Consider the following 57,671-nt stretch of genomic DNA (forward strand, 5'->3'; position numbering starts at 1 on the left):
CCAACCCGACCCCGAAAGTTTGCCCGACCCGGTCGCGCAAGAGGCCGTAGCCCCGGATGCCGCAGGCGACACCCCGCAAGAGCCAGCCGAGGCCACCGCCCCAGAAGCCGCCGCCACCCAGATCGTGACCGAAGCCGACCAACCCAGCGCATTGCCGACCACGTCTGCCCGCCCGCCCGCGCGCCCACCTGCACGGCAGCCAGATACGCCGGTGCAAACGGCCCAACCGGTCGAAGACCCAACCCCCACGCCCCCGGCCGCAGACACACCCGAGCCCGCGACCGATGATGGCGTCAACGCCGCCTTAGCGGAGGCCTTGGGCGGGCAAGACACCCCGTCAAGCGCACCAGCAGCCCCGCAGGGGCCACCGCTGACGTCGGGCGAAAAAGACGCGCTGCGCGTTGCGGTTCAGGCGTGTTGGAATGTTGGGTCGCTGTCGACGGATGCGCTGAACACAACCGTTATAGTCAATGTGGCGATGTCGCAGGATGGCAAGCCGGTGACCGGGTCCATTCGTATGGCGTCCAGTTCTGGTGGGACGGATCAAGCCGCCCGTCAGGCGTTTGAGGCGGCGCGCCGTGCGATCATTCGGTGTGGCGCACGCGGGTTCGATTTGCCCGTCGAAAAATATAGCCAATGGCAAGAAATTGAGATGACGTTCAATCCCGAAAGGATGCGGATCAAATGAGAGTTTTGGGACTTGTAATGGGTGCGGCTGTTGGCCTTGCTACTGTTCTGGCCACGCCCGTTGCGGCGCAAAGCGACGGCCCCTTGCGTATAGAAATCACCGAAGGGGTGATAGAACCGCTGCCCTTTGCCTTGCCGATTTTTGAGGCCGAAACGGCGGATGCAGGCGGGGTGGCGGCCCAGATCAGCCAGGTGGTTGCGGCCGATCTGTCGGGCACGGGGCTGTTTCGCGAGCTTCCTGCCGATGCGTTTATCAGCTCTGTGGCCAGTTTTGCCGCGCCCGTGCAATACGCCGACTGGAAGGCGATCAATGCGCAGGCGTTGATCACCGGTGCGGTGTCGGTGCAAGGCAATCAACTGGCGGTGAAATTCCGCCTCTATGATGTGTTTTCGGGCGCTGAAATGGGGTCGGGCTTGCAGTTCACCAGCACCGTAGACGGGTGGCGGCGCATGGCCCACAAGGTGGCCGACGCCGTGTATAGCCGGATCACCGGCGAAGGCGGGTATTTCGACAGCCGCGTGGTGTATGTGTCCGAAACCGGGGCCAAGGACGCGCGTCAAAAGCGGCTGGGGATCATGGATTACGACGGCGCGAACGTGCAGTTCTTGACGGACAGCAATGCGATTGTGCTGGCGCCACGGTTTTCGCCCACCGGCGACCGAGTGCTGTATACCAGCTATGAAACCGGTTTTCCGCGTATTTATGTGTTGGATGTGGGGTCCGCCCAACGGCGCGCGTTGGAAAATCAAGACGGCACCATGAGCTTTGCGCCCCGCTTTGCGCCGGATGGTCAGACGATTGTGTTTTCATTGAGCCAAGGCGGCAATACGGACATTTGGGCGATGAATGTGTCGGGGGGCGGGGCTGCGCGGCTGACCAGCGCACCGTCCATCGAAACCGCGCCCAGCTTTTCGCCTGACGGCAGCCAGATCGTGTTTGAGAGCGACCGCTCTGGGACGCAACAGTTGTATATCATGGCGGCAACCGGCGGGGAAGCGCGGCGTATTTCGTCGGGTCCGGGCCGGTACGGCACCCCGGTTTGGTCGCCGCGTGGTGATCTGATCGCGTTCACCAAACAAAACAGTGGCCGGTTTCACATTGGTGTCATGCGCACCGATGGATCCGAAGAACGGCTGCTGACGGCCTCGTTTCTGGACGAAGGCCCCACCTGGGCCCCCAACGGCCGTGTGATTATGTTTACCCGCGAAACCCAAGGCGAAGGTGGGCGGTCATCGCTTTATTCGGTGGACATATCGGGCCGCAACCTGCGCCCGGTACGGACCCCGGATGGGGGATCTGATCCGTCTTGGTCGCCGCTTTTGAAATGACCCGCGTTAACCCTTTTCCAAGGGGGCGGGGATGTGCTAAAACGTCAATAAAATAACGATAACACAGATTATACGAGGCAAAGAGCATGACACTCAAAGGTAAAATTATTCTTCTGGTTGCAGGGCTGGCGTTGGCGGCTTGTACCAACCCGGATCGTTTTGGTGCAGATGGCACAGGCGGCGGCATCGGCGGGGCCAATGGTGGGGTCATCGCGGGCAGTGCCAGCGACCCGACCTCTGCGGCCTATTTCAACCAGACGGTCGGTGACCGGGTGCTGTTTGCCGTGAATGTATCAAGCATTTCTGACGCCGGGCGCGTGGTTCTGGATGGGCAGGCGGCATGGTTGCTGTCGAATACCGATTTTACCGCGATCATCGAAGGCCACGCGGATGAACAGGGCACCCGCGAATACAACGTGGCCTTGGGTGCGCGCCGGGCGAATGCGGTGCGTGAGTATTTGGTATCACGCGGGGTGGCGGGCAACCGGTTGCGCACCGTCAGCTACGGCAAGGAACGCCCGTTGGAGATTTGCTCAAACGAGGCGTGCTATGCCCAAAACCGCCGCGCTGTGACCGTGCTGGCGGCTGGTTTGGCGGGCTAAGTTGATGCGCCGCTTTGCCACGCTTGCCGTTGTTGTCGCGTTGTTGCCCTTTGGGGCGGCGGCGCAAGACACACAGACCTTGGCGGATATCCGTCAGGAGATGACTGTGCTGTTCGTCGAAATCCAAAAGCTGCGGCGCGAATTGTCGACCACTGGTGCGCCGGCTGTAAACACCGGCGGCGATACAGCGCTGACGCGGATGACGGCCATCGAGACCGAGATGCAGCGGCTGACCGCACAGACCGAAGCGTTGGAGCTGCGCATTGACCGGATCGTGCAAGACGGCACCAATCGCCTTGGCGATCTGGAATTCCGTCTGGTAGAACTTGAGGGCGGCGATATCGGGGCACTGGGCGATACCAGCACGTTGGGTGGGGATATCCCCGCGACATCCCCCGCAGCGCCTGCAACCACCGTGCCTGACAGCGGCACGCAGCTTGCCGTGGGCGAAGAGGATGATTTCAAGGCGGCGCAGGCGGCCCTGACAAACGGCGAATTCCAGCGCGCAGCGGATCTTTTTGCGGCCTTCACGGCGACCTATCCGGGCGGGCCACTGGCGGCGGGCGCTGATCTGGGGCGGGGCGAAGCCCTCGAAGGGTTGGGCGACACGCGCGAGGCGGCACGCGCCTATCTGAGCAGTTTTAGCGTGGCTCCAACGGGCGCCGTTGCGCCGCAATCACTGTTCCGGCTTGGGCGGTCCTTGGGCAGTTTGGAGCAAGTGCAAGAGGCCTGCGTGACCTTGGGCGAGGTCGGTTTGCGCTTTCCCGATGACCCCGCAGCAGAACAGGCGCGCGCCGAACAGCAACGGTTGGGGTGTGGCTGACGCAACCCCTCACGATTTGGCGGCAGAGATTGCGGCGCAGTTGCGCCCTTTGCCCCCGGTTGATCTGGGTGTCGCGGTGTCGGGCGGCGGAGATTCCGTGGCGCTGTTGCACCTGCTGGATGATTTCGCCCGCACCCATGGCATCGCGTTGCATGTTATCACAATTGATCACGGGCTGCGCCCCGAAGCCGCCACCGAAGCCGTGCAGGTCGCGCAGCTGTGCCAGCATCTTGGGTGGCCCCATACCATAGCGCGGTGGACGGATTGGAACGGTCAGGGCAACCTGCAAAAAGCCGCCCGTGATGCGCGGTATCGCCTGATTGCAGACTGGGCCCGCGACACCGGGCTGAACACCGTCGCACTGGGCCACACGCTGGACGACCAAGCCGAAACTGTCTTGATGCGTCTGGGCCGTGGTGCGGGCGTGGATGGGTTGTCGGCCATGGCGCCTCGGCGGTTGTCGCAGGGGGTCACCTGGATACGGCCGTTGCTGTCTGTGTCACGAGATGCGCTGCGCCACGATCTGCAACGCCGCGGCGCCACATGGATCGACGACCCCAGCAACGAAGACACAAAATTTGACCGTGTGAAAATGCGCAAGGCGCTGGAATTGCTAGAACCTTTGGGTATCGACAAAACCGCGCTGGGGCAGGTGGCGTTTAACATGGCGCGTGCCCGAGACGCGCTTGGCTGGCAGGCGTTTCTGGATGCGCGACGGATTGCAACGACCCACGCCGGTGCCGTGCAGATCGACTGGCGCATCTACCGGACTTTACCTGACGAAACCGCGCGCCGCATTTTGATCAGTGCGATTCTGTGGATCAGCGGGTCGACCTACGGGCCGCGCCGGCGACCCGTGCTCAACCTGATCGAGGGGCTAAAGCACGGGACCGGCGGCACCGTTGATGGCTGTCAGGCATGGCGCAACAGGGACGCGCTGTGGATCGTTCGCGAACATCGGCCTGTGCGTGATCTGACCGGCCCTGCTGATGCGCTTTGGGACGGGCGCTGGCGTTTGTGGGGCGGTCCGTTACCAGCCGAGGCCGACGCAGATCTGCATGTGGCAGCTGTGGGGCCTGAAGGCATCACGTCTGTCCCAGATTGGCGCGCGACGGGTCTCCCACGGGAGGTTTTGATCTCTACGCCGGGGGTATGGCGGGGGGCGGAATTGGTCGCGGCCCCGTTGGCGGGATGGTCCAACGGATGGCAGGCTGAAATAATAGGCAACGAAGAAGGTTTCTTTGCCGCACTTTTAACGCATTGAACATACGTCACCAGTGTCTATCTTAGGCACGTGGTGTTATCATGTTGATCCGCACCACGCGCATATTTAGGAGAATTTCGTTGGGTAACGCACGCAACATCGCCTTTTGGGTCGTTCTGTTTCTTTTGATCCTGGCTCTGTTCAATCTGTTCAGCGGGCCGGGCAGCACGCTGCAAAGCCGTGAAATCAGCTATTCCGAGTTCGTCAACGCCGTTGAATCCGGTGACATCAGCAACGTAACGCTCGATGGAGAGCAAGTGCGTTTTCGTCAGGCAGACGGGACAGACTATGTCGCGATCAAGCCAGAAGACGCTGAAATCACAAGTCTTTTGATTGAAAACAACATTGCAGTGCGCGCCGAGCAACAACAGCAATCGGGGTTCCAGACCTTCTTGATGTCGCTGTTGCCCTTCTTGCTGCTGATCGGTGTCTGGATCTATTTCATGAACCGGATGCAGGGCGGCGGCAAAGGTGGCGCGATGGGGTTTGGCAAGTCCAAGGCCAAGATGCTGACCGAAAAGCATGGCCGCGTCACATTCGACGATGTTGCGGGAATCGATGAGGCCAAGGAAGAGCTGGAAGAGATCGTGGAGTTCCTGCGCAACCCACAGAAATTTAGCCGTTTGGGCGGTAAGATCCCCAAAGGCGCGCTGCTTGAGGGCCCTCCCGGTACCGGTAAAACACTGCTGGCGCGCGCAATTGCGGGCGAGGCGGGTGTGCCTTTCTTCACAATTTCGGGATCTGACTTTGTGGAAATGTTCGTTGGGGTGGGTGCATCTCGTGTCCGCGACATGTTCGAGCAAGCCAAGAAAAACGCACCCTGCATTGTGTTCATCGATGAAATCGACGCCGTCGGTCGCCACCGTGGCGCGGGCTATGGCGGGGGCAATGACGAACGCGAACAAACGCTCAACCAACTGCTGGTCGAGATGGACGGGTTTGAGGCCAACGAAGGCGTGATCATCATCGCTGCCACCAACCGCAAAGACGTGTTGGACCCGGCGCTGCTGCGCCCCGGCCGGTTTGACCGTCAGGTCACCGTGGGCAACCCTGACATCAAGGGCCGCGAGAAAATTCTTGGGGTGCATGCTCGTAAAACGCCGCTGGGCCCTGACGTTGATCTGCGCATTATCGCGCGCGGGACGCCTGGGTTTTCGGGTGCTGATCTGGCCAACCTCGTGAACGAAGCCGCATTGGGTGCCGCACGTGTGGGCCGCCGTTTCGTCACCATGATCGATTTTGAAAGTGCCAAAGACAAAATCATGATGGGCGCTGAGCGGCGTTCGATGGTGATGACGACCGAGCAAAAAGAGATGACCGCCTACCACGAGGCGGGGCACGCGTTGGTTGGTATCAAACTGCCCAAATGTGATCCGGTGTATAAGGCCACGATCATTCCGCGCGGCGGTGCTTTGGGTATGGTGATGAGCTTGCCCGAAATGGACCGGTTGAACATGTTCAAGGACGAATGCCACCAACGTCTGGCCATGACCATGGCCGGCAAGGCGGCAGAGATCCACAAATACGGGCCTGATGCGGTGTCCAACGGCCCTGCGGGCGATATTATGCAGGCGTCTGGTTTGGCGCGGGCGATGGTCTTGCGGTGGGGCATGTCGGACAAGGTCGGCAACATCGACTATTCCGAAGCCGCCGAAGGGTATCAGGGCAACACGGCGGGCTTCTCTGTGTCGGCCAACACCAAAGAACTGATCGAAGAAGAAGTGCACCGCTTTATCCAAGACGGGTATGAGTGGGCGTTGAAGATCATCACCGAACAAGAAGTTGAATTCGAACGACTGGCCCAAGGTTTGTTGGAATACGAAACACTGACCGGCGATGAAATCAAACGCGTCATGAACGGCGAGCCCCCTGTGCCGCCTGCGGGCGAGGATGACACATCTGACAACGGGTCTGCACCCAGCGTTGTTGGCATCCCCAAAGCCAAGGCAAAGGCCAAGAAAACCCCACCGGCGGATGGTGGGTTGGAGCCTGAACCGTCTGCGTGATCACGACCTTCGATATGACGATCACAAAACATCATGGGCCTCGCATCACGCGGGGCCTTTTCTTTTGTCGGTGGCTTTGGTTTCAATGCCCCTGCAACCCCTGAAAGGATCAGACCATGCCCGCACTTTTGCCGACACCCTTTACCGGCACCGTCACATGGCTGGGCCGTGTGACCGACAGCACTGCAACCTTGCGGGCCGAAACGTTGACCGCCACGCAGCTGGCGTTTGGGGGCATTGATGGCGACTGCCACGGCGGGCTGACGCGCCCGGCCTGTGTGCGCACCAAGGCGCAATACCCCCAAGGCACGGAAATCCGCAATGTGCGCCAGCTGTCGGTGCTGTCAGCCGAAGACCTGGATGCAATCGCGGCCGACATGGGGCTAGATGCGATTGATCCGGCGTGGCTGGGCGCGTCGATGGTCATTCAGGGTATCCCTGATTTTACCCACGTGCCGCCATCCTCGCGGTTGCAAATGCCCAGCGGCGCAAGCATCACCATTGATATGGAAAACCGGCCCTGCGTCTATCCGGGGCGTGAAATTGAAAAAGACCGCGCGGGGTTTGGCCCCAAGTTCAAACCCGCCGCCCAAGACCGGCGTGGCGTCACGGCGTGGGTCGAACGGGAGGGCCCCGTTGCCGTGGGCGACACCGTGACGTTGCACATCCCCGATCAACCGATCTGGGCGCATCTACCCGACGCCTGAACGTAGCATTCGTTTCCGAAAAGAAACGATCTGCGCGTGTCTCGCCGTTCCCGGCGGTGGAAATGTCGGAAACGTCCTTTTGCCTTTGGCGGGTCGCTCGTATGCAGGATATAGCAACACTGCCGTGCGCGGCGATCACAGGGGAACTTTCTATGGGCTATAAAACAGACATCGAAATCGCGCGCGCGGCGTCGAAATTGCCGATCCAGGATGTGGGTGCGAAACTGGGCATTTCCAGCGATGATCTGCTGCCCTACGGTCACGACAAGGCAAAGGTGTCGCAGTCGTTTATCAATTCGGTGCAGGACCGCCCGGATGGCAAGTTGATCCTTGTGACGGCGATCAACCCCACGCCTGCGGGCGAAGGCAAGACCACCACAACCGTTGGTCTGGGCGATGGTTTGAACCACATCGGCAAAAAGGCCGCGGTGTGTATCCGCGAGGCGTCGTTGGGGCCGAACTTTGGCATGAAGGGCGGTGCTGCGGGGGGTGGCTATGCGCAGGTCATCCCGATGGAAGACATGAACCTGCATTTCACCGGTGATTTCCACGCGATCACATCGGCGCATTCGTTGCTGTCTGCGATGATCGACAACCATATCTATTGGGGCAATGACCTCGAAATTGACACCCGCCGCGTTGTGTGGCGCCGGGTGGTCGATATGAACGACCGGGCGCTGCGCCAGATCACGGCGTCATTGGGTGGGGTCGCCAATGGCTTCCCGCGTGAGGCAGGGTTTGACATCACCGTGGCGTCTGAGGTGATGGCGATCTTGTGTTTGGCCAAGGATCTGACCGACCTTCAAAGCCGTTTGGGTGACATGATCGTCGCCTACCGCCGCGACCGGTCACCGGTGTTTGCGCGCGACATCAAGGCGGATGGCGCGATGACTGTGTTGCTGAAAGACGCGATGCAGCCCAACATTGTGCAAACCCTCGAAAACAACCCCGCCTTTGTGCACGGCGGCCCGTTTGCCAACATCGCGCACGGGTGCAATTCGGTGATCGCGACAACCACAGCGTTGAAATTGGCCGATTACGTAGTGACCGAAGCAGGCTTTGGCGCCGATTTGGGGGCCGAGAAATTCCTCAATATCAAGTGTCGCAAGGCGGGGCTTGCGCCGTCATGTGTGGTTGTGGTGGCCACCGTGCGCGCGATGAAGATGAACGGCGGCGTGGCCAAGGCCGATTTGGGCGCGGAAAACGTTGATGCGGTGAACAACGGCTGCGCCAACCTTGGGCGTCACATCGAAAACGTGAAATCCTTTGGGGTGCCGGTGGTGGTGGCGATCAACCATTTCGTCACGGATACCGATGCCGAGGTACAAGCCGTCAGGGACTATGTCGCCAGTCAGGGCGCCGAGGCGGTTTTGTCGCGCCACTGGGAGCTGGGTTCCGAAGGGTCGGCCGATCTAGCGCGCAAAGTGGTCGAGACCATCGAAAAAGGCACCGCCGATTTTGCACCGATCTACCCCGATGACATGGCGCTTGCCGACAAAATCAACACCATCGCGACCAAGATCTACCGGGCCGACGCGGCGGTGATGGATCAGAAGATCCTGACCCAGTTGAAGGACTGGGAAGATCAAGGATACGGCAACTTGCCGGTGTGTATGGCGAAAACGCAATATAGTTTTACCACTGATCCCAACGAACGGGGCGCACCCACCGGGTTTGATATCCCCGTGCGCGAGGTCCGGCTGAGCGCCGGTGCCGGGTTCGTGGTGGCCATTTGCGGCGAAATCATGACCATGCCCGGCCTGCCACGCGTGCCTTCGGCAGAAAACATCAAGCTGAACGCCGACGGGGATGTCGAAGGGCTGTTTTAATCGCTATTAAAAGACTGCGCGCAGCGGGATTGTGATTTGCCCGCTGCTTGCGCGCGCCCCAAGCTGGACGTAGAGCTAAATCAGGAGAGAAACCATGAAGATATTCGTTGCTGCATTTTTCGCACTGTTGATTGCCGGAAGCGTCGCGGCCCAAGAACGTTACGTGGGCTACTATTACCCCGAGATCACGTCGGAAGAGGTCTTCGACCGCATCGTACGTGAAAGCCCCGGCGCCAGCAAAGCCACGCGCGTAGACTTCATCAACGTTATGACATCGGCGCAGTTGGCAACGCCTGAAAGCCCGCGGTTTGTTTTCTTTTCCAAGGGTGCAGAGTCCAAAACGCTTATCTTGACGGCGCTGGATGACGATGTTTTTTCGACAATTTACCGCGCCCGCGCCATTCTCGCACAGCTGACTGTCAGCGTCCGCAAGGGTGGTTTCTTCCGGCAGGAAGATCTGCAATACGTCGCCACCTTCTATGATCTTTTGCATCTTTTGCAATTTGACGAACTGTTGATCACGGATGGCGAGAGCTGGACCCATAGGGTCGAATTTGTAAGGTAAGGAACGACCAAACATGTCTGCCAAAATCATCGATGGAAAAGCCTTTGCCGCCACTGTGCGCGGCAAAGTTGCACAGCATGTCGCGTCTCTCAAAGACGCGCATGGGATCACGCCGGGGCTGGCGGTTGTGTTGGTCGGCGAAGACCCAGCCAGCCAGGTTTACGTACGATCCAAGGGCAAGCTGACCGTCGAGGTGGGCATGAAATCGGTCGAACACAAGCTGGATGCGGATACGACGCAGGCTGATTTGTTGGCGATCATTGATCAGCTCAACACGGACCCGGCCATTCACGGCATTTTGGTGCAACTGCCCTTGCCCGATCATTTGAACGAAGATTTGGTCATCAACGCCATTGCGCCCGAAAAGGACGTGGATGGGTTTCATATTTCGAACGTGGGCCTGTTGGGCACGGGGCAAAAATCAATGGTGCCGTGCACGCCACTGGGGTGTTTGATGATGCTACGGGACTACCACGGCAGCCTGTCGGGGATGAACGCCGTTGTCATCGGGCGGTCAAATATTGTCGGCAAACCTATGGCGCAGTTGTTGTTGGGTGACAGCTGCACGGTGACGATTGCGCACAGCCGCACCAAGGACCTGCCGGACGTGGTGCGTGGTGCTGATATCGTTGTGGCCGCAGTGGGCCGGCCGCAGATGGTGCCGGGCGACTGGATCAAACCCGGCGCCACGGTGATTGACGTGGGCATCAACCGGCTAGATGCACCTGAACGTGGTCCGGGCAAGACACGTTTAGTTGGTGACGTTGATTACGACAGTTGCGCGGCCGTTGCCGGGGCGATTACGCCTGTGCCAGGCGGTGTGGGGCCAATGACGATTGCGTGCCTGTTGGCCAATACCGTCACCGCGTGTTGCCGCGCCAATGGTTTGCCAGAACCCGAAGGGCTGACGGCGTAACGCGTTAACTCGGCATGGGGATACAGACAGGCGCGGGCCCGGTGAGAATGGCGCGCGCGTTTGTACCCATCAACCCCGCCAGCGCGTCATTGGTGCTGCGCAGCCCGCCGGTGTAGGTGCCATAGGCGGGCAAAATCAGCCGGTGATCATCCACCAAAAACGCAGGCCGGGTGATGCGTCGCCCGCGCGTGTGCACCGTTGCCTTGGGGTGGTAATGACCCGAAACCTCGCCGGTCGGTGTGTGGCTGGCGATATGGCGAAAGGTCAGTGGGCCGACGGTTATATCATGCAGATGCGTGCCGCCAAGATCCATCGGGCCTGGGTCGTGGTTGCCTTCGATCCAAACCCAATGCCGCCCGGCTTGTAGTTTTACGATCTCTAGCCGTTCGGGGGTGGGCAGGGATGCCGCCGCCGCCCCATCATCAAAACTATCGCCCAGGCAAATCACCTGGCGCGCATCGGTCTGCGCCAGATCAGCGGCCAACCGGTAGAGCGTATCGCGCGTTTCATAGGGGGGCAGGGCCTGCCCGCCACGGCGCGCGACCCGTTCAGATTTGCCCAGATGCAGGTCGGACACGCACAACAGCCCGTGGTCCGGCCACCACAACGCCCCGGACCCCAGTGCCCGCAACGTGGCCCCTGCAAAGGTAAAATCATAGTGGTTCATGAAATTGACATCGCGCATGTCAGGGCGATGCGCAACGGGGTGCGGGGTCAAAGGCCTGCGTCTTGCATTAGGCGGGCGGCCTCTTGCGCCAATAGTTTTTCTTCGGCGGCACCTTTGACGGGCACGCGCCCGGCTTCCAGCAACATCGGCGCCGCCAGCGGGCTGACGCGCTTCAACGTCACGTGGTCTATGCGCCCGTTGATCCGCCGCGCCATTTCTTCGATGCGGCCAAAATCGACCAACCCGCGCAGGGCCTCTTGGCGGGTGATGTCCAACAGCAAATGATCAGGGTCGTATTTGTGCAGCGTGTCATACAAGATATCTGAACTGAAGGTGGCCTGCCGCCCGTTTTTGCGCGCCGAAGGCGTGTTGCGCTGGATCAGCCCGGCAATCGTGGCGCTGGCGCGAAAGGTGCGTTTCATCACCGCATTGCCCGCCAGCCAAGTGTCGAGCCCGTCTTGCAGGGTGGCCAGATCAAACAGCGGGCCGGGGGCCTCTAGCCGGTCCAGACCCCAGATCAATGTGGCGTAGTCAGTGGCCACAAACCCCATGGGGTTCAGGCCCATTTCTTCCATCCGTTTGGTCAGCAAAAGCCCCAATGTCTGCTGACCGTTGCGCCCTGCAAACCCATACACTACCGTTTGTTCGCGCCCATCGTGCGCGAAGCTTTCGATCAACAGGCGGCCCGGTTTGGGCAGCTGGCTGACCTCGCGTTGCAAGGTCAACCACTGGGCGGTGTGGGCGGGCAATTCGGGCCAGCTGTCGCGTTGAAATATGTCGATCACCCGCGCGCAAAGCTGCGTGGAGGTGGCGAATTTTGTCCCCATAAAGGTCGCGATCTTGGGTTTTTTGGCGGCATTGCGGCTGACCTCGACGGTCATCTCGCGCAGCCCTTCGTACCGCACGATCTGCCCACCAATCAGAAACGTATCGCCGGGGGTCAGCGTCGCGGCAAAGCTCTCTTCGATCTCGCCCAATGGTTTGCCGCCACGGTTGCGTTTTAGGCGCACCTTTAATGTGTCGGTGTCTTGGATGGTGCCGATGTTCATCCGAATAACGCGGGCGCTGCGCGGATCGCGCAAATGCCATTGGCCATCGGGGCGCTGGTGCAGGCGTTGCCATTGATCATAGGCGCGCAGGGCATAGCCGCCGGTGGCGCAAAATTCGAGGCAGGCGTTAAATTCGGCGCGGGTCAGGGTGGCGTAGGCGCCCACCGATGTGATTTCTTGAAACAAGGCATCGGCGTCAAACGGGCCTGCGGCGGCGGTGATCAGGATGTGTTGGCACACCACATCGCGGGGGCCGGGGCCGCGCGCCTCGCCGTCTAACGTACCCATGCGTACGGCATCAAGGGCCGCCATGCATTCCACCACCTCAAATTGATTGGCAGGGACCAAAAGCGCCTTGGACGGGGCGTTGTAGCGGTGATTGGCCCGCCCAATACGTTGCACCAACCGTTTGACGTTTTTGGGCGCGCCGATCTGGATCACCAGATCTACACTGCCCCAATCGATCCCCAGATCGAGACTGCCGGTGCATACAATCGCCCGCAGGTCACCGCGCACCATCGCGGCCTCTACCCGGTCGCGTTGCAGCCGGTCCAGCGACCCGTGGTGGATGCCAACGGGCAGGCTGTCTTCATTGGCAAGCCACAGGTTGTGAAAGAAAATTTCGGCCTGCGCGCGGGTGTTGTGAAAGATCAACGTGGTGGTGTGTTGGCGGATTTGGTCCAGCACGGCAGGGATCGCATAGGCGGCCCCCCCACCAGACCAAGGCGGCGGTGTGTCGGTTGTCAGCATCGCAATATCGGGCGGCGGGCCGGGGTTGGCCATCAGGATCTCGCAGGGGTCGGGGTGGCGCGCAAGGCCATGCGCGATGGCGTCTGGGTCTTCGACTGTAGCCGACAACCCCACCCGGCGCAGGTCGGGGCACAACTGTTGCAACCGGCTTAGGGCCAACATCAGCTGATCGCCGCGTTTGCTTTCGGCCAGCGCATGGATTTCATCGACCACCACCCGTTTGAGCCCTTTGAACATGCGCGGCGCGTCACTGTAGGAAGTCAGCAACGCAAGGCTTTCGGGGGTGGTTAGCAGAATATGAGGCGGGTCGGCGCGCTGGCGCTTTTTGCGGCTGGCGGGGGTGTCACCGGTGCGGTCTTCGATGCGAATGGGCAGGCCCATTTCGGTGACAGGGGTTGTCAGGTTGCGTTTGATATCAGCCGCCAACGCCTTGAGCGGCGAAATATACAGCGTGTGCAACCCATCATGTGGCGCTTGCGCCAGATCCACCAAGGTGGGCAAAAACCCGGCAAGCGTTTTGCCCCCACCCGTGGGCGCGATCAACAACAGCGCAGGCGCCTCAGCACGGTCCAACATCTGTTGCTGGTGGGGGTGGATGGTCCAGCCTTTGGCGGCGAACCAATCGCGAAAATGTTGCGGCAGGCAAGGCATATATCGCAAGATAGCGGGCATGATTTTAAGGACCAGCCCATATGACGCGGTATTTCGACATTTGCGCCCCACGCGGTGCATTTTAGTCAGACGACGCGGGGCGACTACATCACAGGTTGTGCTGCGGGCCGAACCGGGGGATGTTGCCCTAGCTTTGGCGGGGTTTAGCGGCCTTTGTGGTGAACTCAGACAGAAAGGTCGGCCCTGACCATGTTGATCGCTCATATCTCGGACATGCACGTGTTTGCTGATGCACCCGAAAGCGCGTTGGTGCGTCTTGATGCGGCGCAGGCCGCGCGCAAAATCGTTGCAGATGTGGCCGCGCATGAGCCTGCCTTTGATGCGGTGGTGTTGACCGGCGATTTGGCCGATGGTGGGTCGGCGGCAGATTACGCATTGATCCGCGATATCCTTGCACCGTTGCAGATGCCGGTGTTCGCCGTCCCGGGAAACCACGACACCCGCGCGGGGTTGCGCGCGGCGTTTGCTGGCACCATGCCGTTTGGGCCGGGGCCCACGTTGGACTACGAGGCGCAGGTTGGGGGCATGCGTCTTCTGGCGCTTGATACCTTGGTCGAAGGCCATGTGCATGGGGCCTTGACCCCCGCGCAGATCGATTGGCTTGCAGGCCGGTTGGCCGTTCAGGTCCCGACGATCATTGCGATGCACCACCCGCCGTTCCCCTCCGGGGTGCCGACGTTTGATACTATGGCGTTGGTCGACGGGCGCGCCGAAATGGGGCGGCTGGTCGCGGATTTCCATGCGCCGCTGGTCATTTTGACGGGGCATATTCACCGCCCGTTTCATGCGCTCTGGCAGGGTGCGTTGTGCCAAGTGGGTGGTGGCCCGGCCTTTCAACAAGCGCTGGATCTGCGGCCAGATGCCCCCGAGCCCGCCCGCGTGGATGAACCCTACGCCTATTTCATCGTGCACCAAGACCCGCAAACCGCCATGGTTATTCATAAAAGATATGTTGCTTTGTAATGGCCACCCTAGGCGCCGATCCCGTCAAGACAGGTGTCTGCAGGGCGGCATGCACAAGCGAATGACATGATATAACATTATGATATTGATGTAATATTTTCTTGTACCCCTGCCGCGCATGCGTGCCAAAATCCACAACGATGGCATTTTTTGCCTAAAAAATGCGCACTTTCCCTGCGGTATCTTGTGGCTAACCCGATGCGTCGTGTCAGAGGTATTGACAGGTGCCCTGATCCGCGTGCAGCCTAGTCTTAACATTTGGTCAAACGCCAAGCTGGCATTCACGCCCCGTACCCCGATCTCCTGCAAGAGGTCGGTGCGGGGCTTTTTTTATTTCGAGGGCATGTGAAAAAACGCGAAATTCAGATTGGGCTGCTGTTGTCGCGTTCGGGGACGTATGCGTTGATCTCTGAGGCGTGCCGCGCGGGGGCGTTGGCCGCGATCGCCCAGATCAATGCCGATCCAGATCTGGATTTCACGTTGCAGACGGTAGAACGCGACCCCGAAGGCAACATTGACCGCTACGACCCGCTGTGCCGCGAAATCTTGGCCGAAACAGGCGCCCGTCATGTTGTGGGCTGTGTCACCTCCTGGAGCCGCAAAGAGATCATCCCCACGCTGGAACGCGCAGGTGCGACGCTGTGGTATTCGGTGCCCTATGAAGGGTTCGAGGCGTCGGATCATGTGGTGTATACTCATGCCTGCCCCAATCAACATCTGCTGCCGCTATTGGGTTGGGCGCTCCCAACCTACGGCAAACGGGCCTATTTGGTCGGGTCGAATTATATCTGGGGTTGGGAAATGAACCGCCTTGCGCGGGCAGAGGTCATGCGCCACGGCGGCGAGATTTTGGGCGAACGGTATCTGCCCATGGGGTCTTCCGACGTCGAGATGATGATCCGTGAAATCGCCCAGACACGCCCTGATTTCATCCTCAATTCGTTGATCGGCCCGTCGCAATACGCCTTTGTCGCCGCCTATCGTGAATTGGGTCAATCCGACCCGCATTTCCTGCCACAAAACTGTCCGGTAATGTCGTGTAACCTGACGGAATGTGAATTGCCCGCAATGGGGGATGCCGCCGAAGGATTGGTGTCGGCGGGGCCGTATTTTCAGGGCGCGCAAGGGTGGCCCAGAGGGGCGGGGTTTAAAACCTCGCTTGAGGCGGCGACCTACACGGGGGTGTGCGAATTGGCGCGGTTATTGAGCTTGGCGCCGCATGCCGAAACGCTCAGCCTGGCAGATCTGTTGCAACTGGACGGCGCGGGGCAGGGGATCATTGACCCCCAAACCCACCACACCCGGCTGCCCGTTTTAATCGGCCAGGTCGAAAACGGCGGCTTTGCGTTGCGCCGGCAATTCGCGCCGATCATGGGTGACCCGTACTTGTCGCGTGGGCATGACGTGCCGCCCAGCCTGCGTGTGGTGTCATGACGCGGCGCGTGTCCTTTCAGGAATTAGGCGGGGCGCATGCGTTTGTGTTGCACCGCGATCACGCAATGCTGCGCAATTTGTCGCGGCAACTTGGAGCGATTGGGCTGCGTGTATCGACCTGTTGGCCAGTGCTGGATGCAGGCGCGCTGGGGGCGGATTTCGTGTTTTTCGATGCGGACATGGGCCATGATGAGCAATTCCCTTGGCCGCCCGGACGGGCACCCATGCCGATGATAGCCTTGATCGGCAGCGAGGCGCCGGGCCGTATTGATTGGGCGCTGTCGGCGGGTGCGGATGCGCAGCTTCTCAAACCGATTGGTGACAGCGGTGTTTATAGCGCGCTGTTGATCGCACGGGCGGCGAATGATGCGCGCAAGGCGTTGCTCGATGACAATGCAGCGCTGCGCCACCGGCTCAACGAACGCCAAACCGTCGTGCGCGCGGTGAATTTTCTAATGGTGGGCGGTGTCGACGAAGATGCGGCTTACGACCGGCTGCGGCGCATCGCGATGGACGCACGCATCAGCTTTGAGGACGCCGCCCAACAGGTGGTGGCCCGACATTTGCACAAAGGGGATCTGCATGGCCAATTTGACCGTCGAGGCTGATACTTTCCCATCTGAACCGGGCCCGTGGCGGCGGTTACTGCGCCGCAAACTGGCGGTGTTTGGCCTGTTGCTGATCGTGGTGGTGGTGGGGGGCGCGCTGCTGGCTCCGGTGGTTGCGCCCTACGCGCCCAACGATCAGCACTTTGAAGGTTTGACGTTGCAGGGCGCGCCCCTGCCGCCGGGGGCGGATTTCCCGTTGGGGACGGATCTGTTGGGCCGCGATTTGCTGTCCCGTATCCTTTATGGCGCGCGAACGTCGTTGATCATTGGTGTCGTAGCGAACGGTTTGGCGTTGATCATCGGTACCGTCATTGGCGTCACCGCAGGGTACATGCGGGGTTGGGTGGGCACGATCCTGATGCGGTTCACCGACCTGATGATGGCGTTTCCCGCCCTGTTGCTGGCGATCTGTCTGGCCGCGATTTTTCAGCCATCCCTGTGGATTGTCGCGATGGTGATTGCCTTGGTCAATTGGGTGCAAACCGCGCGGGTGATCTATACGGAAACGACCTCGCTGGCCGAACGTGATTTCATCGCCGCCGAAAAGACACTGGGGGCCGGTACGGGCCGCATTTTGCTAACTCATATCCTGCCGCATCTGGTGCCCACGTTGATCGTATGGGGGACGTTGGGCATTTCCACGACCGTATTGCTTGAAGCAACGCTTAGCTTTTTGGGCGTTGGCGTGCAGCCACCCACCCCGTCGTGGGGCAATATTATATTCGAAAACCAGACCTATTTTCAGGCGGCCCCGTGGTTGGTATTTTTCCCCGGTTTGGCGATCTTGACGTTGGCGTTGGCGTTTAATCTGGTGGGGGATGCCTTGCGCGATGTGCTCGACCCAACACAAAGGGGGCGCGGCTGATGTTGGCGTATCTCGCGCGCCGTTTGGTGCAGGCGGTGCTGATCTTGTTGGGGGTGTCGTTCATCACCTTTGTGTTGCTGTATGTGCTGCCCGCAGATCCGGTGCGCCAGATCGCAGGCCGGTCGGCCACGCCGCAAACGGTCGAAAACATCCGCGCGCAACTGGGGTTGGATCAGCCGTTTTTCGTGCAATACCTGCGCTATCTGTCGGGGCTGGTGCAGGGCGACATGGGGCGTAGCTACCTGCAAAAAACCCAAGTGAGCGAATTGATCGCGGCGCGTCTGCCGGCCACTTTGTTGCTGATGGGCGCCGGGATCGCGTGCGAGTTGGTGATCGGGCTTAGCATGGGCGTGGCGGCGGCGCTCAAACGCGAACGGCCTTTGGATCAGACGTTGATGATCACGTCGTTTGTCGCGGTTTCGGCCCCACAATTCGTGGTGTCCTTGCTGTTGTTGTATGTCTTTGCGGTGCAGTTGGGCTGGTTCCCTATAGGCGGGTACGGCACGGCGGCGCATGTGGTGTTGCCAGCGGTGGCATTGGGGATCATGGGGTCGGGCTGGTACAGCCGGATGATGCGGTCTTCGATGATCGACGTGCTGCGGCAGGATTTCATCCGCACCGCCCGCGCCAAGGGCCTAAGCCGCAGCCGGATCATTTTACGCCATGCTTTGCCCAACGCCATCCTGCCGGTGATCGCCATGATCGGTATCGATATTGGTATCTTTATGGGCGGTTTGGTCGTGGTCGAAAGCGTCTTTGGCTGGCCCGGCATTGGCCAACTGGCGTGGCAGGCGATCCAACGTGTCGACATCCCGATTATCATGGGCGTCACACTGGTGACGGCCTGCGCCATCGTGCTGGGCAATCTGATCGCTGATCTGGTGACCCCCCTGATTGATCCGCGCATCAAGCTGCGGTGACGTGACTTTAAAATTCAACAAGGAGACGTAACAATGAAAAAACTACTGTGTACATCTGCAATGGTGCTGGGCCTTGGGCTGCCAGCGCTGGCCGACGGATACCAACCCGACCCCAACGCGACGCCGGGCGGCAATATCGTTGTGACTTACAAAGACGACGTGGCCACGTTGGACCCGGCCATTGGGTATGATTGGCAAAACTGGTCGATGATCAAATCGATCTTTGATGGCCTGATGGATTACGAACCGGGCACGACAACGCTGCGCGCAGGCTTGGCCGACAGCTATGCGGTGTCAGACGACGGCATGGTGTTTACCTTCACGCTGCGCAGCGGTGTGACGTTCCACAATGGTCGTGAAATGACGGCAGAAGATGTGAAATATTCGCTCGACCGTGTGACCAACCCCACGACGCAATCGCCCGGTGCGGGGTTCTTTGGTGCCATCATGGGCTATGATGACATTGCGGCGGGCACGACCGACAGCCTGTCAGGTGTTAAGGTGTTGGATGCCAGCACCGTCGAAATTACGCTGACCCGGCCAGATGCGACGTTTTTGCATGTGATGGCGCTGAACTTTGCGTCGATTGTGCCAAAAGAAGCCGTAGATGCGGCGGGCGATGATTTTGGCAAACATCCCGTGGGGACGGGGGCCTTTAAACTGGCTGAATGGACATTAGGCCAGCGGTTGGTTCTGGAAAAGAACGCGACGTATTGGCGCGATGGGGTGCCCTATCTGGACGCGGTGACCTTTGAGGTCGGCCAAGAGCCCGTCGTGGCGTTGTTGCGTTTGCAAAACGGCGAGGTCGACGTGCCCGGCGATGGCATTCCGCCCGCGAAATTCCAAGAGGTCATGGCAGACCCCGAACAGGCCGCGCGCGTGGTCGAAGGGGGGCAGTTGCACACCGGTTATATCACGTTGAACGTGAACACACCGCCCATGGATGACGTGCGGGTGCGCCAGGCCATCAACATGGCGATCAACAAAGAGCGGATCGTTCAGATCATCAATGGGCGCGCCGTGCCCGCCACGCAGCCCTTGCCCCCGACCATGCCGGGTTACACCGATGGCTACGACGGCTATGCGTTTGACGCTGACGCCGCCAAGGCACTTTTGGCAGAAGCAGGCCACCCCGACGGCTTTGAGACAGAGCTGTTTGTGATGAACACCGACCCGAACCCACGTATCGCGCAGGCGATCCAGCGGGATCTGGACAGTATCGGCGTGAAGGCCGCGATCAAATCGCTGGCGCAGGCCAATGTGATCGAAGCAGGGGGTGCGGGCACCGCTCCGATGATCTGGTCGGGCGGCATGGCATGGATCGCGGATTTCCCCGATCCGTCAAACTTTTATGGTCCGATCTTGGGCTGTGACGGTGCGGTCGAAGGCGGTTGGAACTGGTCATGGTACTGCAACGCGGATCTTGACGCGATGGCCACCAAAGCCGACAGCCTGACAGGCACCGATAAGATCGACGAACGCATGCAAATGTGGTCGGACGTTTATATGGGCGTGATGGCGGATGCCCCTTGGGTGCCCGTCTTCAACGAGCAGCGCTATACGATGAAATCGCCACGCATGGGCGGTGATGACGCGCTTTATGTTGATCCGGTGTCGATCCCGGTCAACTATGACTACGTTTATGTGACCGAGTAAGCACATGTGTCAGGCTTGTAATTACACGATCCACCATGCGCAGCACCACTTTGGCTGGGACAATTCCATTGCCCCGGCCGAACGTGTGACGCCCGGTTCGACCGTTCTGTTCCACTGCCACGACAGTTCGGCAGGTCAACTTGACCTGTCGTCCACCGTGCAGGATGTCGTCGATCTGGATTTCGGCAAGATCAACCCGGTGTCCGGGCCGATCTACATCGAAGGCGCCGAACCAGGCGATAGCGTCAAGGTCACCATCGACAGTTTTGCACCCTCGGGTTGGGGCTGGACGGCCAATATTCCGGGCTTTGGCCTGTTGGCCGATCAGTTCACCGATGCGGCGTTGACCTTGTGGAAATACGACCCGAACACATTGGCCCCGGCGCTGTGGGGTGATCAGGGGCGGGTGCCGTTGAAGCCGTTCTGCGGGACCATTGGCAACGCCATGGCAGAACGCGGCTTGCAATCTATCGTGCCGCCGCGGCGGGTGGGCGGCAACATGGATATCCGTGATTTAGCAGCCGGGACAACGCTTTATCTGCCGGTCGAGGTCGCGGGCGCATTGTTTAGTGTGGGCGACACCCACGCAGCCCAAGGCGACGGCGAGGTCTGCGGCACGGCCATCGAAAGCCCGATGGACGTGGTTTTGACGTTTGATCTGGTCAAGGGTGAAAACCTCAAGATGCCGCGCTTTACCACGCCCGGTCCGGTGACCAACCACCTAGATAGCAAAGGCTACGAGGTGACCACCGGCATCGGCGATGACCTGATGCAAGCGGCCCGCGATGCGGTCTCGGGAATGGTCGATCTGCTGTGCAAACAGCGCGGTATGTCTGCGGTAGACGCCTATATGTTGGTGTCGACCTGCGGTGATCTGCGCATATCCGAAATCGTGGATATGCCCAATTGGATCGTCAGTTTCTACTTTCCACGTTGTGTTTTTGAATGAAACGCGTGTTGGATACCACGTCCAAGGCGGCTGAGGTGGCCGCCTTGGACCGCCCTGTGTTGTCGGTTGAGGGCCTTACCGTGTCTGTCAATGGGCCGCGCGGTCTGACGCCGTTGGTGCACGACACCAGCTTTGCCTTGGGGGGTGGCGAAACCTTGGCCATCGCGGGCGAAAGCGGATCGGGTAAGTCGATCACATCGCTGGCTATTATGGGGCTGTTGCCGCCGCCTGCTGTGCAGGTGACAGGCGGGGCGATCCGCTTGGGCGGGCAAGATCTGACCGACCTGTCGGACACCCAGATGCGCGATATTCGCGGCAACCGCATCGCCATGATTTTCCAAGAACCGATGACCTCGCTTAATCCGGTTCTGACCATCGGCACCCAGATCGCCGAAGCCATCCGTGCCCACGCCCCTATTGGCCGCAGGGTGGCCCGCGCCCGTGCATTAGAAGCCCTGCGCGCGGTGCGGATCAGCCAACCCGAACAGCGGCTGGACCAGTTCCCCCATGAAATGTCGGGGGGCATGCGGCAACGTGTTATGATCGCCATGGCATTGGCGTTGGAACCCGAAGTCTTGATTGCGGATGAGCCCACCACCGCGTTGGATGTCACTGTGCAACGCGAGGTATTGGACCTGCTGCGCGATCTTCAGGCCGAACACGGCACGGGTATTTTGCTCATCACGCATGACATGGGGGTCGTTGCCGAAATGGCCGACCGGGTGATCGTGATGAAAGACGGCATGATCGAAGAGGTCAACGAGGTGGGCGCGCTTTTTAGCGCGCCAACACGACCCTACACACAACAGCTGTTGAATGCGGTGCCGCGTATGGGCGATGGGTCGGGCAAGCCCGAAGCGCCGCCGCACCAAGATACACCGGTGCTAAAGCTGGACAATCTGGCGGTGCGCTTTGACCTGCATGGCGGGTTTTTAGGGCGGATCACCCACCGGGTGCATGCGGTCGAACAGGTTAGCTTTGATATCGCGCGTGCGGAGACCTTTGCGTTGGTCGGTGAAAGCGGGTGCGGCAAATCCACCATTGCCAAGGCCGTGGTCGGATTGGTGCCTTATAGCGGGGGCATTGCCGTCAAGGGGCAGCAGGTGTCCGGCATGGATAAGACCGCGCGCAAAGCCCTGTGCCGCAGCGTGCAAATGGTGTTTCAGGACCCGATGGCGGCGCTTGATCCGCGCATGAAGGTGGGGCATCTAATCGCGGAACCGTTGGTGATCCACGGGATCGGAACGCCCACAGAACGCGCGGCAACGGTGCGCGATTTGCTCGACCGGGTTGGGCTGCCTGCCAGTGCGGCGGACCGGCATCCGCATCAGTTTTCGGGAGGCCAACGCCAGCGGATCTGCATCGCGCGGGCGTTGGCGTTGCGCCCGGATTTGATTATCGCGGACGAATCCGTATCGGCGTTGGATGTGTCAGTGCAGGCGCAGGTGTTGGATCTGCTGGACGAGCTGAAGCGCGATCTTGGTTTGGCGTATTTGTTCATTTCCCATGATATGGCGGTGGTCGAAAATGTAGCGGATCGGGTTGGTGTGATGTACCTGGGGCAGATCGTGGAAATGGGCAGTTGTCGGCAAGTGTTTGGAAACCCTCAACATGCCTATACAAAGCGGTTGATCGAGGCGGTCCCCGTGCCCGACCCTGCCCATATCCGCACCGCTGGTCTACGTCTGACCGGCGATGTCCCCAGCGCGGTTTATGCGCCAAATCAAGGGCCCGAACGGTTGCATTTGACAGATATTGGCGGTGGGCATCATGTGGCGCTGGCGCGCGCTATGTGACCGGGCGTTTCCAACGCGAAAACAAATGCTTGCTTTGTGTGTATATATGGGGGGATTGGGCGCGTAAAATTTACATAAAAACCAGTATTTTACCGCGATTTAATGTTCGTTACTGATACCCAATAAAGGGACCTCTTTGGGAAAGGTTGAACATGCTAAATCGGGTTGGTTTGCGGCGTCCAAGCGTGCCTTCATACATCTTTGCCAGCCTCGTTGTAGCGGGTTTGGTTACCGTCAGCTTTGTGTTGACCTTGGCGTTTTGGATGGCATCAGAGGCAAACCGCCAGTCCGCGCAACAGGTGCGAAATCTGGTCACTAGTGCGACGGACGCCATATCCCAACGGGTGTCACTGAACAACCTCGACTACAGTCATTGGGAAGAGGCGCATAACGCGGTCACCACAGGAGATGTTGCGTGGATCAACAATAATATTGGTACAGGTGTATCGGAAGCGGGTGTTTTCCAGCTCACACAAATTGTGGATAGCAAGAGCCACCCTAGCTATGGCTATTCACGCAAAGGCGCCAAAAACGAAGGGCGTGTGATGCCGCAATCGATCATCGATGAATTCACCACATCGCTGCGCACCATGCCGATTGGTCCTGGCGTGGTTGTGAGCGGGTTGGCGATGATTGATGGGCAATATTACTGCCTTGCTGCCAGCCACATATTGCCATCTGATCCGAACACGCTGGATACCGACGCGCCCTATGTGCTCATTTCCGGGGTTCGGTTTTCCCCCGAACGGATGACCGAGATTTCCAAAGAATATCTGGTAAGTGGCTTGATGTTAATGGCGGCGGATGGGGCGGCGCCAGCCGGCTACGACGAACAGATCTTGTTCAGCGTGGGGGGGCTGCCGGTGTCGAACCTAGTTTGGCACCGCCCGCGCCCCGGAAATGGGCTTTTGGCCAAGGCCTTGCCTGCCATAGGGGTGATGTCGTGCATTTTGTTGGCGTCGTTTTGGTGCGTGGCGCATAGGTCGTCGGGCATGGCCGAGGTGATCGTCACCGAACGCGAGCATGCGCAGACCTCGGCGCGCACCGATAGCCTGACGGGATTGCTCAACCGCACCGGTCTCAAGGAAAAGGTCAAACAACGCGAGATCAACGCGGCGATCCAACGTGGCGACGCGGCGGTTGTGTATTTTGACCTGAATGCGTTCAAGGAGATCAACGATACCGAAGGGCATGATGCAGGCGACAAAGCGTTGCGCGTCACGGCCGAACGGCTGGTGTCGTGTGTGCGGCCGGGCGATCATGTGGCCCGATTGGGGGGGGATGAGTTCGTGTGTCTGTTGCTGGGGCAGAACCCAGAGGCCGCTGCGCGCGGGTTTTGCCAACGGTTAAGACACGCGATGGCAACACCGGTGGATCTGAACGGCAAGGCGCTCAACGTAGGTGTTGCGGTGGGCGTTTCGGTTGGCAGCGTGGGTGCAAAATGGGAAGATCAGCTGATCCAATCTGATGTGGCGATGTACCATGCCAAACGTGCGGGCGGCGACACACCGGTGTTTTTCTCTGAAGATCTGCAAGTGGCCCGCGATTGGGAAAAATCTGTAGCAGAGCGTTTGAGGTCGGGCGTAGAGGATGCGTCGCAGGGACGGTCCCCGTTTCGGTTGGAATTTCAACCGGTCGTCGCGGGGTCATCTGGGGTGTTGGTCTACGCCGAGGCGTTGTTGCGGTGGAATGACCCATCGCTGGGCCGGGTGTCGCCGGATGCGTTTATCCCGGTGGCCGAGACCAAGGGGCTATTGCCGGACCTTGGCGCCTATGTGTTGACGGAATGTTGCCGCCTGATGCAGGGAATGTCCGATCTGACCGTCAGCGTGAACGTATCGCCATTGCAGTTGATCGAAACTGACTTTGCCGACCGGGTTCTGCGCATCACCAAAGACGCCGGCATTGACCCGCAACGATTGATCTTTGAAGTGACCGAAAATGCACTGATCGAAGTGCCTGAGCGGGCGTGTGTGGGGATCAATGCGCTTCGCGATCGCGGGTTTCGTTTTGCTTTGGATGATTTCGGGACGGGGTACGCGTCTATCAATTATCTCAAACACTTCCCCTTCGATACGCTTAAGATTGATCGCAGCTACCTTGCGGAGGTTGAAACATCGGCGCAGGCGCAGGCGGTGTTTGCCACGTTAGCCCAGCTTGGTCAGACACTTGGGATGGAGGTTGTCGCAGAAGGGGTTGAGACACGCGTGCAATCCGAGGCGGTCCTTCAGGCGGGATGTTATCTGCATCAGGGGTATTTCCATGCCCGACCGATGTCTTTTGACGCGTTGAGAGAATACATCGAATGGGCGCGCCAAAAACCCACATCTGTGGCATAAACCTTTAGAGAGCCCCAATGGGCCGACAGCAATATGTGTCAGGCTACAAGGCCCCAAATACCTGCGGGCCCCGTCTATCTGGCCCCACGGGAGCGATAGCCGTGGAACCGCCGCCCCGTTAAATAGTGGGGGATCGCGAGACCCAATCGGTTGCGGATTCGTATTCCCGACCCAGTCCCAGAATATCACCATCCATCCCTCGGTGGCCGATAAGTTGCACCCCCATAGGCGTACCTGCAGCGCCAAACCCGGCTGGCACGCACAGCGCCGGTAACCCGGTTATAGACGCCGGGACAACGACTTCCATCCAGCGGTGATATGTGTCCATTGATATGCCTGCGATGGCTTTGGGCCAGGTTAGTTCGGCATCAAAGGCAAACATTTGCGCCGATGGCAAGGCCAAGACGTCAACGTCCATCTGGGCCGTTTGGCGAAACCAGTCTGACCGGACAGCGCTGGCCCGTTGGATCGCAGCGGGGGTGAGGGCGCGGCCCTGTTCGATTTCCCAGCGCAGTTCAGGCTTTAGCATGTCAGGGGATTGGTCGAGCAGCCCACCGTATTTGCCCGCGATGGACCAGCTGCGTAACACGCACCATGCATGCCATAAGGCCGGGGCAGAGAAGGGCGCAGGTATGTTCTCGACACTGTGACCAAAGACCTCAAAGACCCCAAGCGCGTCTTGGCACAGGGCTTGCACGCCCGGTTCCATTGGGTAGGCACCGTCCCAGTCCCCCAACCATCCGATCCGCAGGGGGCGGTTGGCAAGGTTGGCGCGGTAGGGCCCGTTTGAATGGGGGTGGTCGGGATCATGCTCCGATTGGATGCTCAACAACAGCTCTAGGTCGCGAATGGATCGCGCCATGGGGCCGTCGGTCGACAGTTGCGACAAGAACGTATCGCCCGCGCCACCGCCCGCGACCAAACCATAACTGGGCCGAAACCCAAACACGTTGTTCCACCCTGCCGGGTTGCGCAGCGACCCCATCATATCGGACCCATCTGCCAAGGCGACCATGCGTGTGGCCAAGGCTGCCGCGGCACCACCGCTTGATCCGCCGGCGGATTTTTTGGGGTCATATGGGTTGCGGGTGATGCCGTAGACCGGGTTGTAACTATGGGATCCCAGCCCAAATTCGGGGGTATTAGTCTTGCCGATGATCACAGCACCGGCGTCGCGCAACCGGGCCACCATGGGGGCGTCGGTGGTGGGCACATGGGTGCGAAAAAGCGGCGAGCCGTAGCTGGTGGTGATCCCCGCGGTCTCTGCCAGATCTTTGATCGCAATGGGCAATCCTTGTAGGGGGCCGGCAGGCGCGTGCTCGGCTTCGTGCAACAAAACATCGCGAGGGCGCAACGCAACGATGGCGTTTGTCGTGCCATTCGCGGCTTCGATACGGTCAAGCGTTTCGGCCATAAGTTCAGCCGCGCTGATGGTCCCCACCCGCAGCACGGCGAGCTGTTGTGTGGCGTCTTGGTTGATCATCTTGCCGTCTCCCTTGGATCATGGGCCGCGCACCAAGGTCGCGCACCGGGAAAATATATCCATAAGGGCCGGGGGTGTCACGTGGGTCAACGCTATCTGGCGCGATTTTTAGACGTAAGAAAAGACGTCGATGTCGTCGGTGGTCAGTGTTGCGAGATCGATACCTACAAGCGTGGCACGGTCGCCGCTTGCGTCAAGATCAATGACGACATTCTGACCGACCTGACTGGAGGCACCAAGAATGCTCTGAGCGGTCCAGTCTTCAAAGGCGTCATTGTGGAAGATAAACACCAGTTGGTCATCTTGGTCGGCGTTGAAATCCAGTACGGTATCGTGGCCCAAGTCGCCCTCGAAGACAAAGACGTCGGCACCGGTGCCACCCTCGAGACTGTCATCCCCGCGCCACCGTTGAGCGCATCGTCGCCGCGCCCATCCGTTCGACACTGCGGATGTTAGGTTGATCCGGCCCCTTACATCCCAAGACGTCGCAGACTTAATGCAACAGAGTCGTTTGAAATTCCCTGCTGCTTACATCTCAAGACACAATCGGTTACGTCCTGCGTAGAGCACACAATTTTGTGTTCATGGGCTGAAAATATCAATTAGACTAGAGCAAACCGTTCGAAGGTCAGGGAAGAGAAATACAGCAGATGTTGATCAAGGATATTTTTCTATCTGTGCTGGGCCGCAGCACCCAAAGACGGGCCATTGCTTTTCAAGAACGTCAGCGCAATCGCCTTTCGCCCTCTCCCATGGGCGTGGAATTTCCGACAAGTTTGGACACTACGCGCCTCATCGTTCTGACTGATGCTAAAGATTTGAAAGGACGCGCAGCATTTTTGGAAGGGCTGGGAGGGGAAATCCTGTTCGATCTGCCCAACGTCGAGCAGGAGACTGATTATGTAGTTTGTTTCGGGTACTCTGACTTTTTGCGCAATGTTGGAACGCTGGAAAAAAGCGGGTGGAAAAAGGTTCTTTTGTTAGAAGCCGGTTTCCTGAGAAGTGTCCTTATGGATGGAAGCGCATCCCGATACGACCAAGCTATTTGCTTTTTCGTCGACAACTACGGCTTTCACTATGACCCGACCTTTCCGTCTCAGTTAGAGGATATGGCCAATCACCCTGATTTGGAAATCTTACCTCACGAACTGGAGAGAGCAGCAAAACTACGCGACAAGATCATTTATGAAAAGCTCACGAAATATAACGACCAAAGCATGGACAACGTGTTGCCCGATGATGGGCGTGCGCGCGTTTTGGTTGTTGAACAAGCGCGCAATGATTGGGCGATCCGTAAGAGCCGGGGGGGGCGAAAATCATTTGAAAGAATGGTCGATTGCGCACTGTCAGAGAACCCTGACGCAGAAATTGTGTTGAAGGTTCATCCCGATTCCCTGAATGGAAAACGCGGTGGGTTGGAAAAATCCTATTTTGGACGGCACAGAGACGAAGGACGGATCCGCGTGGTGCGCGAGAAGATTAACCCGCTTGTCTTGATGGAACGCACCAGCAAAGTATACGTATTTTCTTCGATGCTTGGTTTTGAGGCCGCATTGATGAACAATGAAGTACATCTGTTTGGTCAGCCCAGTTATGGCGGGTGGGGTTTCACCGTTGATCGGTCAAAATTTGCGCGGCGAACTCGAAACCTAAGCCTCCTTGAGTACTTCTATTTGGTATACTTCAGATATCAAAAGTACATTGGCACCGATGGCAAACCGTGTGAGCCGGAAGACGCGGTTGAGGCTCTTATCGCGCTAAGAGACGAGTATCATGCTGAAACACAATCACATATTTCAACCGGAGCAGGCATGTCTGTCGCGCAACGATGAAGCCTAGAATCGCATTATTCAACGACACATCTTCGGATCAAGGCCATTACGGGTGCGCGCTTGTCATGGAGGCGATCGAGAGACTGCTTGCCGATCTGGAATTGGCCCCCGTTTTTCGATGGCCCGTTGGAAGGGATTGGCGCGCGCACTCAAACGAAATGCCTGAACGCGGTCAGATTGATGCTGTCGTGGTCAACGGTGAAGGCACAATGCATGGAGCGCCCCACAATGAACGTGCCGTTGCGCTGGCCAAGCTTGGGGCTTTTGCGCGTGACGCGCTTAACGTGCCCAGTGTCCTCATCAATGCCTCCCTTTTTGGGAATGATGCCGCGTTTTACGAAGACTTAAGGGCATTTGACCTTGTCGTGGCGCGAGACAGAGCAAGCCAACAGGCATGTACTGCGCATGATATCCCAGCGTTGCATTGTCCTGATTTGACCTTTGCGATCAGTGCAGCAAGAAAAAACAACGCGAGACAGAAGGATGATCTTGATGTCGGCTTTACAGGTAGCGTGATCCCGCGGACTGACTTTGCCATTCGGCAGATGGCAAAGTCGCTCAATGCGGACTTCCGACCTATGGTCGACATTGCCAGCCGCGATTTGTCTCGGCCGTCACGTTTAAGCGTATCTCGACTGCGGAAAGCCTTGCGGGCACGAAAACGCGTGCGCCTGTTTGGTGAAGATGTGCGCTTTGCTTCGGCACATGATTTCGTGGATTGGATCTCGAACCGTGATCTCATTGTGACTGGCCGCTACCACACGGTGACGCTTGCGATCCTGACGCATACGCCATTTTTGTACTTGGACAGCAACTCCCCCAAGATCCAAAAGTTAATTGAAGATGTCGGGCTGATTCAAAACAGAAAACTGGCATCAATCGAAGATCTGGACCAGACAGCATTACGCGCTGCTTGTGTGTTTACGTCACAGGATGACGCGGCCATTGAGGAATTTTTGAAGGTGTCATCTGCACAGTACCAAGAGGTATGCGCCGCGATGGGAAAGGCGATATTTAAGGTATGACCGACGTTAAAGCCTACATCATCCATCTGCAGAGCGCGACGCAACGCAAAGAGAATATCGACCTGATGCGCACCAAACTGCCGCGTGCGTCGGTGGTCGAGGCCATTGATGCGACGACCCTCGATGCCTCGACACAAAGGCTTCATTACAAGAGGTTTGCGTCATGGCCCCCGTACCCGTTTGCCATGCGTACGTCAGAAATTGCTTGTTTTCTCAGTCATCGCAAGTGTTGGCAGATCATAGCTGATGGTGACGCGCCATATGCGTTGGTGTTAGAGGACGATGTCGCGTTTGTTCCGTCTGTTTTTGACCGCGCATTGGCAAAAGCCGAAGAAATGGCAGCAGAGACCTGCTTTATCCGGCTTGAACGCTGCAAAAATGACCCGGATGAGACCATCCAACCGCATATTATAAAACCAAAATTTGCAGGCCACGGAATGCAGACGCAATTGGTGGGGCGCGAAACAGCAAAGCACCTCTTGCGCGTCACAGAAGTATTCGATCGCCCGGTGGATACGATCCTGCAGATGCCGTGGCTTAGTAAGCAAACCCTGATGGAGGTCGTTCCCTCGGGGATCAAAGAAATTTCGGACGCTTTGGGGGGGTCCACAATTGCAACTCGGAAATCGCGTTATCCGCGTATTTATAGGGAACTCCTGCGCCCCGCCTACAGAGCGGCCGTGATAGCAACAACCCTCGTTCTAAGATGAAACGCGTGCAGCAGATAAACCACGCAATTGTCGGAAACGGCCCTTTGTCCGACAAGGACAAGCGTTGTATTTCCGAGGCGGCGCATATCACTCGGTTTAATCTGACGCCCAACTTGGCTGACGTTGATGATAGCCGGACATCTTGTCTGGTTATCGTCAACCGCAGCAAACAGATAAATCAATACTTCAGAGACCAAGTTTACTTATCCCATGGCGCGTTCCAAAAAGCCGCGCGCATTGTGATGCCATACGATGAGAGCATCATTCGCGATTTTTTCCCACGGGTGACCTTGCGCGACCGGATCAAACGACGACTAGGAAATTGGGCGCCAATCGTCAAAGATATGGCCGAAAAGTCAGGCAAAAGTTTTGGCGTCTTGTCGCGCGAAGATTACACAGGGGCATGCGAGGCTCTCGGATACGAGCCGAAAAACCGGGCGGGGCCGTTTCCAAGCACAGGGTTTCTCGCGATATATAAATCACTGAGTGATGCCGAAACCCCTAAGCCCATAGATCTTTTTGGATTTGCTTTTTCGGGGTGGAAAAGGCACGCATGGTCTCTGGAGGAAGCTTTTGTCTTGAAAGCAATTGAACGGGGCCAAATTGTCCTGCACCGTTCCGATCGCCCAGTCACAGGCGAAACCTTGGACAGTTCGCTGCCCGTGCCGCAAGGGTCGTGATATTTCCCAAGCATGTTCGCGCGAGCGTAAAACCATGGCCCTACGCCTGAAGTGTCTACCCCCTTTGCGCGGAGCCCCTGAACCACCTTGCCCTTGCCGCGTTGCGGCGGCAGTGTTGCCAAAACGTTAAAGGAGAGCATGCGTGATTCCGGTCAGAGGTTTGCAAGGTCACAGGGTCGCCGTTTTGGGGTTGGGCCGGTCGGGGTTGTCGGCTGCGCGCGCGTTGGCCGCAGGGGGCGCCACGCCGATCTGTTGGGACGACAACCCCGCCGCCAAAGCCCGCGCCGAAGACGAAGGTTTCACCTGCCAGCCGCTCAAAACATCCCGTGATTTCGAAGATATCGCCCGGTTGATCGTCAGTCCCGGCATCCCGCATTTGTACCCAGCGCCCAACCCCGTTGTGGCCGCCGCACTCGCTGCTGGTGTGCCGGTCGACAATGACATTGGGCTTTTCTTTCAATCCTTTGCGACCGAAGACTGGAACAACCTCGATATCCTCCCACGGGTGATCGCCGTCACCGGGTCGAACGGAAAATCAACGACATCCGCGCTGATCCACCATATCCTGACCGATGTGCACCGGCCCTGCCAATTGGCGGGCAATATCGGGCGGGGCGTGTTGGATTTGGACCCGCCTATTGATGGCGAGGTCGTGGTGTTGGAGCTGTCGAGCTACCAAACAGAACTGGCGCGCAGCCTGACGCCCGACATTGCCGTCTTTACCAACCTGTCGCCCGATCATCTGGACCGTCACGGCGGAATGGGGGGGTATTTCGCGGCCAAACGGCGCCTGTTTGCCGAAGGCGGGCCCGACCGTGCGATCATTGGTGTGGATGAACCCGAGGGACAGTTTTTGGCGGGGCAATTGGCCGAAGGGCGGGCAGATGACCGTGTCATTCGGGTGTCTGTGGCTGAAAAACTAACGGGGCCGAGGTGGCAGGTATATGCCCGCAAAGGGTTCCTGTCTGAGTACCGCAAGGGCAAACAAGCGGCCAGCATTGACCTGCGCGCGGTGCCGGGCCTGCCGGGCGCGCATAACCACCAAAACGCATGTGCCGCCTATGCTGCGTGCCGGTCTTTGGGGTTGGCGCCCAAGGTGATTGAGGCGGCGTTTCATAGTTTTGCGGGGCTGCCCCACCGCAGCCAACTGGTGGGTGAAGCCAGGGGCGTGCGGTTCGTCAACGACAGCAAAGCAACCAACGTCGATGCCGCAGCCAAGGCCCTGTCGGCTTTTGACAACGTGCGCTGGATCTGCGGAGGCCTCGAAAAAGAGGGCGGTTTGGCAGAGTTGGGCGACCTAAAAACCGTGCGCAAGGCTTATGTCATCGGGCGCGAGGCGGCAGGGTTTGCGTTGCAATTATCGGTCGACGCGGAGGTCTGCACCACGATGGCTGCAGCGGTGTCACGGGCTGTGGCTGATGCGCAAGCGGGCGATGTCGTTTTGCTGGCCCCTGCGGCGGCGAGCTTTGACCAATACGACAATTTCGAGCAGCGTGGAGACGACTTTATGGCTGAAGTACAAACGTATTTATAGTCACTGTCGCGCGTGGTCAGCCCGATAACGCGCGTGCAGCCGCCATGCCGGATGACCACGCCCATTGGAAATTGTAGCCCCCCAACCACCCTGTCACATCAACGGCTTCTCCGATGAAAAACAGGCCAGGGGCGGCTTTTGCCTCCATGGTCTTGGCCGAGAGCGCATCGGTGTCGACCCCACCCAAGGTGACCTCTGCGGTGCGGTATCCTTCCGTGCCGGTGGGGCTAAGCGCCCATTGGGACAACGATTGGCATAAAGACTGCAAACGTTTGTCGGATTGATCTGCAAGGTTGCCTTGCAGGGCCATGTTCTTGGCCAGGTGGTCAACCAACCGCGCGGGCAGATGCGCGCCAAGCACGGTCGTAAGGTTACGCCGCCCAGAGTGCGCGCGCTGTGTTCTTAACGCCTGAAATAGATCTGTATTTGGGGTCAGGTTCACTTCGATCTGCTGGCCGTCTTTCCAATAGGAGGATGCTTGCAATATGGCGGGGCCCGACAGACCGCGATGGGTGAAAAGCAACGCTTCATCAAAGCTTTGGAGGCCCGCGGTGACGCGTGCAGCGGTGGCAATCCCAGCCAGATCAGTGAATTTACCATCGGCGAATGTGAAAGGCACGAGGCCCGGTCGTGTCGGTGTGACAGACACATCAAATTGGGCGGCTATGTCGTACCCAAACCCCGTTGCCCCCATTTTCGGAATGGATTTCCCGCCGGTCGCAATCACCAGTGTTTTGGCTTGTACCTGTGTTCTTTGCCCCTCTTTTTCCATCGTGAAAACAAAGCCATCAGGTGATTTTGCAAAGTCACGCGCAGTAGTTTGCAAATGTAGTTCGGCGCCATTTTGCTGCATCAAGCCGCGCAACATAGCGACGATGTCTTTGGCCGAGACATCGCAAAACAGTTGGCCCAGCGTTTTTTCATGCCACTGAATGCCATGGCGATCGATAAGGTCAATGAAATCCCACTGGGTATATCGAGCCAGCGCTGATTTTGCGAAATGTGGGTTGCGCGATAAAAACGCTTGTGGCCCGCAATGAAGGTTGGTGAAATTACACCGCCCGCCCCCGGAGATGCGAATTTTCTCGCCCGGTGCACGGGCATGATCCACAATCAAAACCCGCCCCTTGGTGTATGAGGCGCACATCATCCCGGCTGCGCCCGCACCTATAATTGCTGTGTCTACTTGCATGGCAGGCAACTGGCCTGAAAAACGCCAACTGGCAAGTCTTGAGGCTGGCGTTGGGGGCGAAATCGCGCTATCATGGCGCATTAGACCCCGAAAAGGGGCGTTTCGAGGCAGTGTAACGGTTCAAGGCAGATCCGATGACGGAAATGGTCTACGGCGCAGCGCCGGCTCCAGATGGTGAGCCGATTCTCCCGAAGTGGTGGCGAACAATCGACAAATGGGCGATGTCGTGCATCCTTATTCTCTTTGCCGTCGGGCTTTTATTGGGCCTCGCCGCATCCCCGCCCTTGGCCGCGAAAAACGAATATGCGCCGTTCCACTATGTTCAGCGCCAAGCGATATTTGGCAGTGTCGGTTTGATCGCCATGATCATCACGTCGATGATGACGCCGGTGTTGGTGCGACGTTTGGCCGTGCTTGGGTTTTTGGTGGCTTTCGTGGCGCTGGCGCTCTTGCCGTTTTTTGGCACGGATTTTGGCAAAGGGGCGGTGCGGTGGTACGGCCTCGGCTTTGCATCCGTGCAGCCATCCGAATTTTTGAAACCCGGCTTTGTGGTCGTCGCGGCCTGGATGATGGCCGCATCCATGGACCTAAACGGCCCGCCGGGGCGCACCTGGTCCTTTGCGCTATGTCTTGCGATTGTGGCGATGCTGGTGGTGCAACCAGATTTTGGTCAGGCCTGTCTGGTGCTGTTTTCCTGGGGCGTCATGTATTTTGTGGCAGGCGCGCCGATGACCTTGTTGGTGGGCATGGCGTTGCTTGCGGTTTTTGGGGGCACAATTGCCTATTCCAATTCGGAACATTTTGCCCGGCGGATTGATGGGTTTCTTAACCCCGAAATCGATCCGCGAACGCAGTTGGGCTATGCGACCAACGCGATACAAGAGGGCGGGTTTTTTGGCGTAGGTGTGGGCGAAGGCCAGGTGAAATGGTCCCTGCCAGACGCCCATACAGATTTCATTATTGCGGTGGCCGCCGAAGAATACGGGCTGGTCTTGGTGTTGGTGATTATCGCGCTATACGGCGCGATTGTGATCCGGTCGTTGCTGCGGCTGCTGCGGGAACGGGATCCGTTTATCCGGCTGGCGGGCACCGGGCTGGCGTGCACCTTGGGTGTTCAGGCCATGATCAATATGGGCGTTGCGGTGCGGTTGTTGCCCGCCAAAGGCATGACGTTGCCGTTTGTCAGCTATGGCGGGTCTTCGGTGATCGCCAGCGGCATCGCGGTGGGCATGTTGCTGGCGTTTACGCGCACGCGTCCGCAGGGCGAAATTAGCGATATTCTTTCACGTGGGCGGAACCGGTGACGACACAACCTCTTCTTTTGATCGCGGCGGGTGGCACCGGCGGGCATATGTTTCCTGCACAGGCCTTGGCCGAGGCGATGTTGGCGCGCGGTTGGCGGGTCAAACTGTCGACGGACGCGCGCGGCGCGCGCTATACTAAAGGGTTCCCGCATTCGACCGAGATCGAACAGATCAACAGCGCCACATTTGCGCGCGGCGGGCTACTGGCCAAAGCGATGGTCGCCCCGCGCCTTGTGATGGGCACGCTGTCGGCGCTTTGGGGGTTTCAACGAGACCGCCCCACGGCGATTGTCGGGTTTGGCGGGTACCCCACGATCCCGGCATTGGCGGCGGCATACCTAATGAAACTGCCGCGCATGATCCACGAGCAAAACGGCATTTTAGGCCGGGTGAATACGATCTTTGCGACCCGCGTGAATGCGGTGGCATGCGGCACTTGGCCCACAGATTTGCCCGCCGGCGTCGAAGGACACCACACCGGCAACCCGGTGCGCGCGGCGGTGCTGGAACGCTCGGAGGCGGGGTATATCTCGCCGGGCGACTACCCGATGGAGGTTCTGGTGATCGGCGGGTCGCAGGGCGCGCGCATCCTCAGTGATGTGATCCCACCCGCGATTGCGGCCCTGCCCATGGAGATGTTGAAAAACATCCGCGTCAGCCATCAGGCCCGCGACGAAGACCAAGAGCGGGTCGCGGCGTTTTATGCACAACACGGCATCAAGGCGGATGTTCAGCCGTTTTTCCAAGACGTCCCGCGCCGTATCACCGAGGCCCAGCTGGTGATCAGCCGCGCGGGCGCGTCATCTGTGGCCGATCTGTCGGTGATTGGGCGGCCGTCTATCCTGATCCCGTTTGCCGCGGCGACGGGCGATCATCAAACCGCCAACGCACGTGGCCTTGTTGAGGCGGGGGGGGCGATCATGATCCCCGAAAGCCGTCTAGAAGTGAATGCCGTCGCAGAGCAGATTTTATCGGTGCTCGACAACCCCGATGCGGCGATGCGCATGGCGCGCGCTGCTGCGGTTTTCGGCAAGCCGGACGCCACAGATATGTTGGTGGATATGGTCGCGCAATTGGCCGCAAAGGGGCATCAAAAATGAACGCTGCAACCAAATTGCCCGGCGACGTTGGGCCCATACATTTTGTCGGGATCGGCGGCATTGGCATGTCTGGGATCGCAGAGGTTTTGCTCAACCATGGGTACACGGTGCAAGGGTCTGACCTGAAAGCGTCGCCCATCACCCAACGGCTGCAAGATCTGGGGGCGCATGTCTTTGAAGGGCAGCGCGCCGAAAATATCGCCAGCGCCGAGGTGGTGGTGATTTCCAGCGCGATCAAAGCGGGCAACGCCGAACTGGATGCCGCCCGTGCGCAAGGGCTGCCTGTGGTGCGCCGCGCCGAAATGCTGGCCGAATTGATGCGCCTGAAATCCAACATTGCGATTGCGGGCACCCATGGCAAAACCACCACCACCACGATGGTCGCCACCTTGCTGGATGCGGGCGACTTTGACCCTACGGTGATCAACGGCGGGATCATCCACGCCTACGGGTCCAACGCGCGCAAGGGCGAGGGCGAGTGGATGGTTGTCGAGGCCGACGAGAGCGACGGCACGTTCAACCGGTTGCCTGCCACGATCGCGATTGTGACCAACATCGACCCCGAACATATGGAACATTGGGGCGATTTTGACACGCTGCGGCAGGGGTTCTTGGATTTTGTGTCGAACATTCCGTTTTACGGGGTGGCTGTGTGCTGCACCGATCACCCGGAGGTGCAGGCGTTGGTGGGCAAAATCAGCGACCGGCGTGTTGTGACCTATGGGTTTAACGCGCAGGCCGACGTGCGGGCGGTCAATCTGACCTACAAAAGCGGTGTCGCGCATTTTGATGTGGCGCTGCAGGCTGAAGATATCGTGATCGAAGGGTGCACATTGCCGATGCCGGGGGATCACAACGTGTCCAACGCGTTGTCGGCTGTGGCTGTGGCCCGACAGCTGGGCATGAAGGGCGCGCAGATCCGCAAGGCGTTGGCCGCCTTTGGTGGGGTGAACCGGCGCTTTACCCGTGTGGGTGAGGTAAACGGCGTGACAATCATCGATGACTATGGCCACCACCCCGTCGAGATCACAGCCGTGTTGAAAGCCGCGCGGCAGGCCACCGAAGGCCGGGTGATCGCCGTGCATCAGCCGCACCGCTATACCCGGCTGGCCGGTCTGTTCGACGATTTCTGCGCCTGTTTCAATGACGCCGATGTGGTGGGCATCGCGGATGTGTACGCCGCTGGCGAAGACCCGATTGAAGGCGCCGGCCGCGATGATCTGGTGGCGGGGCTTATCCGTCATGGCCACAGGCACGCGCGCGCCGTCATGGGCGAAGACGACCTGGCGCGGTTGGTGCGTGAACAGGCGCGCCCGGGGGACATGGTCGTGTGTTTGGGTGCTGGTACGATCAGCGCATGGGCCAACGCCTTGCCAGACCATCTAAACGCCGCAGCTCCCCACCGGGAGACGGCATCATGAGCGCACCTCTTATACTGGCGGCAATCTGGGCTGTGGCTGCGAATGTATTGGCCATGACGCCCAGCAAAGACCAACATTGGCGCAACGCCTATATCCTCATCGCGTTCGGCATCCCGATTGTGGGGTATGTGACGTGGCTGCACGGGCCGTGGATCGGCATGCTGATCATGGCGGCGGGCATGTCGGTGCTGCGCTGGCCGGTGATTTACCTGGGCCGCTGGATCAAACGCAACACGCTACGGTAGCCTGCATCATGACTGATATGCCCAATGTTCGGGGCCGTTTGACGCCCAATCGCGCCCTAAGCGACCTGACGTGGTTGCGTGTTGGAGGGCCTGCGGATTGGCTGTTTCAGCCTGCGGATATGGATGATTTATGCGATTTTCTGACGGCATTGCCGGATGATGTTGCGGTGTTTCCTATGGGGGTCGGGTCCAACCTGATCGTGCGGGATGGCGGTCTGCGCGCGGTTGTTATCCGGTTGGGGCGTGGGTTCAACGGTATCAACACCGAGGGCCCGCATGTGGTTGCGGGGGCTGCGGCGTTGGATGCGCATGTGGCGCGCAAAGCGGCGGATGCCGGGCGGGACCTGACATTTTTGCGGACCATTCCGGGCAGTATCGGCGGCGCTGTCCGGATGAACGCAGGCTGCTACGGCAGCTACACGGCCGATGTTTTGGTTGAGGCGCAGGCGGTTACACGGGCGGGGCAGGTCATTACATTGACGTCGGATGATCTGCAATTTGGCTACCGGCACAGCGCATTGCCCCAAGGGTGTGTGCTGACAGAGGCCCGATTTGCCGCTCCCTCGGGGGATCCCGCACAGTTGCACGCCCGCATGCAAGACCAATTGGCCAAACGTGATGCGACCCAACCCACCAAAGACCGCAGCGCCGGGTCGACCTTTCGCAATCCGGCGGGGTTTTCATCGACCGGGCAGGCGGATGATGTGCATGACCTTAAGGCGTGGAAGGTCATCGACGATGCGGGTTTGCGCGGCGCGCGCCAAGGTGATGCCCAGATGAGCGAAAAACATCCGAATTTTCTGATCAACACAGGCGCCGCCACCGCGGCCGACCTTGAGGGATTGGGTGAAACCGTGCGAAAAAAGGTTTACGCCCAAAGCGGGATCACGCTAGAATGGGAAATCATGCGTGTGGGCGAGAATTAGCGGTTTTTTAACCTTGATGTCGTCAAACTACGTGTAAGAACAGACAGTGAACCGGCGCAAAAGCCGGAGGCAGACAGAAAAATAATGGGGTCAAAATGACCCCGACATGAGGCACATCGTGGGTCAGTCGAGCAGGACACCCCAACGTGTGGTAGTATTGATGGGCGGCCCTTCGGCTGAGCGCGAAGTGTCATTGTCCAGCGGGTCCGCCTGCGCTGCCGCCCTGCGGGGAGAAGGATTTGAAGTGATCGAGGTCGACGCAGGCCCCGAGCTTTGCGTCGCATTACAAGGGATCAAACCAGACGCGGTTCTCAATTGCCTGCATGGGCGGTGGGGCGAAGATGGATGCGTGCAGGGCATGCTGGAATGGATCGGCATGCCTTACACTCATTCGGGGGTGTTGTCGTCGGCTGTCGCGATGGACAAACAGCGCAGCAAAGACGCGTTTGTGGCTGCCGGATTGCCAGTTGTGCACAGCGTCATGGCCGCCGCCGATGAGGTCCGCCGCCGGCACGTGATGGCGCCACCCTATGTGGTCAAACCCAACAACGAAGGGTCGTCGGTGGGCATTTACCTCGTGCACGAGGCCAGCAACAGCCCGCCGCAATTGTCATCCGATATGCCAGATCAGGTCATGGTCGAAACCTTCGCGCCGGGGCGCGAGTTGACCACCACCGTTGTGGGTGACCGCCCGCTGACGGTCACCGATATCCTGACCGACGGGTGGTATGATTACGACGCCAAATACAAACCCGGCGGGTCGCGCCATGTGGTGCCTGCCGATATCCCGCCGCAGATCTTCGATTTATGTTTGGACTACGCGCTGCGGGCGCATCAGGCGTTGGGGTGCCGGGGTGTCAGCCGCACGGATTTCCGGTGGGATGAAAGCCGCGGCGCAGATGGGCTGATCTTGCTCGAAACCAACACACAACCGGGCATGACGGCGACATCGCTGACACCCGAGCAGGCGCAGGCCTGCGGAATGACCTTTGGGCAGTTGTGCGCTTGGATGGTGGAGGACGCCTCATGCGATCGTTGAAATCCCGCAGGTCAGCGGCGTATGACCCGGCGCCATCCCGGTGGGCTTGGCGGCTACAACGGTTGATGTTGACGCCGGCGTTTTTGCTGACGTTGCGGGTCGGCGTGCCAATCGCATTGGTCGCGGGCGGCGCAACGTGGTGGCTGTCGGATGACGCCAACCGTCAGAGCATTCACGACACGGTTGCCGAGGTTCGCGCCAGCTTTGAAACGCGGCCCGAATTCATGGTCGACCTGATGGCCGTTGACGGCGTTGATGATGCGCTGGCCGCCGATATCCGCGAGGTCGTGCCGCTGGACTTCCCGATCAGCTCGTTTGATCTCAACCTCACCGATATCCGCACGACGGTTGCCGCACTGGCGCCTGTGAAATCGGTTGGCGTGCGTATCCGTCCGGGCGGTGTGTTGCAGATCGATGTGACCCCGCGCATGCCCGTTGCCATTTGGCGCAGCCGTGCGGGGCTGACCTTGATCGACATTACCGGCAAACATCTGGACATGATCGACCGACGCATGGCGCGCCCCGACCTGATGGTGATTGCCGGAGACGCGGCGGAACTTCACGTCAAAGAAGCGCTAGATCTTTACCGGGCTGCGGCCCCGTTGGGCGGACGGTTGCGGGGCATTGTGCGCATGGGTGCCCGGCGCTGGGATGTGGTTTTGGATCGCGGACAGCGCATTATGTTGCCCGAAACGGACCCGGTGCAGGCGCTCGAACGGGTCATCGCGCTGGACGCCGCCCAAGAGGTGTTGGCCCGCGATGTCGTGCGGGTTGATATGCGATTGGGCAACCGGCCCACCGTACAGATGAGCGAACAGGCCGCCACATTATGGTGGGACGTGAAAAGGGTTTCGGGGCAATAGAATGATGGATTTATACGAAAGCCAGCGCCAAATGCGCAACATGCGCAAGGCGGCCATGCAACGGGGCGTGGTGGCGATCTTGGATGTGGGCAGTTCCAAGATTTCGTGCCTTGTGCTGCGGTTCGACGGGATCGGCGATCTGAGCGACGAGGGCGAGATCGGCTCGCTTGCCGGGCAGTCGCAGTTCCGGGTGATCGGCGCATCCACGACCCGGTCACGGGGGGTGCGCTTTGGCGAAATCTGCGCCATGCAAGACACCGAACGCGCCATTCGGACGGCCCTGCAGGGCGCCCAAAAGATGGCGGGCATTCGAGTTGACCACGTGATTGCGTGTTTTTCAGGAGCCGATCCGCGGTCTTACGGGTTGGATGCCGAAATCCCGCTGGAAGGGCAGGCGGTTGACGAACAAGACGTGGCGCGGGTACTGGCCGCCTGTGACGTGCCCGATTACGGCGCAGGCCGCGAGGTGCTGCACGCGCAACCGGTCAATTTCGCGCTGGACCACCGGTCCGGGCTGAGCGATCCGCGCGGTCAGTTGGGCAATGCGCTTTCGGTGGACATGCATATGTTGACGGTGGATGGGGCCGCGATCCAGCATCTGGCGCATTGTATCAAACGGTGTGATCTGGAACTCGCAGGGATCGCATCGTCGGCCTATGTCAGCGGCATCGCGGCACTGGTTGAGGACGAACAAGAGCTGGGTGCCGCGTGCATCGACCTCGGCGGCGGCGCCACTGGGGTGTCTATTTTCATCAAGAAACACATGATTTTTGCGGATTCCGTGCGCATGGGGGGCGATCACGTCACCGGCGATATTTCGATGGGTCTGCAGGTGCCGATGTCGATGGCGGAGCGTATCAAAACCATGCACGGCGGTGTGCATGCCACCGGTATGGACGACCGCGAGATGATCGAGATCGGTGGCGATACCGGTGATTTTGAGCACGATCGCCGCACCGCCAGCCGCGCCGAGGTGATCGGGATCATGCGCCCGCGTGTCGAAGAGATCCTCGAAGAGGTGCGCGCACGGCTGGATGCGGCGGGTTTTGACCATTTGCCCAGCCAGCAAATTGTATTGACCGGCGGGAGCAGCCAAATTCCCGGTCTTGATGGGTTGGCGAGCAAAATTCTGGGTCATCAAGTGCGGTTGGGGCGGCCCCTGCGCGTGCACGGTTTGCCGCAGGTCGCCACGGGGCCGAGCTTTGCGTCGGTTGTTGGGCTGACGTTGTTCGCCGCGCACCCGCAGGATGAATGGTGGGATTTCGACATCCCCGCCGAACGGTATCCAAACCGGTCGCTCAAACGCGCGGTGCGTTGGTTCCGCGACAATTGGTAGGTCCACGATAGGCCACGTTGGCGTCACCCGCAGTCATAGCAATATGTTGTTAAGCTTTTGCAAAAACACGGTGACGGCGTTTCTGTGATGTGGTAGCAAAGGTTAACGGCCCGCAAGAGGCCGTTTGACGGCCGAGCAGTCGTCCCGACACAGCTAAACCACAGCGCGACTCGCGCACCGGATGCTTGCATCCGAAGTGTTTTGCGCGGCTATGGCTTGTGGTGCTGGGGTTCGATTGCGCGACATCTTGCCAATCACCACCGGAAACGGGGGCTGTATGCGTATTCTGGCCCATATTTTGTGCGAGACCTGTGTTTTTTACGTGACGCTCAAGGGCTCAGCGGGTATGATCAGGTAGGAATAGGCACCCAAAAAACCCGCGAACGCGGGACAGCAGCACAGGCGGATTACTTTATGACCCTTACCCTCACGATGCCCGGCCAGACGGATTTAAGACCACGCATCACCGTTTTTGGTGTTGGAGGCGCTGGGGGCAACGCTGTCAATAATATGATCGAAAAAGAGTTGGACGGCGTTGAATTCGTTGTTGCCAACACCGATGCACAAGCGTTGCAGCAGGCGAAATCGGACAACCGGGTGCAGTTGGGCATCAAGGTCACCGAAGGGTTGGGCGCAGGCGCACGGGCCGCAGTTGGCGCGGCGGCTGCCGAAGAAAGCATCGAACAGATCGTTGATCATCTGGCGGGTGCGCACATGTGTTTCATCACGGCTGGTATGGGCGGGGGCACCGGGACAGGTGCCGCGCCGATCATTGCGCAAGCCGCGCGGGAATTGGGTGTTTTGACCGTAGGCGTCGTGACCAAACCGTTCCAGTTTGAGGGCGCAAAGCGGATGCGTCAGGCCGAAGATGGCGTTGAGGCGCTGCAAAAGGTCGTTGATACGCTGATTATCATTCCCAACCAGAACCTGTTCCGGTTGGCCAATGAAAAGACCACCTTCACCGAAGCGTTTTCGTTAGCAGATGATGTTTTGTATCAAGGGGTTAAGGGCGTCACTGACCTGATGGTCCGCCCCGGCTTGATCAATCTCGACTTTGCCGATGTACGGGCCGTGATGGACGAAATGGGCAAGGCGATGATGGGGACAGGCGAGGCCGAAGGCGAGGATCGCGCGATCCAGGCGGCTGAAAAAGCCATTGCCAACCCGCTGCTGGATGAGATCAGCCTGCGGGGGGCGCGTGGCGTGTTGATCAACATCACCGGCGGCCATGATCTGACCTTGTTTGAACTGGACGAGGCCGCCAACCGGATCCGCGAAGAGGTAGATCCAGAGGCGAATATCATCGTCGGGTCCACGCTTGATACTGACATGGGCGGCACCATGCGCGTGAGCGTTGTGGCCACCGGGATCGATGCATCGGACGTGAACCTTGAGATGCCCGTGCCGCGCCGGCCGATGTCGAAACCGCTGACACCGCAAGTTACGGCACAAGACGAACAGCCTGTGGCCGAAGTGCCTGCTCCTGTCGAAACGGTGGCGGTTGAAGCGGCCGAAGAGCCGTCGCTGTTTGGTCACATGGAGGCAGATCCTGTGTATGAAGAGGCTCCAGCAGATCCGCGGTTTGCGCAAGATACAGTTGTGGATGAATACGACGATGTGCCCGCGCCGGCATACCAACCGCAAGTCGCCGCGTTTGAACCGACCCGCGTAGATGCGCCGGCCGAAGTTGAGAGCTTTGTCGCGCCCCGTGCCCCGACGCCGGGCGCCCCGTCGCCAGAAGCGATGGCGCGGTTGCGTGCCGCCGCTCAGAAGGCGGCACCGCGCCCGCCTGTCGCCGGGACTGGTGCTGTAGACGAGCGCCCGCGCTTTGGGATCAATTCGCTGATCAACCGGATGACCGGGCAGGCAGAAGGTGCTGCGCAACCAGCACCGCGCCAGCAACCGCCCGTACAACATCGCTCGGCAGAACCTGCGCCGATCCCTCAAGATCAGGCCGATCCAGAGCAAGATCGGATCGAAATTCCGGCGTTTTTGAGACGCCAAGCGAATTAATATTATCACAAGTTAATACAAATGGGCTGCATTCCTGCAGCCCATTTTTTGTTGTTTTACAGGGGTTTGATGTGGTGCGAGCGCCTTTACGCTCAAATGTAACAGGAGTGTTTCACTCCGTTGCAAAGATTGAGTTGAGCCTGTGGGTGTCTATCCATAGGTAAATTGCCAACGGAGCCGAATGGTTCGTAGATTTCGTGGGGCACCTGTGCAAACAACGATCAAATCACCGATTAGCTTTTCCGGCTGTGGCTTGCACACAGGCGACAGCGCGACAGTCACGATCCGTCCTGCAACAGCAGAGCACGGCATCTGGTTTTGCCGCAGTGACGTGGCTGTCGGAGACCGGCTGATCCCGGCGCGCTGGGATGCTGTGCTGCGTTCGCCGTTGTGCACCAAGATCGAAAACGCGACGGGGCTTCAGGTCTCCACGGTTGAACACATCATGGCGGCGTTGGCTGGCTGTGGCGTGCACAATGCGCTGGTGGAAATTGACGGCCCCGAGGTTCCTATCCTTGATGGGTCTGCGGCGCCTTTTGTGCGTGGGATCATGCAACGCGGGTTGCGGACGCTGGCCGCCCCTGTGCGGGCCTTTGAAGTCCTGAAAACCGTGACAGTGACCGACGGGCAGGCCTCGGCGACACTGTCACCGGCCGCCGCCTTGCAGATCGACTTTGAGATCGATTTCGCAGACGTCGCGATCGGACATCAAAAGAAATCACTGGTTATGAACAACGGCAGCTTTGCCCGCGAACTGTGCGACAGCCGCACGTTCTGCCGTCAGGCGGATGTGGATGCGATGCGCGCCAACGGTTTGGCGCTTGGCGGCGCACCCGGCGAAAACGCGGTGGTCTTCGATGGCGACCGTGTGCTGAGCCCGGGTGGTTTGCGCCACCGCGACGAACCGGTGCGCCACAAGATGTTGGACGCGCTGGGTGATCTGGCCTTGGCGGGTGCGCCATTGATCGGCCATTACACCGGCGTGCGTGCGGGTCACTCGCTGACAAACACGCTGCTGCGCCAGCTGTTTGCCACCCCAGATGCGGTGCGGATGGTGGTCTGTGACAAAAGCCAAGCCAGCCGGTTGCCCGGATATGGTTTGGTGTGGGACGAGATCCCAGCGGTCGCCTGAACCTTGCGTGACCAACTCAGACATCGCGGTGTGACGCAGTGCACAAAATTGTGGGTCAGCCAAAGGCCACAAACCGCGCAATGGGCGTTTTGTATGTCAGATTTCTATGCTAGGACCGGCAACAGTGCGCGTGTTACGTTGCGCGGGGTACGGAACGAAGGTGGCAGAGCATGACGAACCATGCGTCGCGAAAGCGGATAATCACGACACTATTGGCCGCAGCACTGCTGGCGGGATGTGGCGCTCGGGATGGCGGGACAACCCGTAATTTCTTTAACCCACAGGAAATACCGCTCGAAACCTATTCTGCGGAACAGATTTTTGAGCGCGGTGAATTTGAACTCAACCGCAACCGCGCCGAAGATGCCGCGTTTTTCTTTTCCGAAATCGAACGGTTGTACCCCTATTCGGATTGGGCGCGCCGGGCGCTGATTATGCAGGCGTTTTCCTATCATCAAGATCAGGATTACCCCAACAGCCGGTCTGCAGCGCAACGGTTCATTGATTTTTACCCCGAAGATGATGATGCGGCCTATGCGCAATATCTTCTCGCACTGAGCTATTACGATCAGGTTGACGAGGTCGGGCGCGACCAAGGGCTGACGTTTCAATCATTGCAAGCGCTGCGCGAAGTGATTGAACGCTACCCCAACAGTGAATATGCGCGCGCCGCGATCCTAAAGTTTGATCTGGCGTTTGATCATCTGGCGGGCAAAGAGATGGAAATTGGGCGGTATTACCTGCGCCGCAGCCATTATACCGCAGCGATCAACCGGTTCCGCGTTGTTGTCGAAGATTTCCAGACCACCACCCACACCGCCGAGGCGCTGCACCGGTTGGTTGAGGCATATCTGTCCCTTGGCCTGACGGATGAGGCGCAGACAGCGGGGGCGATTTTGGGGTTCAACTACCGGTCGACCGATTGGTATGAGGACAGTTTTGCGTTGCTCTCGGGGCAGGGGCTGACGCTTGATGCCGCCGGCGACGGTTGGTTGCGACAAGTGTATCGCCAAACGGTCAAGGGCGAATGGCTCTGATTTCACAGCCATGACGGGCGGGACCAATGCTGCGCGGGCTTGATATATCCGATATGTTGATCATCGATCGGCTGGAATTGAATTTTCAGCCGGGCCTGAATGTATTGACCGGCGAGACGGGCGCAGGGAAATCTATCCTGTTGGATTCACTGGGGTTTGTCTTGGGCTGGCGCGGGCGGGCTGATCTGGTGCGCCGGGGCGCGGATCAGGGGTCTGTCACGGCATCGTTTGATTTGCCGGACGACCACCCTGCCCACGCGGTTTTGGCAGAGGCCGGGTTACCCGGCGGCGACGAGCTGATCTTGCGGCGGATCAACACCGCTGACGGGCGCAAGACGGCGTGGGTCAATGACCAGCGCTGTTCTGGCGAGGCGCTGCGTAAATTATCAGAGACGTTGGTTGAATTACATGGCCAGCACGACGACCGTGGGTTGCTAAACCCGCGCGGGCATCAGACCATTTTGGATACATTCGCGGGGCTGGATAAGGCGCGCGCGGCGTGCCGGACGGCCTGGACCACACGCGCGCGGGCGGCCAAGGCGCTAACCGCTGCCGAAGCTGTGGTTGCGGCCATTCGCGAGGAAGAAGAATTTCTGCGCCACGCGGTGGGCGAACTGGACGCGTTGGCGCCTGAACCGGGCGAAGAAGCAACGTTGGATGTGCGCCGCCGTGCGATGCAGGGCGCTGAAAAGATCCGCAGTGATGTGATCCGGGCCTATGAAATACTGGGCGGGCAGGGGGCTGAATCGGCGCTCGGAGAGGCGTTGCGTTGGCTTGACGGCGCCGCGGACCAAGCGGATGGCGCGCTGGAGGGGCCGATGGCGGCCCTGTCGCGCGCGATGATGGAGCTCGACGAGGCCACCACCGGCATTGCCACCGCACTCGAAGGGCTGTCGTTTGACCCCACGGACCTCGAAGACACCGAAGAACGGCTGTTTGCGATCCGGGCGATGGCGCGCAAGCACGACATTTTGCCCGATGCGCTGGCGGATTTCGGGACGACATTGCGCAATAAATTGGCAGCGCTCGATGCGGGGGATGCTGATGTCGCTGACCTGCGCAGCGCACTGGCGGCGGCCGAAACGGCCTATAGCGAACGCGCCGCGCGCCTGACCAAGGCACGGGTGGCGGCGGCAAAACGGCTCGACAAAGAGGTCAGCGCCGAGCTGGCGCCTTTGAAAATGGAACGGGCGGTGTTTGAAACCCAAATCACCGCTGACACGCCCGGCCCGGATGGGGTGGATGCGGTCGCCTTTACGGTGGCCACGAACCCCGGCGCGCCGTCAGGCCCGCTGAACAAGATCGCATCAGGCGGTGAACTGAGCCGGTTTTTGCTGGCATTGAAGGTCTGCCTGACCAAAAGCCAGTCGGGCCTGACCATGATATTTGACGAAATCGACCGGGGCGTCGGTGGGGCGACGGCGGATGCTGTTGGGCGCCGGTTGGCGGCGTTGGCATCCGAAGGGCAGGTGTTGGTTGTGACGCATTCGCCGCAGGTCGCAGCATTGGGTGCGCATCACTGGCGGGTTGAAAAACGGGTTGCGGCGGGGATGACGACCTCGACGGTGACAGCCTTGCCTGCGCCTCAACGGGTGGACGAGATCGCGCGGATGTTGTCGGGCGACACCATCACCGAAGAAGCGCGGGGGGCTGCGCGGGCGCTTTTGGCGGGCTAAGCATGGGGCAGGGGGCTTTCCCCCCTGCGCGGCTTGATCTACACAGAGCACAGCCAGAGTACACACCCCATGCCACGCTCATACAGATCCATCCTTTCCAAGCAGCTTGATGCCGCGATGACCGCCGTTCGGAATGGGGTGCGGGTGATCCGCCATAACGGCCCCAACCAGATCCAATTTTGGTTTATCGCCCTTGCGGTCGGCATCGCGGCAGGCTTTGCCGCATTGTTTTTCCGCAAAGGCGTGAACGCGTTACAGACCTATTTATACGGGACAGAAGACGTCCGTTTATTGCATAGTTTCGCCGAAATGTTGCCGTGGTATTTGGTGTTGATCATCCCCATTTGCGGCGGGTTGGTGGTGGGGGTGATCTTGCATAACTTCACCCCAGATGCGCGCGCCCGGTCGGTGGCAGATGTCATCCATGGGGCCGCCATGCAAGATGGCCGGGTGGAAACACGTCCCGGTTTGGCATCGGCGCTGGCCTCGCTGATCACGTTGGGGTCGGGTGGGTCCACGGGCCGCGAAGGGCCGGTGGTGCATTTGGCCGCGGTGATCGCCACGGCCGTCAGCCGCCGCATGCACGCCGATGGGATCACCGGGCGTGACCTGATGGGCTGCGCGGTTGCGGCCGCCGTATCGGCCAGCTTTAACGCCCCGATCGCCGGTGCGCTCTTTGCGCTAGAGGTCGTGCTGCGGCATTTCGCGGTGCACGCCTTTGCGCCCATTGTGATCGCCAGTGCCGCGGGGACGGTGATCAACCGGCTCGAATTTGGCGGTGTGACAGAATTCACCCTGACCACCGTGAATGAGGTGCAGTTTTATCAAGAAATGCCAGCCTACCTGATCCTTGGCTTGGTGTGCGGGCTGGTTGCCGTGTCCCTGATGAAAACGATCTTTTGGGCAGAAGACACCTGGAACACGGTCCAGGATCGCACCGGGCTGCCGCGTTGGTTACGCCCGGCGATTGCGGGGGCGATGTTGGGGCTGATCGCGATCTGGTTCCCGCATATTATCGGTGTTGGCTACGAGACGACATTTCTGGCGATGGACGGCCAACTGCTGCTGCACCAAGCGATCATCTTTGCGATGTTAAAAACCGTCGCCGTGGCCATCACCATGGCCGGGCGCATGGGCGGCGGCGTGTTTGCACCGTCGTTGATGGTGGGCGCCCTAACAGGGCTGAGCTTTGGGTTGATCGCCACCAGTATTTTCCCTGATGTGTCTGGGTCGATCTCGCTTTATGCGCTGGCAGGCACGGGGGCTGTGGCGGCGGCTGTGTTGGGCGCGCCCATTTCCACCACATTGATCGTGTTTGAGCTGACGGGTGACTGGCAGACAGGGCTTGCGGTGATGGTGGCGGTATCAATGTCGACGGCATTGGCGTCGCGTTTGGTTGACCGCAGCTTTTTCCTGACGCAACTGGAACGCCGTGGCATTCACCTTGCTGCGGGCCCGCAGGCCTATCTGTTGGCGATGTTTCGCGTCGGACCGGTGATGCGCCCGATGGACCACGACCGCGCCGCAGGTGAAGACGACTGTTGGGACATGATCAAAAACGGTGTCTATATCGATACCAATGCCACGCTCGAATCCGCGATGCCGATATTCGAAACGGGCGTCCGGTTTATACCTGTGGTGACGCTTAGCACCGAAAACGCGCCCCCCGAACTGCAAGGGGCGCTGTTTCATGTGGATGCGTTAAAAGTGTACAACCGCGCCTTGGCCGCCACCGCCGCCGAAGAACATTCGTAGCTAGATTTCTTCGACCGTTACGTCGCCTGTGGTGTCAAAGGCCAAATACCCTTTGATCCGGGCGACACTGTCGTTGGGGGTCTCGTATGACCACGCCGCATTTGTCAGTGTGGTGCTTTTGGTGACCACGGAAAAATAGCGCGCCTCGCCTTTATGCGGACACTGTGATGACGTGTCGCTGGCGTCCAGAAACGCGGTGGCGATATCGGCGCGGGGGAAATAGATCACCGCAGGGTGGTCGCCTTCGACCAATTCCAACGCATGCGCGCTTTCGCCCAAAACCGCACCGCCTGCGCGGACGCTCCACATTCCTGCGGCTTTGCGGATTGTGATATGATCGACCATGGCTACGTTTCCCCCCAGATGGTGTTATCTGCCGCCCATCGCCCGCATGAATACGCGCATGTGTGGCAGAACAGTCAGATGTGTGATGTGGCGGCATCCAACCATGTTTTGGCACTGGGCGATAGGCGCGGGCCGATTTTTTCTGCAACCTCAGCATGGTAACTGTTAATCCATGCGCGTTCTGAGTGTGTCAGCATATCTGCCACCACAAGGCGCCGGTCAATGGGCGCAAAGGTCAATGTGCGCCAATCAAGCATCTTGCGATGGGTGTCGCCGCCGGGTTTGGGGGCGGCGTCCTGTGCGACAATCAGGTTTTCGATACGGATGCCAAAGGCGCCTTCGCGGTAGTACCCCGGTTCGTTCGATAGGATCATCCCGGCCTCAAGCGGCACTTGGCTGACCCGGCTGAGCCGCTGGGGCCCTTCGTGCACGCTTAGATACGCGCCAACGCCGTGGCCCAGCCCGTGGTCGAAATCTTGACCGGCCAGCCACAGCGGCATCCGCCCTATCGCTTCGATGTCACGCCCGGCAAGGCCCACAGGCCAGCGCAGGCAGCTCATGGCGATCATGCCTTGCAACACGCGGGTGAATGCGGCGCAGGCCTCGTGTGGGGGGGCGCCGATGGCGATTGTGCGGGTGATATCTGTTGTGCCATCAAGGTATTGCCCGCCACTGTCCAGCACGATCAACTGCCCGTCGTGCAGCGTGCTATCGGTGTCTTCGGTGACCCGGTAGTGCATGATTGCGCCGTTAGGCCCGGTCCCTGCGATGGTTTCAAAGCTGATGTCTTGTAGCGCGTTGTCGCTGCGCCGCAGGGTTTCGAGCTTGGTCACCACGTCGGTTTCGCGCAGGCTGCCTATAGGTTGCGCATCGAGCCACGCGAGCAGTTCAACAACCGCGGCACCATCGCGCAAATGCGCGGCGGCTGATCCTGCGATTTCGGCGGGGTTTTTGCGTGCCTTTGGCAGGGCGCAGGGGTCGCCCGCGAAATCGGCGCGATCCCCCAACAAATCCGCAAGGATATAGGGCACGGTACTACGATCTACGCGCACAGATCCACCCAAGGCCTGTAGGGCGGTTTCTAATGTGTCGACGGCATGTACCGTCACATCGGGGCCCAGATGATCGATGACCTGTGACAGTTTGCCCTGTGCCATGAACAGATCGACCTGCCCTGTGTCATGCAAAATCGCAAAGCCTTGGGCCACAGGGTTGCGAGGGATGTCAGACCCACGAATGTTCAACAACCAACAGATCGAATCTGGTAATGTGATCAGCGCCGCGCACTGCCCATCTGTGCGCAACCCTGCTGCCAGTCGCGCGCGTTTTTCCGCATGGGGTTCGCCGGCAAATTCCAAGGGGTGCGCCTTGACGGGGCCCATCGGCGGCGCGGGCTGATCATCCCAGACGCGGTCTACCAAATTGTCGCAGGCCTGCGCTTTGATGCCTGCCGCCGCCAAGGAGGTTTCTAGTGTTTCGATCTGCCCGGCGCTGTGCAACCATGGGTCAAACCCGACAATCGCACCCGCCTGCAGCCGATCTGCCAGCCACGGGCCCAAGGTAATATCGGGCCAAGGCACCGGCGTGTACACATCTGCCACCTGCGCCTTGACCTGTGTGCGGTACCGCCCGTCGATGAACACACCTGCAACATCGGGCAGCACCGCGCAAAACCCCGCCGACCCGGTGAACCCTGTCAGCCATGCCAGCCTGTCGTCGCGCGGGGCGACATATTCCCCCTGATGCGCATCTGCGCGAGGCACCAAGAATGCATCACAGGCCTGCGCGGCCATGACCACGCGCAAGGCTGCCAATCGGGGCGGCCCTTGTTCGGGCCGGGCGGTCACATCAAAGCTCTGAAACATGGGTGCCCTCATTCACTGTTGTGTCAAATCTGCGTTTAACCGGCGCGGTTCATTCCCATCAACCGGGCGCGCGCGCGCGGGTCGCTGTCAAACAACGCGGCCAGCTGTTCGGTCATCGCCCCGGCCAGCTGATCTACATCGGTGATTGTTACGGCGCGGTCGTAATAGCGCGTCACATCATGGCCGATCCCGATGGCCAGCAATTCGACCGCACGGCGTTTTTCCACCATGGCGATCACATCGCGCAGGTGTTTTTCCAGATAATTGGCGGGGTTCACCGATAGGGTGCTGTCATCCACCGGCGCGCCATCAGAAATAACCATCAGGATTTTGCGCGCCTCATGCCGCATCATCATCCGGCGGTGCGCCCATTCCAGTGCCTCGCCGTCGATGTTTTCTTTCAGCAGGCCTTCTTTCATCATCAAGCCCAGATTGGGCCGGGTCCGCCGCCATGGGGCGTCCGCAGATTTATAGATGATATGGCGCAGGTCGTTCAGACGACCGGGTTGTTGTGGGCGGCCATCGTTTAGCCATGCCTCGCGGGCCTGCCCGCCTTTCCACGCGCGGGTGGTAAAGCCGAGGATCTCGACCTTGACGTTGCACCGTTCCAGCGTGCGGGCCAGAACATCGGCGCAAATGGCCGCAATCGAAATGGGCCGCCCGCGCATAGAGCCAGAGTTATCCAGCAGTAGCGTCACCACCGTATCGCGGAATTCGGTGTCTTTTTCGACCTTGAACGACAGCGGCGTCGTGGGGTTCGCCACAACACGCGCCAAACGGCCCGCATCAAGCATACCCTCTTCGAGGTCAAATTCCCAACTGCGGTTTTGTTGCGCCTGCAAGCGTCGCTGCAGCTTGTTGGCCAAACGGCTTACGGCGCCTTTCAGCGGTTCGAGCTGTTGGTCCAGATAGGCGCGCAGGCGTTCTAGCTCGGCCGGTTCGGCCAATTCTTCGGCGCCGATTTCTTCGTCGTGCTCTGCCAGATAGACAAGATAATTAGGGTCGGCATCTGATGTCGGCAGAGGGGCGGGGGGCTCCATCGGGGCGTCGCCCTCGGGCATGTCGGCCTCTTCGCCCAGCTCCTGATCGGCCATGTCGTCCATGGACACCTGCGCCTGGCTGGCGTCTTGTTGTTCTTCTTGGCTTTGCTCGGGCGTGCCTTCTGCGTCTTCTTCGTCCTGATCATCCTGGCCGGTGCTATCGGGTTCTGAATCGTCGTCAGATCCCTCTTCGGCCTCGTCTTCTTGGTCTTCGTCGATCTGGTCAGGGTCGTCGCCCAGCTGATCGCCGTACCCCATGTCAGAAATCATCTGGCGCGCGAATTTGGCAAACGCCGATTGATCGCTCAGCGTCTCGTCCAGATTTTCCAGCGTGCCGCCGCATTGCTCTTCGATGAACCCGCGCCACAATTCCATGACGTTCTGCGCGCCAGACGGCAAATCACGCCCAGTGGCCAAATGCCGGATCAAATAGCCCGCGGCCGTGGCCAATGGCGCATCCGCCGCTTGTGTGACCTGATCATAGCCTTTGCGCATGGCCTCATGCGAAATCTTGGCGTCGATGTTACCGGCGGTGCCGGGCATGTCACGCGCGCCCATTGCCTCGCAGCGCGCGGTTTCCATCGCCTCGTAGAGATCCCGCGCCATATCGCCCTGAGGCTGGTATTTGGCGTGGGTTTGGCCGTTGTGATAGCGACGGTTCAGCGCCAGCGCATCTGCGGTGCCCCGCGCCAACATGACCTCGTCGCGGGTCATGCGCCGTGACACCTGCGGCAACCGCATGGATTCGCCCGACATTCCCGCCGGGTCAACGGAATAAGACACGGTCAATTCGGGGTCGTTTGCCATCACCTTGGTGGCTTCACCAAGCGCCTTTTTAAAGGCGTCGGCGGGGTTGTCAGACGGTTTAGACATGCAAAAAGCTCCTTGCCGGACCGAAGTCGCGCGTCACCCCAGGCTTACACTCGCCGCACTTTCGGGCAGTTCTTCGTCAAACAAACGTTGATAGAACTCCGCGACAATTTGCCGTTCCAGTTCATCACATTTGTTCAGGAAACTCAGCCGGAACGCATACCCCACGTTGCGGAAAATTTCAGCGTTCTGCGCCCATGCGATCACCGTGCGCGGCGACATCACCGTAGACAAATCGCCGTTCATGAACGCGGTGCGCGTCAGATCGGCGACGGTGACCATCTGCTTGACGGTTTTGCGGCCCTTTTCGGTGTTGTAATGCGGGTTCTTGGACAGCACGATTGCGGTCTCTGCATCGATGCTCAGGTAGTTCAGTGTGGCGACCAGCGACCACCGGTCCATCTGACCTTGGTTGATCTGCTGGGTCCCGTGATAAAGACCGGTTGTGTCGCCCAGACCCACGGTGTTGGCCGTCGCAAAGATGCGGAAAAACGGGTGCGGGGTGATCACTTTGTTCTGGTCCAGCAGGGTTAGTTTGCCGTCAACTTCCAGCACGCGCTGGATCACAAACATCACATCCGCGCGGCCCGCGTCATATTCATCAAACACAATCGCAGTTGGGTTACGCAGGGCCCAAGGCAAGATACCTTCTTGGAAATCAGTCACTTGCTTGCCGTCTTTTAGTTTGATCGCATCTTTCCCGATCAGATCGATCCGGCTGATGTGGCTGTCCAGATTGACCCGCACCGCAGGCCAGTTCAACCGGCTGGCGACTTGTTCGATGTGCGTGGATTTGCCCGTGCCGTGATACCCTTGGATCATCACGCGACGATTGTGCGCAAAGCCCGCAAGGATCGCCAGCGTTGTATCGGGGTCAAATTTGTAGGTGCTGTCGACGTCCGGCACCCGGTCGCTGTTTTCAGCAAAGCCCTTGATCACCATGTCCGTATCGATGCCAAACACGTCGCGGACGTTGATTTCTTCGGTTGGCTTCGTGTTGATGTCCAATGCGCCGTCGGCCATGAGGTCTCACCCCTTTACAAAAATGCGAAATACGGCCTGCCATGGCCCGGAACATCTGGTGCAACATATCTCGGCGCTGTGCAAGGGGCACCGCCCCTCAACACGGCGAAAGTGGGTGCGCCCTTAGCCCTTAAAGTTGCGGCTGCCTTTGATTTGATCCCACGCCCAGACGACTTCTTGCAGCTGCTCTTCCTGGCTGCGATCGCCGCCGTTCATATCGGGGTGCAGGACTTTGATCAGCTTTTTATAGGCCTTGCGGACCTCTGGCTTGGTCCAAGTGTCCTTAGCTTCCAAAATCTCTATGGCGCGGCGTTCGGTGGGGGGCAAGCGACGCCCTGCCTGTGCACCACGGCCCGGGTTTTGCGTCGCATTGGCCCCCAGCACCTGATGCGGGTCCTCGATGCCCAAACGGGCCCACGCGCGGGCTTCTGGGTCACCTACCGGCTTGGTTTCGCGTTCCCAGACCTTATCTTTGGTCAGCTGCGCATTCAGTTCAGCTTCGGTGGTGCCGTCAAAGAAATTCCATTTCAGGTTGTATTCACGCACGTGCGCCTGACAGAACCAGAAAAAATCATCCAGCACATCGGGGGCCTTGGGCGCGCGATATTTACCGGGCTCGTTGCAGCCCTCGTGGTCGCATATCCGCGTTGACGTTTCAGACGCGCCCGACAAGCTGCGCCGCCCGCGCGGGTTCTTTTTCTTGGACGACGAAACAGACATGTCGAACCCAAAGGGATCAGGTTTGGTCATTTTAACACCTATACGAGTCGAGGCGGCCTAGTTTAGACTGCACGTCGAAAGAGGGAAGGGGCATCAGCAAAAAAATGTCGAAACGCCAACAGATTGAAGATCGGCTGCGCGAGAAATTTGCGCCGCACACATTAGAGGTGATCGATGACAGCGAGAGCCATCGCGGTCACGCAGGGTATTCGGATGAAGGTGAAAGCCACTTTAACGTGGCGATCCGTGCGGAGGCGTTCAAGGGTATGAACCGGCTGGCCCGGCACCGTGCAATTCACGCAGCCATCGGGCGTACGTTGATCGCAGAAATCCACGCATTGGCGCTTGATGTAGACGTTTAAGAACGCACTTCAAGCGTCTGTTTTTTCTTTATTTCGCGTGGCTGCGAGCTGCGTCAGGGAGTTGGTCATCCCAGCGACATCGCTGGGCTCTTCGACGCCGTTATCGCTCAGCATTCGGCTGGCGCCTGCGCTGTGTGATGCGTCGTCTTCGGGGGTTTGCGGGGTGGTTATCTGTGGTTCCTGACGGGGCTCAGACGGGGCGTGGTTTGCCTGCACGACAGGGGGGGTCACAAGCTTGCGAAACACCAGAACATTGCGCCATTCCGTCTTGGTAGAGCGGAACCCCGCGCGTTCTGTCGCAGGCAGTGTTTCGGCGCGCTGATACTCCCAACCATCGGCGGCCATGTCGTTCATCACGCCTTCGACGGCGTTGGAAAACCGATCTTCAGGGGTCTTGATACCCTTGGCCTTGACGCCGCGCGTGGGTGCGGGGATCACCCGGTACTGGTACTGTGGCATGCGCCGACCTCCAAATATCTAACCTTCGCACCCCGGATGGGGTCTGTTTATCTCACGTCGCGGTCAGGCGGCTGCATCAGCCCTTGAGCTTTTGCGCCACCAGCTGGTTGACCGCCTTGGGGTTGGCCTTGCCGCCTGTGGCTTTCATCACCTGGCCAACGAACCAACCGGCCAGTTTGGGGTTTTCCTGCGCCTTGGCGACTTGATCAGGGTTGGCGGCGATAATCTCATCGACGGCGGCCTCGATGGCACCGGTGTCGGTGACCTGCTTCATGCCGCGTGCCTCGACGATCTGCGCCGGGTCGCCGCCTTCGGTATAGACGATTTCAAACAGATCCTTGGCGATTTTACCCGATATCGCATCCGAGGCGATCAGATCGATCACACTGCCCAGTTGCGCGGGGCTGACGGGGCTGTCTGTGATGTCGCATTCGTCTTTTTTCAGACGCCCGAACAATTCGTTGATCACCCAGTTGGCGGCCGTCTTGCCATCGCGGCCCGCAGCCACGGCCTCAAAATAACCCGCCGAATCAAGATCAGCGGTCAACACCGAGGCGTCGTAATCTGACAGGCCGAAATCAGCCATAAACCGGGTTTTCTTGGCGTCGGGCAATTCGGGCAGGTTTGCACCGATGTCATCCACCCACGCCTGTTCGATCACCAAAGGCAGCAAATCAGGGTCGGGGAAATAGCGGTAGTCATGCGCCTCTTCCTTGGACCGCATAGAGCGCGTTTCGTTTTTGTCGGCGTCATACAGGCGGGTTTCTTGATCAATCGTGCCACCGGCCTCGATGATGCCAATCTGGCGCCGGGCTTCGACGTCGATCGCGGCTTGGATAAACCGCATCGAGTTCATGTTCTTGATCTCGCAGCGCGTGCCGAGATGGCTGAAATCTTGCGTCGCGTGGTATTTTTCGTACTGGCCGGGTCGGCAGACCGATACGTTGACATCCGCGCGCATCGCGCCCGATTGCATGTCGCCGTTGCACGTGCCCAGATACCGCAGGATCTGGCGTAGCTTGGCCAAATACGCGGCGGCCTCTTCGGGGCCTCGGATATCAGGGCGCGAGACGATCTCCATCAGGGCAACACCGGTGCGGTTGAGGTCCACAAACGACATATTCGGGTCCATGTCGTGGATCGATTTGCCCGCGTCTTGTTCCAGGTGAATGCGCTCGACGCGCACCAGACGGGCCTTGCCGTCGCCCATTTCCACCAACACTTCGCCTTCGCCGACGATGGGGTGATACAGCTGCGAGATCTGGTAACCCTGCGGCAAATCAGGATA

49 protein-coding genes and 1 pseudogene (1 of these 50 running past the window's edge) are annotated in these 57,671 nt (G+C 59.4%); 38 read left to right on the plus strand and 12 right to left on the minus strand.

What is annotated here, in order from left to right; translation table 11 throughout:
* The 10 genes and pseudogenes from ABJH13_RS13870 to folD form a co-directional block, all read left to right on the plus strand.
* A pseudogene (locus tag ABJH13_RS13870) lies at positions 1-688 on the plus strand (energy transducer TonB); the annotation flags it as partial.
* Positions 685-2,016, plus strand: coding sequence for a Tol-Pal system beta propeller repeat protein TolB (tolB, locus tag ABJH13_RS13875; RefSeq protein WP_348406814.1), 1,332 nt, complete (start codon positions 685-687; stop codon positions 2,014-2,016). The pseudogene ABJH13_RS13870 and the gene tolB, both read left to right, overlap by 4 nt.
* 86 nt (positions 2,017-2,102) lie before the next feature.
* Complete coding sequence (gene pal / locus ABJH13_RS13880) at positions 2,103-2,618, plus strand: peptidoglycan-associated lipoprotein Pal (protein WP_348406815.1); 516 nt, start codon at positions 2,103-2,105, stop codon at positions 2,616-2,618.
* A 4-nt stretch (positions 2,619-2,622) separates the two neighbouring features.
* Entirely contained in the window at positions 2,623-3,441 is an 819-nt protein-coding gene (locus tag ABJH13_RS13885) for a tetratricopeptide repeat protein (protein ID WP_348406816.1), read from the plus strand.
* Positions 3,434-4,705: a tRNA lysidine(34) synthetase TilS gene (tilS, locus tag ABJH13_RS13890; protein ID WP_348406817.1), complete on the plus strand. Its 1,272-nt coding sequence runs from the start codon at positions 3,434-3,436 to the stop codon at positions 4,703-4,705. Before ABJH13_RS13885 ends, tilS begins: the two co-directional genes overlap by 8 nt.
* Positions 4,706-4,785: 80 nt before the next feature.
* Entirely contained in the window at positions 4,786-6,711 is a 1,926-nt protein-coding gene (ftsH, locus tag ABJH13_RS13895) for an ATP-dependent zinc metalloprotease FtsH (protein WP_348406818.1), read from the plus strand.
* Positions 6,712-6,827: 116 nt separating this feature from the next.
* Positions 6,828-7,418: an MOSC domain-containing protein gene (locus ABJH13_RS13900; protein WP_348406819.1), complete on the plus strand. Its 591-nt coding sequence runs from the start codon at positions 6,828-6,830 to the stop codon at positions 7,416-7,418.
* A 152-nt stretch (positions 7,419-7,570) separates the two neighbouring features.
* Positions 7,571-9,247: a formate--tetrahydrofolate ligase gene (locus tag ABJH13_RS13905; protein WP_348406820.1), complete on the plus strand. Its 1,677-nt coding sequence runs from the start codon at positions 7,571-7,573 to the stop codon at positions 9,245-9,247.
* A 94-nt stretch (positions 9,248-9,341) separates the two neighbouring features.
* Positions 9,342-9,812, plus strand: coding sequence for a hypothetical protein (locus tag ABJH13_RS13910; RefSeq protein ID WP_348406821.1), 471 nt, complete (start codon positions 9,342-9,344; stop codon positions 9,810-9,812).
* Between the two features lie 13 nt (positions 9,813-9,825).
* Entirely contained in the window at positions 9,826-10,728 is a 903-nt protein-coding gene (folD, locus tag ABJH13_RS13915; RefSeq protein ID WP_348406822.1) for a bifunctional methylenetetrahydrofolate dehydrogenase/methenyltetrahydrofolate cyclohydrolase FolD, read from the plus strand.
* A gap of 4 nt (positions 10,729-10,732) precedes the next feature.
* Here folD and pdeM read toward each other — a convergent pair whose 3' ends face one another.
* Positions 10,733-11,395, minus strand: coding sequence for a ligase-associated DNA damage response endonuclease PdeM (gene pdeM / locus ABJH13_RS13920; protein WP_348407003.1), 663 nt, complete (start codon positions 11,393-11,395; stop codon positions 10,733-10,735).
* Between the two features lie 47 nt (positions 11,396-11,442).
* A complete protein-coding gene (locus ABJH13_RS13925) occupies positions 11,443-13,845 on the minus strand; it encodes a ligase-associated DNA damage response DEXH box helicase (protein ID WP_348407004.1) in 2,403 nt (800 codons plus the stop codon).
* Positions 13,846-14,055: 210 nt separating this feature from the next.
* On the opposite strand from ABJH13_RS13925, the gene ABJH13_RS13930 reads away from it, so the two are divergent.
* The 9 genes from ABJH13_RS13930 to ABJH13_RS13970 all read left to right on the plus strand — a co-directional run bounded on the left by ABJH13_RS13930 (position 14,056) and on the right by ABJH13_RS13970 (position 25,396).
* Entirely contained in the window at positions 14,056-14,829 is a 774-nt protein-coding gene (locus tag ABJH13_RS13930) for a metallophosphoesterase (protein WP_348406823.1), read from the plus strand.
* Positions 14,830-15,174: 345 nt separating this feature from the next.
* Positions 15,175-16,263, plus strand: coding sequence for a transporter substrate-binding protein (locus tag ABJH13_RS13935; protein WP_348406824.1), 1,089 nt, complete (start codon positions 15,175-15,177; stop codon positions 16,261-16,263).
* Positions 16,260-16,871 carry an ANTAR domain-containing protein gene (locus ABJH13_RS13940; protein WP_348406825.1) on the plus strand — a complete coding sequence of 204 codons (612 nt, stop codon included), beginning with the start codon at positions 16,260-16,262 and terminating at the stop codon, positions 16,869-16,871. The genes ABJH13_RS13935 and ABJH13_RS13940 overlap by 4 nt, the downstream gene beginning before the upstream one ends.
* Complete coding sequence (locus ABJH13_RS13945) at positions 16,846-17,736, plus strand: ABC transporter permease (protein WP_348406826.1); 891 nt, start codon at positions 16,846-16,848, stop codon at positions 17,734-17,736. Before ABJH13_RS13940 ends, ABJH13_RS13945 begins: the two co-directional genes overlap by 26 nt.
* The gene (locus tag ABJH13_RS13950) at positions 17,736-18,656 is read left to right on the plus strand and encodes an ABC transporter permease (RefSeq protein WP_348406827.1); all 921 of its coding nucleotides are present in this window, start codon (positions 17,736-17,738) and stop codon (positions 18,654-18,656) included. Before ABJH13_RS13945 ends, ABJH13_RS13950 begins: the two co-directional genes overlap by 1 nt.
* Positions 18,657-18,689: 33 nt before the next feature.
* On the plus strand, positions 18,690-20,312 hold the full coding sequence (locus tag ABJH13_RS13955; RefSeq protein WP_348406828.1) for an ABC transporter substrate-binding protein: 1,623 nt from the start codon (positions 18,690-18,692) through the stop codon (positions 20,310-20,312).
* A gap of 4 nt (positions 20,313-20,316) precedes the next feature.
* Positions 20,317-21,261, plus strand: a complete 945-nt coding sequence (locus ABJH13_RS13960; protein ID WP_348406829.1) for an acetamidase/formamidase family protein — start codon at positions 20,317-20,319, stop codon at positions 21,259-21,261.
* Positions 21,258-23,057, plus strand: coding sequence for an ABC transporter ATP-binding protein (locus ABJH13_RS13965; RefSeq protein ID WP_348406830.1), 1,800 nt, complete (start codon positions 21,258-21,260; stop codon positions 23,055-23,057). The genes ABJH13_RS13960 and ABJH13_RS13965 overlap by 4 nt, the downstream gene beginning before the upstream one ends.
* Positions 23,058-23,242: 185 nt before the next feature.
* Positions 23,243-25,396 (plus strand): bifunctional diguanylate cyclase/phosphodiesterase, encoded by a 2,154-nt coding sequence (locus ABJH13_RS13970; protein ID WP_348406831.1) that lies wholly within the window; start codon positions 23,243-23,245, stop codon positions 25,394-25,396.
* A gap of 118 nt (positions 25,397-25,514) precedes the next feature.
* On the opposite strand, the gene ABJH13_RS13975 is transcribed toward ABJH13_RS13970, so the two are convergent.
* Both ABJH13_RS13975 and ABJH13_RS13980 read right to left on the minus strand, forming a co-directional pair.
* On the minus strand, positions 25,515-26,879 hold the full coding sequence (locus ABJH13_RS13975) for an amidase (RefSeq protein WP_348406832.1): 1,365 nt from the start codon (positions 26,877-26,879) through the stop codon (positions 25,515-25,517).
* A gap of 108 nt (positions 26,880-26,987) precedes the next feature.
* Entirely contained in the window at positions 26,988-27,323 is a 336-nt protein-coding gene (locus tag ABJH13_RS13980; RefSeq protein ID WP_348406833.1) for a hypothetical protein, read from the minus strand.
* A gap of 206 nt (positions 27,324-27,529) precedes the next feature.
* Here ABJH13_RS13980 and ABJH13_RS13985 point away from each other — a divergent pair, with 206 nt between their 5' ends.
* The 5 genes from ABJH13_RS13985 to murD all read left to right on the plus strand — a co-directional run bounded on the left by ABJH13_RS13985 (position 27,530) and on the right by murD (position 32,660).
* A complete protein-coding gene (locus tag ABJH13_RS13985; RefSeq protein ID WP_348406834.1) occupies positions 27,530-28,711 on the plus strand; it encodes a hypothetical protein in 1,182 nt (393 codons plus the stop codon).
* Entirely contained in the window at positions 28,708-29,736 is a 1,029-nt protein-coding gene (locus ABJH13_RS13990; RefSeq protein ID WP_348406835.1) for a polysaccharide pyruvyl transferase family protein, read from the plus strand. The genes ABJH13_RS13985 and ABJH13_RS13990 overlap by 4 nt, the downstream gene beginning before the upstream one ends.
* The gene (locus tag ABJH13_RS13995; RefSeq protein WP_348406836.1) at positions 29,733-30,446 is read left to right on the plus strand and encodes a glycosyltransferase family 25 protein; all 714 of its coding nucleotides are present in this window, start codon (positions 29,733-29,735) and stop codon (positions 30,444-30,446) included. Before ABJH13_RS13990 ends, ABJH13_RS13995 begins: the two co-directional genes overlap by 4 nt.
* A gap of 5 nt (positions 30,447-30,451) precedes the next feature.
* A complete protein-coding gene (locus ABJH13_RS14000; RefSeq protein ID WP_348406837.1) occupies positions 30,452-31,126 on the plus strand; it encodes a hypothetical protein in 675 nt (224 codons plus the stop codon).
* Between the two features lie 142 nt (positions 31,127-31,268).
* Positions 31,269-32,660: a UDP-N-acetylmuramoyl-L-alanine--D-glutamate ligase gene (gene murD, locus ABJH13_RS14005; protein WP_348406838.1), complete on the plus strand. Its 1,392-nt coding sequence runs from the start codon at positions 31,269-31,271 to the stop codon at positions 32,658-32,660.
* Between the two features lie 16 nt (positions 32,661-32,676).
* On the opposite strand, the gene ABJH13_RS14010 is transcribed toward murD, so the two are convergent.
* On the minus strand, positions 32,677-33,852 hold the full coding sequence (locus tag ABJH13_RS14010) for an NAD(P)/FAD-dependent oxidoreductase (protein ID WP_348406839.1): 1,176 nt from the start codon (positions 33,850-33,852) through the stop codon (positions 32,677-32,679).
* A 134-nt stretch (positions 33,853-33,986) separates the two neighbouring features.
* Here ABJH13_RS14010 and ftsW point away from each other — a divergent pair, with 134 nt between their 5' ends.
* The 13 genes from ftsW (at position 33,987) to ABJH13_RS14075 (ending at position 49,699) form a co-directional block, all read left to right on the plus strand.
* Positions 33,987-35,156 (plus strand): putative lipid II flippase FtsW, encoded by a 1,170-nt coding sequence (ftsW, locus tag ABJH13_RS14015; RefSeq protein ID WP_348406840.1) that lies wholly within the window; start codon positions 33,987-33,989, stop codon positions 35,154-35,156.
* The gene (locus ABJH13_RS14020; protein WP_348406841.1) at positions 35,153-36,256 is read left to right on the plus strand and encodes a UDP-N-acetylglucosamine--N-acetylmuramyl-(pentapeptide) pyrophosphoryl-undecaprenol N-acetylglucosamine transferase; all 1,104 of its coding nucleotides are present in this window, start codon (positions 35,153-35,155) and stop codon (positions 36,254-36,256) included. The genes ftsW and ABJH13_RS14020 overlap by 4 nt, the downstream gene beginning before the upstream one ends.
* Positions 36,253-37,677 (plus strand): UDP-N-acetylmuramate--L-alanine ligase, encoded by a 1,425-nt coding sequence (murC, locus tag ABJH13_RS14025; RefSeq protein WP_348406842.1) that lies wholly within the window; start codon positions 36,253-36,255, stop codon positions 37,675-37,677. Before ABJH13_RS14020 ends, murC begins: the two co-directional genes overlap by 4 nt.
* Positions 37,674-37,922 carry a DUF2484 family protein gene (locus tag ABJH13_RS14030; protein ID WP_348406843.1) on the plus strand — a complete coding sequence of 83 codons (249 nt, stop codon included), beginning with the start codon at positions 37,674-37,676 and terminating at the stop codon, positions 37,920-37,922. Before murC ends, ABJH13_RS14030 begins: the two co-directional genes overlap by 4 nt.
* Before the next feature lie 8 nt (positions 37,923-37,930).
* Entirely contained in the window at positions 37,931-38,848 is a 918-nt protein-coding gene (gene murB / locus ABJH13_RS14035) for a UDP-N-acetylmuramate dehydrogenase (RefSeq protein WP_348406844.1), read from the plus strand.
* A gap of 106 nt (positions 38,849-38,954) precedes the next feature.
* The gene (locus ABJH13_RS14040) at positions 38,955-39,887 is read left to right on the plus strand and encodes a D-alanine--D-alanine ligase (RefSeq protein ID WP_348406845.1); all 933 of its coding nucleotides are present in this window, start codon (positions 38,955-38,957) and stop codon (positions 39,885-39,887) included.
* Positions 39,875-40,750, plus strand: coding sequence for a cell division protein FtsQ/DivIB (locus ABJH13_RS14045; RefSeq protein WP_348406846.1), 876 nt, complete (start codon positions 39,875-39,877; stop codon positions 40,748-40,750). Before ABJH13_RS14040 ends, ABJH13_RS14045 begins: the two co-directional genes overlap by 13 nt.
* Position 40,751: 1 nt before the next feature.
* Positions 40,752-42,086, plus strand: coding sequence for a cell division protein FtsA (ftsA, locus tag ABJH13_RS14050; RefSeq protein WP_348406847.1), 1,335 nt, complete (start codon positions 40,752-40,754; stop codon positions 42,084-42,086).
* 414 nt (positions 42,087-42,500) lie between these two features.
* Entirely contained in the window at positions 42,501-44,099 is a 1,599-nt protein-coding gene (gene ftsZ, locus ABJH13_RS14055) for a cell division protein FtsZ (RefSeq protein ID WP_348406848.1), read from the plus strand.
* 208 nt (positions 44,100-44,307) lie between these two features.
* A complete protein-coding gene (gene lpxC, locus ABJH13_RS14060) occupies positions 44,308-45,231 on the plus strand; it encodes a UDP-3-O-acyl-N-acetylglucosamine deacetylase (RefSeq protein ID WP_348407005.1) in 924 nt (307 codons plus the stop codon).
* A gap of 170 nt (positions 45,232-45,401) precedes the next feature.
* Positions 45,402-46,268 (plus strand): outer membrane protein assembly factor BamD, encoded by an 867-nt coding sequence (locus ABJH13_RS14065; protein ID WP_348406849.1) that lies wholly within the window; start codon positions 45,402-45,404, stop codon positions 46,266-46,268.
* A gap of 26 nt (positions 46,269-46,294) precedes the next feature.
* Complete coding sequence (gene recN / locus ABJH13_RS14070; protein ID WP_348406850.1) at positions 46,295-47,944, plus strand: DNA repair protein RecN; 1,650 nt, start codon at positions 46,295-46,297, stop codon at positions 47,942-47,944.
* 69 nt (positions 47,945-48,013) lie between these two features.
* On the plus strand, positions 48,014-49,699 hold the full coding sequence (locus tag ABJH13_RS14075) for a chloride channel protein (protein WP_348406851.1): 1,686 nt from the start codon (positions 48,014-48,016) through the stop codon (positions 49,697-49,699).
* Here the strand turns inward: ABJH13_RS14075 and ABJH13_RS14080 are convergent, their stop codons facing one another.
* The 5 genes from ABJH13_RS14080 to ABJH13_RS14100 form a co-directional block, all read right to left on the minus strand.
* Positions 49,700-50,044, minus strand: a complete 345-nt coding sequence (locus ABJH13_RS14080; RefSeq protein ID WP_348406852.1) for a DUF427 domain-containing protein — start codon at positions 50,042-50,044, stop codon at positions 49,700-49,702.
* A gap of 74 nt (positions 50,045-50,118) precedes the next feature.
* Entirely contained in the window at positions 50,119-51,909 is a 1,791-nt protein-coding gene (locus ABJH13_RS14085) for an aminopeptidase P family protein (protein WP_348406853.1), read from the minus strand.
* A gap of 35 nt (positions 51,910-51,944) precedes the next feature.
* Entirely contained in the window at positions 51,945-53,822 is a 1,878-nt protein-coding gene (gene cobT / locus ABJH13_RS14090) for a cobaltochelatase subunit CobT (protein WP_348406854.1), read from the minus strand.
* 33 nt (positions 53,823-53,855) lie between these two features.
* A complete protein-coding gene (gene cobS / locus ABJH13_RS14095; RefSeq protein WP_348406855.1) occupies positions 53,856-54,842 on the minus strand; it encodes a cobaltochelatase subunit CobS in 987 nt (328 codons plus the stop codon).
* 123 nt (positions 54,843-54,965) lie between these two features.
* Complete coding sequence (locus ABJH13_RS14100) at positions 54,966-55,592, minus strand: J domain-containing protein (RefSeq protein ID WP_348406856.1); 627 nt, start codon at positions 55,590-55,592, stop codon at positions 54,966-54,968.
* Between the two features lie 74 nt (positions 55,593-55,666).
* Here ABJH13_RS14100 and ABJH13_RS14105 point away from each other — a divergent pair, with 74 nt between their 5' ends.
* Positions 55,667-55,924: a BolA family protein gene (locus ABJH13_RS14105; protein WP_348406857.1), complete on the plus strand. Its 258-nt coding sequence runs from the start codon at positions 55,667-55,669 to the stop codon at positions 55,922-55,924.
* Positions 55,925-55,933: 9 nt separating this feature from the next.
* Here ABJH13_RS14105 and ABJH13_RS14110 read toward each other — a convergent pair whose 3' ends face one another.
* Together ABJH13_RS14110 and gatB are read right to left on the minus strand one after the other, a co-directional pair.
* A complete protein-coding gene (locus ABJH13_RS14110) occupies positions 55,934-56,383 on the minus strand; it encodes a DUF4177 domain-containing protein (protein WP_348406858.1) in 450 nt (149 codons plus the stop codon).
* Between the two features lie 76 nt (positions 56,384-56,459).
* Positions 56,460-57,671, minus strand: the 3' portion of a protein-coding gene (gene gatB, locus ABJH13_RS14115) for an Asp-tRNA(Asn)/Glu-tRNA(Gln) amidotransferase subunit GatB (RefSeq protein ID WP_348406859.1). The gene runs 300 nt beyond the window's last position; only the last 1,212 of its 1,512 coding nucleotides appear in the window; its start codon lies off the right edge, out of view; its stop codon occupies positions 56,460-56,462.

This window comes from Roseobacter sp. (genome assembly GCF_039970775.1).
Taxonomy (GTDB): domain Bacteria; phylum Pseudomonadota; class Alphaproteobacteria; order Rhodobacterales; family Rhodobacteraceae; genus Roseobacter.

Coding starts and splice junctions, on each gene's coding strand:
- pal (WP_348406815.1), top strand. CDS start 2,103: ATGACACTCAAAGGTAAAATTATTCTTCTGGTTGCAGGGCTGGCGTTG.
- ABJH13_RS13960 (WP_348406829.1), top strand. CDS start 20,317: ATGTGTCAGGCTTGTAATTACACGATCCACCATGCGCAGCACCACTTT.
- ABJH13_RS13910 (WP_348406821.1), top strand. CDS start 9,342: ATGAAGATATTCGTTGCTGCATTTTTCGCACTGTTGATTGCCGGAAGC.
- ABJH13_RS14040 (WP_348406845.1), top strand. CDS start 38,955: ATGAGGCACATCGTGGGTCAGTCGAGCAGGACACCCCAACGTGTGGTA.
- murB (WP_348406844.1), top strand. CDS start 37,931: ATGACTGATATGCCCAATGTTCGGGGCCGTTTGACGCCCAATCGCGCC.
- ABJH13_RS13965 (WP_348406830.1), top strand. CDS start 21,258: ATGAAACGCGTGTTGGATACCACGTCCAAGGCGGCTGAGGTGGCCGCC.
- ABJH13_RS14030 (WP_348406843.1), top strand. CDS start 37,674: ATGAGCGCACCTCTTATACTGGCGGCAATCTGGGCTGTGGCTGCGAAT.
- ABJH13_RS13985 (WP_348406834.1), top strand. CDS start 27,530: ATGTTGATCAAGGATATTTTTCTATCTGTGCTGGGCCGCAGCACCCAA.
- pdeM (WP_348407003.1), bottom strand. CDS start 11,395: ATGAACCACTATGATTTTACCTTTGCAGGGGCCACGTTGCGGGCACTG.
- ABJH13_RS13885 (WP_348406816.1), top strand. CDS start 2,623: ATGCGCCGCTTTGCCACGCTTGCCGTTGTTGTCGCGTTGTTGCCCTTT.
- ftsZ (WP_348406848.1), top strand. CDS start 42,501: ATGACCCTTACCCTCACGATGCCCGGCCAGACGGATTTAAGACCACGC.
- ABJH13_RS13955 (WP_348406828.1), top strand. CDS start 18,690: ATGAAAAAACTACTGTGTACATCTGCAATGGTGCTGGGCCTTGGGCTG.
- ABJH13_RS14085 (WP_348406853.1), bottom strand. CDS start 51,909: ATGTTTCAGAGCTTTGATGTGACCGCCCGGCCCGAACAAGGGCCGCCC.
- ABJH13_RS13950 (WP_348406827.1), top strand. CDS start 17,736: ATGTTGGCGTATCTCGCGCGCCGTTTGGTGCAGGCGGTGCTGATCTTG.
- ABJH13_RS14080 (WP_348406852.1), bottom strand. CDS start 50,044: ATGGTCGATCATATCACAATCCGCAAAGCCGCAGGAATGTGGAGCGTC.
- tolB (WP_348406814.1), top strand. CDS start 685: ATGAGAGTTTTGGGACTTGTAATGGGTGCGGCTGTTGGCCTTGCTACT.
- ABJH13_RS14045 (WP_348406846.1), top strand. CDS start 39,875: ATGCGATCGTTGAAATCCCGCAGGTCAGCGGCGTATGACCCGGCGCCA.
- cobS (WP_348406855.1), bottom strand. CDS start 54,842: ATGGCCGACGGCGCATTGGACATCAACACGAAGCCAACCGAAGAAATC.
- ftsA (WP_348406847.1), top strand. CDS start 40,752: ATGATGGATTTATACGAAAGCCAGCGCCAAATGCGCAACATGCGCAAG.
- recN (WP_348406850.1), top strand. CDS start 46,295: ATGCTGCGCGGGCTTGATATATCCGATATGTTGATCATCGATCGGCTG.
- ABJH13_RS13930 (WP_348406823.1), top strand. CDS start 14,056: ATGTTGATCGCTCATATCTCGGACATGCACGTGTTTGCTGATGCACCC.
- ABJH13_RS14010 (WP_348406839.1), bottom strand. CDS start 33,852: ATGCAAGTAGACACAGCAATTATAGGTGCGGGCGCAGCCGGGATGATG.
- ABJH13_RS14110 (WP_348406858.1), bottom strand. CDS start 56,383: ATGCCACAGTACCAGTACCGGGTGATCCCCGCACCCACGCGCGGCGTC.
- ABJH13_RS13975 (WP_348406832.1), bottom strand. CDS start 26,879: ATGATCAACCAAGACGCCACACAACAGCTCGCCGTGCTGCGGGTGGGG.
- ABJH13_RS13995 (WP_348406836.1), top strand. CDS start 29,733: ATGACCGACGTTAAAGCCTACATCATCCATCTGCAGAGCGCGACGCAA.
- ftsW (WP_348406840.1), top strand. CDS start 33,987: ATGACGGAAATGGTCTACGGCGCAGCGCCGGCTCCAGATGGTGAGCCG.
- ABJH13_RS13940 (WP_348406825.1), top strand. CDS start 16,260: ATGACGCGGCGCGTGTCCTTTCAGGAATTAGGCGGGGCGCATGCGTTT.
- cobT (WP_348406854.1), bottom strand. CDS start 53,822: ATGTCTAAACCGTCTGACAACCCCGCCGACGCCTTTAAAAAGGCGCTT.
- ABJH13_RS13905 (WP_348406820.1), top strand. CDS start 7,571: ATGGGCTATAAAACAGACATCGAAATCGCGCGCGCGGCGTCGAAATTG.
- ABJH13_RS13925 (WP_348407004.1), bottom strand. CDS start 13,845: ATGCCTTGCCTGCCGCAACATTTTCGCGATTGGTTCGCCGCCAAAGGC.
- ABJH13_RS14075 (WP_348406851.1), top strand. CDS start 48,014: ATGCCACGCTCATACAGATCCATCCTTTCCAAGCAGCTTGATGCCGCG.
- ABJH13_RS14100 (WP_348406856.1), bottom strand. CDS start 55,592: ATGACCAAACCTGATCCCTTTGGGTTCGACATGTCTGTTTCGTCGTCC.
- ABJH13_RS14065 (WP_348406849.1), top strand. CDS start 45,402: ATGACGAACCATGCGTCGCGAAAGCGGATAATCACGACACTATTGGCC.
- murC (WP_348406842.1), top strand. CDS start 36,253: ATGAACGCTGCAACCAAATTGCCCGGCGACGTTGGGCCCATACATTTT.
- ABJH13_RS13990 (WP_348406835.1), top strand. CDS start 28,708: ATGAAGCCTAGAATCGCATTATTCAACGACACATCTTCGGATCAAGGC.
- ABJH13_RS13945 (WP_348406826.1), top strand. CDS start 16,846: ATGGCCAATTTGACCGTCGAGGCTGATACTTTCCCATCTGAACCGGGC.
- folD (WP_348406822.1), top strand. CDS start 9,826: ATGTCTGCCAAAATCATCGATGGAAAAGCCTTTGCCGCCACTGTGCGC.
- ABJH13_RS14105 (WP_348406857.1), top strand. CDS start 55,667: ATGTCGAAACGCCAACAGATTGAAGATCGGCTGCGCGAGAAATTTGCG.
- ABJH13_RS13900 (WP_348406819.1), top strand. CDS start 6,828: ATGCCCGCACTTTTGCCGACACCCTTTACCGGCACCGTCACATGGCTG.